The sequence below is a fragment of the Enterococcus sp. AMC1086 genome (genome assembly GCF_058216575.1).
The window spans coordinates 922,741-980,411 of sequence record NZ_CM177100.1 but is presented as its reverse complement, the minus strand read 5'-3'; the positions used below and the strand labels follow the sequence as shown (position 1 = coordinate 980,411).

Annotated in this window: 58 protein-coding genes, 1 CRISPR repeat array and 1 other annotated feature (2 of these 60 only partly in view); of the genes, 14 read left to right on the top strand and 44 right to left on the bottom strand. The window is 34.9% G+C overall.

Features of this window, described 5'->3' with window-relative positions; genetic code table 11:
* A CRISPR array of direct repeats spans nucleotides 1–278; the repeat unit is 33 nt; unit sequence ATTTCAATCCACTCACTCAATAAAGAGTGAGAC; it reaches 1,843 nt to the left of the window's first position.
* A gap of 167 nt (nucleotides 279–445) precedes the next feature.
* The 13 genes from cas6 to ykzS form a co-directional block, all read right to left on the bottom strand.
* Complete coding sequence (cas6, locus tag AC4BC4_RS04670; protein WP_490476929.1) at nucleotides 446–1,327, bottom strand: CRISPR system precrRNA processing endoribonuclease RAMP protein Cas6; 882 nt, start codon at nucleotides 1,325–1,327, stop codon at nucleotides 446–448.
* The gene (locus tag AC4BC4_RS04665) at nucleotides 1,320–2,120 is read right to left on the bottom strand and encodes a hypothetical protein (RefSeq protein ID WP_490476928.1); all 801 of its coding nucleotides are present in this window, start codon (nucleotides 2,118–2,120) and stop codon (nucleotides 1,320–1,322) included. Before AC4BC4_RS04665 ends, cas6 begins: the two co-directional genes overlap by 8 nt.
* A complete protein-coding gene (locus AC4BC4_RS04660) occupies nucleotides 2,104–3,078 on the bottom strand; it encodes a hypothetical protein (protein ID WP_490476927.1) in 975 nt (324 codons plus the stop codon). The genes AC4BC4_RS04665 and AC4BC4_RS04660 overlap by 17 nt, the downstream gene beginning before the upstream one ends.
* Nucleotides 3,071–3,778: an RAMP superfamily CRISPR-associated protein gene (locus AC4BC4_RS04655; RefSeq protein WP_438758590.1), complete on the bottom strand. Its 708-nt coding sequence runs from the start codon at nucleotides 3,776–3,778 to the stop codon at nucleotides 3,071–3,073. The genes AC4BC4_RS04660 and AC4BC4_RS04655 overlap by 8 nt, the downstream gene beginning before the upstream one ends.
* On the bottom strand, nucleotides 3,775–5,832 hold the full coding sequence (locus AC4BC4_RS04650) for a Cas10/Cmr2 second palm domain-containing protein (protein ID WP_490476926.1): 2,058 nt from the start codon (nucleotides 5,830–5,832) through the stop codon (nucleotides 3,775–3,777). Before AC4BC4_RS04650 ends, AC4BC4_RS04655 begins: the two co-directional genes overlap by 4 nt.
* Nucleotides 5,832–6,701, bottom strand: a complete 870-nt coding sequence (locus AC4BC4_RS04645) for a DUF6602 domain-containing protein (protein ID WP_438758588.1) — start codon at nucleotides 6,699–6,701, stop codon at nucleotides 5,832–5,834. The genes AC4BC4_RS04650 and AC4BC4_RS04645 overlap by 1 nt, the downstream gene beginning before the upstream one ends.
* 386 nt (nucleotides 6,702–7,087) lie before the next feature.
* Nucleotides 7,088–8,059 (bottom strand): DUF1002 domain-containing protein, encoded by a 972-nt coding sequence (locus tag AC4BC4_RS04640; protein ID WP_490476925.1) that lies wholly within the window; start codon nucleotides 8,057–8,059, stop codon nucleotides 7,088–7,090.
* A 285-nt stretch (nucleotides 8,060–8,344) separates the two neighbouring features.
* Entirely contained in the window at nucleotides 8,345–9,583 is a 1,239-nt protein-coding gene (locus AC4BC4_RS04635; RefSeq protein WP_490476924.1) for a dicarboxylate/amino acid:cation symporter, read from the bottom strand.
* Between the two features lie 17 nt (nucleotides 9,584–9,600).
* Nucleotides 9,601–10,323, bottom strand: coding sequence for an aspartate/glutamate racemase family protein (locus AC4BC4_RS04630; RefSeq protein WP_438758585.1), 723 nt, complete (start codon nucleotides 10,321–10,323; stop codon nucleotides 9,601–9,603).
* Between the two features lie 14 nt (nucleotides 10,324–10,337).
* On the bottom strand, nucleotides 10,338–11,258 hold the full coding sequence (locus tag AC4BC4_RS04625) for an ABC transporter substrate-binding protein (RefSeq protein ID WP_490476923.1): 921 nt from the start codon (nucleotides 11,256–11,258) through the stop codon (nucleotides 10,338–10,340).
* Between the two features lie 602 nt (nucleotides 11,259–11,860).
* Nucleotides 11,861–13,588, bottom strand: a complete 1,728-nt coding sequence (gene ptsP, locus AC4BC4_RS04620) for a phosphoenolpyruvate--protein phosphotransferase (RefSeq protein WP_438758583.1) — start codon at nucleotides 13,586–13,588, stop codon at nucleotides 11,861–11,863.
* Nucleotides 13,588–13,854 carry a phosphocarrier protein HPr gene (locus AC4BC4_RS04615; protein ID WP_010773230.1) on the bottom strand — a complete coding sequence of 89 codons (267 nt, stop codon included), beginning with the start codon at nucleotides 13,852–13,854 and terminating at the stop codon, nucleotides 13,588–13,590. The genes ptsP and AC4BC4_RS04615 overlap by 1 nt, the downstream gene beginning before the upstream one ends.
* Before the next feature lie 173 nt (nucleotides 13,855–14,027).
* Nucleotides 14,028–14,219, bottom strand: coding sequence for a protein YkzS (gene ykzS, locus AC4BC4_RS04610; RefSeq protein ID WP_490476922.1), 192 nt, complete (start codon nucleotides 14,217–14,219; stop codon nucleotides 14,028–14,030).
* 311 nt (nucleotides 14,220–14,530) lie between these two features.
* Between ykzS and AC4BC4_RS04605 the strand changes: the two genes are divergently transcribed.
* Nucleotides 14,531–16,786 (top strand): ATP-dependent Clp protease ATP-binding subunit, encoded by a 2,256-nt coding sequence (locus tag AC4BC4_RS04605; RefSeq protein ID WP_490476921.1) that lies wholly within the window; start codon nucleotides 14,531–14,533, stop codon nucleotides 16,784–16,786.
* Nucleotides 16,787–16,992: 206 nt separating this feature from the next.
* Nucleotides 16,993–17,307 (top strand): DUF1827 family protein, encoded by a 315-nt coding sequence (locus AC4BC4_RS04600; protein ID WP_438758580.1) that lies wholly within the window; start codon nucleotides 16,993–16,995, stop codon nucleotides 17,305–17,307.
* A gap of 115 nt (nucleotides 17,308–17,422) precedes the next feature.
* Here the strand turns inward: AC4BC4_RS04600 and AC4BC4_RS04595 are convergent, their stop codons facing one another.
* Nucleotides 17,423–17,728 carry a helix-turn-helix domain-containing protein gene (locus tag AC4BC4_RS04595; RefSeq protein WP_438758579.1) on the bottom strand — a complete coding sequence of 102 codons (306 nt, stop codon included), beginning with the start codon at nucleotides 17,726–17,728 and terminating at the stop codon, nucleotides 17,423–17,425.
* Between the two features lie 138 nt (nucleotides 17,729–17,866).
* Here AC4BC4_RS04595 and AC4BC4_RS04590 point away from each other — a divergent pair, with 138 nt between their 5' ends.
* Nucleotides 17,867–19,036, top strand: a complete 1,170-nt coding sequence (locus AC4BC4_RS04590) for a SulP family inorganic anion transporter (RefSeq protein ID WP_490476920.1) — start codon at nucleotides 17,867–17,869, stop codon at nucleotides 19,034–19,036.
* Between the two features lie 135 nt (nucleotides 19,037–19,171).
* Here AC4BC4_RS04590 and AC4BC4_RS04585 read toward each other — a convergent pair whose 3' ends face one another.
* Entirely contained in the window at nucleotides 19,172–20,749 is a 1,578-nt protein-coding gene (locus AC4BC4_RS04585) for a peptide chain release factor 3 (RefSeq protein WP_490476919.1), read from the bottom strand.
* A gap of 520 nt (nucleotides 20,750–21,269) precedes the next feature.
* On the opposite strand from AC4BC4_RS04585, the gene AC4BC4_RS04580 reads away from it, so the two are divergent.
* Nucleotides 21,270–22,760 carry a helix-turn-helix domain-containing protein gene (locus AC4BC4_RS04580; RefSeq protein WP_490476918.1) on the top strand — a complete coding sequence of 497 codons (1,491 nt, stop codon included), beginning with the start codon at nucleotides 21,270–21,272 and terminating at the stop codon, nucleotides 22,758–22,760.
* 119 nt (nucleotides 22,761–22,879) lie between these two features.
* Here the strand turns inward: AC4BC4_RS04580 and AC4BC4_RS04575 are convergent, their stop codons facing one another.
* Nucleotides 22,880–24,256: a hemolysin family protein gene (locus AC4BC4_RS04575; protein ID WP_438758864.1), complete on the bottom strand. Its 1,377-nt coding sequence runs from the start codon at nucleotides 24,254–24,256 to the stop codon at nucleotides 22,880–22,882.
* A 165-nt stretch (nucleotides 24,257–24,421) separates the two neighbouring features.
* Nucleotides 24,422–25,558, bottom strand: coding sequence for an AI-2E family transporter (locus tag AC4BC4_RS04570; protein WP_490476917.1), 1,137 nt, complete (start codon nucleotides 25,556–25,558; stop codon nucleotides 24,422–24,424).
* Between the two features lie 341 nt (nucleotides 25,559–25,899).
* On the opposite strand from AC4BC4_RS04570, the gene AC4BC4_RS04565 reads away from it, so the two are divergent.
* A complete protein-coding gene (locus AC4BC4_RS04565) occupies nucleotides 25,900–26,334 on the top strand; it encodes a GNAT family N-acetyltransferase (RefSeq protein WP_438758574.1) in 435 nt (144 codons plus the stop codon).
* A 70-nt stretch (nucleotides 26,335–26,404) separates the two neighbouring features.
* Here the strand turns inward: AC4BC4_RS04565 and bph are convergent, their stop codons facing one another.
* From bph to recX, 3 genes are all read right to left on the bottom strand, one after another.
* Nucleotides 26,405–26,938 (bottom strand): biofilm phosphatase Bph, encoded by a 534-nt coding sequence (gene bph, locus AC4BC4_RS04560; protein WP_438758573.1) that lies wholly within the window; start codon nucleotides 26,936–26,938, stop codon nucleotides 26,405–26,407.
* A gap of 221 nt (nucleotides 26,939–27,159) precedes the next feature.
* Entirely contained in the window at nucleotides 27,160–28,329 is a 1,170-nt protein-coding gene (gene mutY, locus AC4BC4_RS04555; protein ID WP_490476916.1) for an A/G-specific adenine glycosylase, read from the bottom strand.
* A complete protein-coding gene (gene recX, locus AC4BC4_RS04550) occupies nucleotides 28,319–29,119 on the bottom strand; it encodes a recombination regulator RecX (protein ID WP_490476915.1) in 801 nt (266 codons plus the stop codon). The genes mutY and recX overlap by 11 nt, the downstream gene beginning before the upstream one ends.
* Before the next feature lie 137 nt (nucleotides 29,120–29,256).
* On the opposite strand from recX, the gene rlmD reads away from it, so the two are divergent.
* On the top strand, nucleotides 29,257–30,627 hold the full coding sequence (gene rlmD, locus AC4BC4_RS04545) for a 23S rRNA (uracil(1939)-C(5))-methyltransferase RlmD (RefSeq protein WP_490476914.1): 1,371 nt from the start codon (nucleotides 29,257–29,259) through the stop codon (nucleotides 30,625–30,627).
* 64 nt (nucleotides 30,628–30,691) lie between these two features.
* Here rlmD and AC4BC4_RS04540 read toward each other — a convergent pair whose 3' ends face one another.
* The 4 genes from AC4BC4_RS04540 to AC4BC4_RS04525 are packed head-to-tail and all read right to left on the bottom strand — an operon-like array spanning nucleotide 30,692 to nucleotide 34,079.
* Nucleotides 30,692–32,116, bottom strand: coding sequence for a glycoside hydrolase family 1 protein (locus AC4BC4_RS04540; protein ID WP_490476913.1), 1,425 nt, complete (start codon nucleotides 32,114–32,116; stop codon nucleotides 30,692–30,694).
* Nucleotides 32,117–32,134: 18 nt separating this feature from the next.
* Entirely contained in the window at nucleotides 32,135–32,479 is a 345-nt protein-coding gene (locus AC4BC4_RS04535) for a PTS lactose/cellobiose transporter subunit IIA (RefSeq protein WP_490476912.1), read from the bottom strand.
* 4 nt (nucleotides 32,480–32,483) lie between these two features.
* A complete protein-coding gene (locus AC4BC4_RS04530) occupies nucleotides 32,484–33,737 on the bottom strand; it encodes a PTS sugar transporter subunit IIC (protein ID WP_490476911.1) in 1,254 nt (417 codons plus the stop codon).
* A 21-nt stretch (nucleotides 33,738–33,758) separates the two neighbouring features.
* A complete protein-coding gene (locus tag AC4BC4_RS04525; RefSeq protein ID WP_490476910.1) occupies nucleotides 33,759–34,079 on the bottom strand; it encodes a PTS sugar transporter subunit IIB in 321 nt (106 codons plus the stop codon).
* A 336-nt stretch (nucleotides 34,080–34,415) separates the two neighbouring features.
* On the opposite strand from AC4BC4_RS04525, the gene AC4BC4_RS04520 reads away from it, so the two are divergent.
* Nucleotides 34,416–36,314 (top strand): BglG family transcription antiterminator, encoded by a 1,899-nt coding sequence (locus AC4BC4_RS04520; protein WP_490476909.1) that lies wholly within the window; start codon nucleotides 34,416–34,418, stop codon nucleotides 36,312–36,314.
* A 70-nt stretch (nucleotides 36,315–36,384) separates the two neighbouring features.
* Here the strand turns inward: AC4BC4_RS04520 and AC4BC4_RS04515 are convergent, their stop codons facing one another.
* From AC4BC4_RS04515 to rplK, 5 genes are all read right to left on the bottom strand, one after another.
* Nucleotides 36,385–36,627 carry a GlsB/YeaQ/YmgE family stress response membrane protein gene (locus AC4BC4_RS04515; RefSeq protein ID WP_438758564.1) on the bottom strand — a complete coding sequence of 81 codons (243 nt, stop codon included), beginning with the start codon at nucleotides 36,625–36,627 and terminating at the stop codon, nucleotides 36,385–36,387.
* Nucleotides 36,628–37,000: 373 nt separating this feature from the next.
* Complete coding sequence (gene rplL / locus AC4BC4_RS04510; RefSeq protein ID WP_490476908.1) at nucleotides 37,001–37,363, bottom strand: 50S ribosomal protein L7/L12; 363 nt, start codon at nucleotides 37,361–37,363, stop codon at nucleotides 37,001–37,003.
* Between the two features lie 61 nt (nucleotides 37,364–37,424).
* On the bottom strand, nucleotides 37,425–37,925 hold the full coding sequence (gene rplJ, locus AC4BC4_RS04505) for a 50S ribosomal protein L10 (RefSeq protein WP_438758562.1): 501 nt from the start codon (nucleotides 37,923–37,925) through the stop codon (nucleotides 37,425–37,427).
* Between the two features lie 43 nt (nucleotides 37,926–37,968).
* Nucleotides 37,969–38,096 (bottom strand) — a sequence feature (ribosomal protein L10 leader region).
* Between the two features lie 87 nt (nucleotides 38,097–38,183).
* On the bottom strand, nucleotides 38,184–38,873 hold the full coding sequence (rplA, locus tag AC4BC4_RS04500) for a 50S ribosomal protein L1 (protein ID WP_438758561.1): 690 nt from the start codon (nucleotides 38,871–38,873) through the stop codon (nucleotides 38,184–38,186).
* 112 nt (nucleotides 38,874–38,985) lie between these two features.
* The gene (gene rplK, locus AC4BC4_RS04495; RefSeq protein ID WP_069645399.1) at nucleotides 38,986–39,408 is read right to left on the bottom strand and encodes a 50S ribosomal protein L11; all 423 of its coding nucleotides are present in this window, start codon (nucleotides 39,406–39,408) and stop codon (nucleotides 38,986–38,988) included.
* Nucleotides 39,409–39,708: 300 nt separating this feature from the next.
* On the opposite strand from rplK, the gene sdaAB reads away from it, so the two are divergent.
* On the top strand, nucleotides 39,709–40,377 hold the full coding sequence (gene sdaAB, locus AC4BC4_RS04490; RefSeq protein WP_438758560.1) for an L-serine ammonia-lyase, iron-sulfur-dependent subunit beta: 669 nt from the start codon (nucleotides 39,709–39,711) through the stop codon (nucleotides 40,375–40,377).
* A gap of 25 nt (nucleotides 40,378–40,402) precedes the next feature.
* Complete coding sequence (gene sdaAA, locus AC4BC4_RS04485) at nucleotides 40,403–41,290, top strand: L-serine ammonia-lyase, iron-sulfur-dependent, subunit alpha (protein ID WP_490476907.1); 888 nt, start codon at nucleotides 40,403–40,405, stop codon at nucleotides 41,288–41,290.
* Between the two features lie 95 nt (nucleotides 41,291–41,385).
* On the opposite strand, the gene rbsK is transcribed toward sdaAA, so the two are convergent.
* From rbsK to rpmG, 9 genes are all read right to left on the bottom strand, one after another.
* Complete coding sequence (gene rbsK, locus AC4BC4_RS04480) at nucleotides 41,386–42,285, bottom strand: ribokinase (RefSeq protein WP_490476906.1); 900 nt, start codon at nucleotides 42,283–42,285, stop codon at nucleotides 41,386–41,388.
* An 89-nt stretch (nucleotides 42,286–42,374) separates the two neighbouring features.
* Nucleotides 42,375–42,578: a hypothetical protein gene (locus AC4BC4_RS04475; protein WP_490476905.1), complete on the bottom strand. Its 204-nt coding sequence runs from the start codon at nucleotides 42,576–42,578 to the stop codon at nucleotides 42,375–42,377.
* 53 nt (nucleotides 42,579–42,631) lie between these two features.
* A complete protein-coding gene (gene dcuC / locus AC4BC4_RS04470) occupies nucleotides 42,632–44,005 on the bottom strand; it encodes a C4-dicarboxylate transporter DcuC (protein ID WP_490476904.1) in 1,374 nt (457 codons plus the stop codon).
* A gap of 15 nt (nucleotides 44,006–44,020) precedes the next feature.
* Nucleotides 44,021–44,941 carry a ribonucleoside hydrolase RihC gene (rihC, locus tag AC4BC4_RS04465; protein ID WP_438758556.1) on the bottom strand — a complete coding sequence of 307 codons (921 nt, stop codon included), beginning with the start codon at nucleotides 44,939–44,941 and terminating at the stop codon, nucleotides 44,021–44,023.
* A gap of 143 nt (nucleotides 44,942–45,084) precedes the next feature.
* Nucleotides 45,085–46,101: a LacI family DNA-binding transcriptional regulator gene (locus tag AC4BC4_RS04460; protein ID WP_438758555.1), complete on the bottom strand. Its 1,017-nt coding sequence runs from the start codon at nucleotides 46,099–46,101 to the stop codon at nucleotides 45,085–45,087.
* A gap of 36 nt (nucleotides 46,102–46,137) precedes the next feature.
* Nucleotides 46,138–47,004, bottom strand: a complete 867-nt coding sequence (locus AC4BC4_RS04455) for an alpha/beta fold hydrolase (RefSeq protein ID WP_490476903.1) — start codon at nucleotides 47,002–47,004, stop codon at nucleotides 46,138–46,140.
* Nucleotides 47,005–47,094: 90 nt separating this feature from the next.
* Nucleotides 47,095–47,640, bottom strand: a complete 546-nt coding sequence (gene nusG / locus AC4BC4_RS04450; RefSeq protein ID WP_010760566.1) for a transcription termination/antitermination protein NusG — start codon at nucleotides 47,638–47,640, stop codon at nucleotides 47,095–47,097.
* Between the two features lie 173 nt (nucleotides 47,641–47,813).
* Entirely contained in the window at nucleotides 47,814–47,984 is a 171-nt protein-coding gene (gene secE, locus AC4BC4_RS04445) for a preprotein translocase subunit SecE (protein WP_438758553.1), read from the bottom strand.
* Nucleotides 47,985–48,001: 17 nt separating this feature from the next.
* Nucleotides 48,002–48,154 (bottom strand): 50S ribosomal protein L33, encoded by a 153-nt coding sequence (gene rpmG / locus AC4BC4_RS04440; protein ID WP_010760564.1) that lies wholly within the window; start codon nucleotides 48,152–48,154, stop codon nucleotides 48,002–48,004.
* A gap of 148 nt (nucleotides 48,155–48,302) precedes the next feature.
* Here rpmG and cbpA point away from each other — a divergent pair, with 148 nt between their 5' ends.
* Together cbpA and AC4BC4_RS04430 are read left to right on the top strand one after the other, a co-directional pair.
* Nucleotides 48,303–48,947 carry a cyclic di-AMP binding protein CbpA gene (gene cbpA / locus AC4BC4_RS04435; protein ID WP_069654322.1) on the top strand — a complete coding sequence of 215 codons (645 nt, stop codon included), beginning with the start codon at nucleotides 48,303–48,305 and terminating at the stop codon, nucleotides 48,945–48,947.
* Between the two features lie 180 nt (nucleotides 48,948–49,127).
* Nucleotides 49,128–49,985, top strand: coding sequence for a PhzF family phenazine biosynthesis protein (locus AC4BC4_RS04430; protein WP_490476902.1), 858 nt, complete (start codon nucleotides 49,128–49,130; stop codon nucleotides 49,983–49,985).
* Nucleotides 49,986–50,118: 133 nt separating this feature from the next.
* On the opposite strand, the gene murB is transcribed toward AC4BC4_RS04430, so the two are convergent.
* Together murB and AC4BC4_RS04420 are read right to left on the bottom strand one after the other, a co-directional pair.
* The gene (gene murB / locus AC4BC4_RS04425) at nucleotides 50,119–51,021 is read right to left on the bottom strand and encodes a UDP-N-acetylmuramate dehydrogenase (protein WP_490476901.1); all 903 of its coding nucleotides are present in this window, start codon (nucleotides 51,019–51,021) and stop codon (nucleotides 50,119–50,121) included.
* A 71-nt stretch (nucleotides 51,022–51,092) separates the two neighbouring features.
* A complete protein-coding gene (locus AC4BC4_RS04420; RefSeq protein ID WP_490476900.1) occupies nucleotides 51,093–52,007 on the bottom strand; it encodes a Gfo/Idh/MocA family protein in 915 nt (304 codons plus the stop codon).
* 277 nt (nucleotides 52,008–52,284) lie between these two features.
* On the opposite strand from AC4BC4_RS04420, the gene AC4BC4_RS04415 reads away from it, so the two are divergent.
* The 3 genes from AC4BC4_RS04415 (at nucleotide 52,285) to AC4BC4_RS04405 (ending at nucleotide 53,985) form a co-directional block, all read left to right on the top strand.
* Complete coding sequence (locus AC4BC4_RS04415; protein WP_490476899.1) at nucleotides 52,285–52,476, top strand: hypothetical protein; 192 nt, start codon at nucleotides 52,285–52,287, stop codon at nucleotides 52,474–52,476.
* 90 nt (nucleotides 52,477–52,566) lie between these two features.
* On the top strand, nucleotides 52,567–53,325 hold the full coding sequence (locus AC4BC4_RS04410; protein WP_438758549.1) for an exodeoxyribonuclease III: 759 nt from the start codon (nucleotides 52,567–52,569) through the stop codon (nucleotides 53,323–53,325).
* 126 nt (nucleotides 53,326–53,451) lie between these two features.
* Nucleotides 53,452–53,985 (top strand): 3'-5' exonuclease, encoded by a 534-nt coding sequence (locus tag AC4BC4_RS04405; protein WP_490477349.1) that lies wholly within the window; start codon nucleotides 53,452–53,454, stop codon nucleotides 53,983–53,985.
* A gap of 46 nt (nucleotides 53,986–54,031) precedes the next feature.
* Here the strand turns inward: AC4BC4_RS04405 and AC4BC4_RS04400 are convergent, their stop codons facing one another.
* From AC4BC4_RS04400 to AC4BC4_RS04385, 4 genes are all read right to left on the bottom strand, one after another.
* Nucleotides 54,032–55,717 carry an FAD-dependent oxidoreductase gene (locus AC4BC4_RS04400; RefSeq protein WP_490476898.1) on the bottom strand — a complete coding sequence of 562 codons (1,686 nt, stop codon included), beginning with the start codon at nucleotides 55,715–55,717 and terminating at the stop codon, nucleotides 54,032–54,034.
* Nucleotides 55,718–55,813: 96 nt separating this feature from the next.
* Nucleotides 55,814–56,377: an alkyl hydroperoxide reductase subunit C gene (gene ahpC, locus AC4BC4_RS04395; protein ID WP_438758547.1), complete on the bottom strand. Its 564-nt coding sequence runs from the start codon at nucleotides 56,375–56,377 to the stop codon at nucleotides 55,814–55,816.
* 272 nt (nucleotides 56,378–56,649) lie between these two features.
* The gene (locus tag AC4BC4_RS04390; protein ID WP_490476897.1) at nucleotides 56,650–57,495 is read right to left on the bottom strand and encodes an alpha/beta hydrolase; all 846 of its coding nucleotides are present in this window, start codon (nucleotides 57,493–57,495) and stop codon (nucleotides 56,650–56,652) included.
* An 83-nt stretch (nucleotides 57,496–57,578) separates the two neighbouring features.
* Nucleotides 57,579–57,671: the end of an endonuclease III domain-containing protein gene (locus AC4BC4_RS04385; protein ID WP_490476896.1), read on the bottom strand. 534 nt of this gene lie beyond the right edge of the window; only the last 93 of its 627 coding nucleotides appear in the window; its start codon lies off the right edge, out of view; its stop codon occupies nucleotides 57,579–57,581.

The following is a 57,671-nucleotide window of genomic DNA, read 5'->3' as shown; positions in this document are numbered from 1 at the left end:
TGAGACGTTGTTTTATTTTTGCTTATTTGTCATATTTATCAAATTTCAATCCACTCACTCAATAAAGAGTGAGACCATTAATTCTTTGTTCTGATTGGTTAATCATATCAAATTTCAATCCACTCACTCAATAAAGAGTGAGACTGGTCCATTCTTTGTCAATCACAAATAATGCATCATTTCAATCCACTCACTCAATAAAGAGTGAGACGCTCATTTAAAATGGGTTGCATTACGCTCCCAAAATTTCAATCCACTCACTCAATAAAGAGTGAGACCGTGAAAATAGTTGATATTAGTAACATTTTGATATCTTTATTCATTAGAAATAACTTTAAGATTAAAATAAGATTAGAAAAACGAACGAATATCATCTATTTTCGACTAATTTTTGGTGCGGATCTCCTAGGGTTTTTATGTGCACTATAGGTTCGCACCTAAAAAATCAAACAATTGTTATATCAATTTTACCACAACCAAATGTAGTATTCCTACCAATATGTAGCAATTGTGCTAAATTTAACAACGGAATAAAGGGTGTTAAGTCACCTTCAAATGTTAACATACCTAAAATACCAGTAAAGTCCATTTTCTTATTTCGTCGTGTAGAATAACGTTTTAATTCATATGGATAAATCAATGATTCTGATAATAAAACAGCTTGAGCTAATAAACAAATATCTTCCACTTCCTTCAAGTCTACATGACCACCATATCGTTCTGTTAATTCTATAATTCTTTTGGAAATATTTCGAATAATAGTGGCAAAATCTAGTTGCGTAACTAGTTTTCCTTTTCTTCTAATTCTTAAAGGTGTTTGCAATTGGATAGCGCACCACTTCCCTTCTTGATACTCAGGAAAAATATCCACTGCATTATCTATCGCTGAAATTAATTTTGGCTGCTCACACTGCCAAATCAATGATAAATCTATCCCATGAAAAATACGATGTATACGAAATGGCAATCTTCTTGCGCCTAATTCTAATTTATTTCTTTCAGCTAGTATCGTGATGATTTTTTGATACCAAGAAGTCGCATGACCTAATAAAACAAATGAAAAAAACAACTTATCTCCTTTTTTGTACTTTTGCTTAGGTTTTGGTGGCTCAATAATATAAGGGTTCACTGTGTGTGCTGCAGAATGACTAGTATGATTATTTTCAAAAAGATCATAATAAACCTGTTTGTCTTTTTGTAAGGCCCAGCCTAATGCGCCCCTTAACGTAGAACCTAAAAATGAAGGTAATTCTCCATCTTCTTGACATTCCAAACAAATAAGTAATGGTAAATAAGTAAAGCTAAACAATGGCATTGACTTAGTCATTTTGTTGTCTAACCTCCGAAATTTCTATCATTCCATATGGCAATAATGTACTTTTATCAACAAATAAACCAGATTTAACTTCCTTCTCTGAATTAACCAAATGAGACAATAGCAAGCCTTTATAGCCACCAACGATCAATAGATATTTGTCAGTAGCCTGCTCAGATTTCTCTAATACTTGTTTTACCTGATTTTTTACACTAATAACTGTTGCATCATATTCTTTTTCAGTTGTCGCTTGTTCAAGTGTTTCATACCATTGCTTTAATAATTGAACTGACATTTTATGCTGTTGTTTTAAACAATTTATAATAGACTGCTGACTGAATAGTTGACCAGAAAGAGTGACATTTTCTTGACACATTTCAATGTCAATATTTTTAAAAAAAGTACCTACTTTTATTTTTTTTTCATCTGTAGCCAAGTATTGTACTTTGACCAATTTTTGTAAAATTATATGATGGTATGGAACCAAAATATCATCCACTAGTAATTTGTAAGTGCCTTCTATTCCTCTCCTTAATACACCTTTCATTGACGAACCTGGAATATAATACTGTATACGTTCCGAAGGTTGCTCATAGTTCTCATACATACCATAACGAGAAAATGGATAAATGATGCGAATGCTGTTTGTTGTTTCTACACTTTGATCTGACTCCCCCTGCTTTTCTCCACATTCCTGATTAACATTTCCCAGGTCATCAATGAAATATGCTTCCTTTTCTCTAGGTGAAAAAATGACTTTAGATAAGGTAGTTATCTTATAAGAATATTTAAGCAAATGATTCATATGTGACTCCTTTCAAATCAGGCATAGGATACAAAAAACTCTGCCCAAAGGTAATCGCGTTATTTTTTAAATGGGATGGGGTATTTATTGATTTGCTAATTTGTTCTTTCTGATTATTCTCTTGCGCAATTATGCTCCCCGCTCCAATAAAGCTAATAAACTGTTTCTTTGTTTTCTGATTTCTTTCACCATAATTTTCATACCCACGTCGTTCTGAAGTATAAATTTCAATAAAAGAGCGATCAAAATCAAACTGATTAGGTAAAAGCAAGCCTAGATTTAAAAATAGTTCTGCCTCTGGAAAAGCTAGATTTTCTTCTACTTTAATCGCTGAAATAGTATACGAATTTAAACCTTGAGAACTCCTTGGCCCTAATGTAAAAACTCGTTCTTCTACTTGTGCTTGTTCTATAAAAGAAAGCAACGGCTGAATTTTAGCATTCCCTGTGAAATAAAAACAAAATTCCGTTATCTTTTTAACACTATCCTTACTATTTTTTTCGATCACAGTAATTTCTGGTACTGAAAAAATATTTGGGGGTAATCCTGGCAAATCATATCGCAAACTTTCAATAGAAGTATGAATTTGTTGGCTATCTATGATCTGAACAAATGGGTAGATTTGAGCTATTTGTTTAGGATTTACGCAAGCCACCGTCAATTCTTTTTTTTGTAAAAAGTGACGTTTTTTTATATTTTTATATATGAGCTTTTCTCCTTCTATTCTGCTACTCAAATAAACTTTAGGAATAGGATAATAATTATTAGGTAATAAATTAGACAAGGAAAAATCCAATTGATATTCTTTTACCTGTTGAACAAATTGGCTAGCATGATCCTCCCCACTTTTTTCTGCATAAAGATAAGTCAATGCACCAAATAATTGATGAGAATCTGGTAAGTGCGTCATTCTCCCTAAACTTTCCATAGTAATTTTGTACGTCATTATTTTAGACATGACCCATGTCCTCCATTGCGGCAATAATCTCTACTCGACCGTAACCACGACTGCCAGAATTTCCTAAGCGATGAAAGCCTTCATTAAATAGTTGAAAACATTCTTCTAGAAGTGTAATAGTTAATTGGATAAACTTGTCCGGCTCTTCTAATTTATTTATATTTTGAAATAAAATACTGCCTTTGAAAGTAACATTGGGACAAACTGTTTTATAGGTTCGAGGCACAGCCGAAAGGTCATTGGATTGTTGATCGAAGCGCACAGAATTTTTTGAATCTATTGAAAAAATCGGCTGATTTGCTTCTTTCTTAATATTCATATCAGAGAATAGTAACTTAGGCGTTTGATTAAATCCTTCTATTCCAAATACATATTCTGCAGAAGCATTTTGTATAACAGATGCTACTTTTTCGTTCATTTTATCAAATTGTTCTTGTTCAATTTTAGGAAAATGCTTAGCTTCTTTTATTAACGTTTTTAAGTATTCTTGATAGATAATTGTCAGTTCTCTATACGCTTCGCTGTTTTCCAGTTGCTTGACTGAATGTCTTAAAGCACCTTTAAACGATGATCCTGGGATGTACGGATTCTCTTCATAGTCTGTTACTGTGTAAGAATCAATCCCACCTATCTCATAAGCTGTAGGCGATCCTCCGATAAATAGGTTAGATTTAGTCGTAATACTCACTGGTAGTTTCATTTTTTTCCTCCTTTTTTTATTTTTGTTTTAAATGTAATGCTTAGTTGATCTAATTTATAAAAAAGTAATAAGCTGTCTATCACATCATTTGTCCATTCCCCAGAAGCCATTTTCTCCTCTAAACGCACCTTATCAAAACACAAATTTGATGGTGCTCTATTCAATAATTCACGTTTTTCATCAATCTCTTGAATCTCTTCTTTTGTTTGTGTATTCATTGACTGAATCATTGCAATGCTTCTTTGATAACTCTCTGGTGTTCTTTCTTTTTCTAATTTCTTTAATCGATAAAACATAGATGAACCGATACGAAGTTTTCGATGAACCTGGGGCCGATGTTTTATTCTATTTGAAGAAGGTTTGTAGCTTTCTTTTTTTATAAATAAACTACCTAAAGACTGGGGATTTTCTACCTGTAAAGAATGCGTATATAAATAATCTATAGAACGATTTAATAAAAGAGTCGCACCTTTCTGCTGTAAGGTCTTGGGATATTTTTCTTTTACATTATTCTCTAGTGTAATTAATTGAAAACGAGGGGTAGAAAAAATCAAAAATAAACGCAGATAAGTTCTCAATTTTTCGAGATGTTTATTATCAAAAACTAATTTTTTCCCTCTTCCTTCTCTTTTTTCCTTTGGCTCTGACAATAATTCAATTAAAATCGTTAATAATGTAAATTCCGCTTTTTGTAGTTCCCAATCATTGCTGCTCCATGTTTGGGGCAATAAGTGATTAATAACAACATTAGAGCATCTCAATGGCTGCTCTGTGATTTCTGGTGTCGTAATTTTCTCTAAAAGGGTATAGAAAAAGCGATTGCTCGCTAAATCATCCTTTTGTTTGTCTTCAAGTACTTTTAACGCTGTATTCATCTTTCTGATTGTTTGTACAAATAAATAATAGCTTAACTTATCCGACTGTTTTTTCCAGAACACACTTTGATATTCTTTGTCTAAGATATCAAAAAACACCGCATGATTCAGGCATATTTTTATATGAGATGCCGTGAATGGGACATTTTCTACTAAGGGTGCATACTCTTTTTTTGCAGTATCTAATTGTAAATTTACTCGTTCATAATAGTAGCGAAGCGGCTCACGATTAAAACTAATATCTATGCCTATACTTGCTGATAAGTTTGGAATGTTAGTTTGAAATTGATTATTAAGACAATCAATTTTATTATTTAGTTCATAAAGAATTTCTTTACATAGTGTAATCCCATTCAATAAGTGCGGGATCGCCACTATAAAGAAAATATCGTCTCCTGCAACATAAAGTGGGAAAATCTTAAAATTATTTTCTTTGCTTGTATTATTTTTTACATGCTCGTTTACCTTCTTGGTTAATCGATGCAATGTTGGTAATGAAATCACTTCATTTAAAATATCGCTTAGCTGCACATATTGCTGACAGCTTTTCATCTTTTTAAACAGCAACCCCATCCCATCTAAATCCGCCTTTATGACCGCAGTTCGAAAATGATTGTTATTTACTTCTATCAGTTCTGTTTCTGGGGACAAGTCATTTATCGTTTCAGAAAAATAAGGATACTCAGTCAATGGTATTTCACTTCGTTTATCTGCTCTTTCTAGCTCCTTAGAATAGGTAAATAGAAGCTCTTGATTACGATTAATGATGCTGTTTAAACATTGGCTTTGTTTTAATTCACTTGTACACTGCTGAATTGCCTTTAATTGATCGCCTTGAAACGGTGCAGAAGGAATACAGATATATTTTAATAATAATTGTCCCTGTAACTCCACATAATATTTTTGAAACAGATCATCTAACAAAGAAAATACTTCTGCTTGAGATAAGCCTGTTGTAAAAATATACTTTCCAGAACAAGACAATAAATAATGATTCTCTTCTTTTGAAAATCTTTCTTGAATATCTTCTTGAAATTTACTTGAGACAAATTCTGAAGATGAAATAACCTGACTTAATGTTTTATTATTTGTCTGGCTTTCCTGTGCTTGGCTACTTAATTTGTAGTACAAAAACGTTTGAACTTTGTCAATCGAAACAGCAACAACATTCTTTTTCACTAATTTCCACCTACTTTTGGTGCATTCTTTTGAAACATTTTTACATATTTTCTATGAGGAAACATCATTGGATTGTTAATTAGCATTAATAATTGGTTTAACTGAAAATGAAAGGATAGTAATGGATTCCCCTCAATTTTATATTCTTTTAGTGTTACTGTTTCCAGGTCTGTTCCTTTTTCTTTTACTTTTTCTAGCTTTTCATCATTAGAGTCTATTGTATGAAAATTTAATGCCGTAAACCATTCCCACAATGTGCGATCAGGAGCATAATCAATTAAGATTTTTTGGGTATTTGCATTTGTCGAAAGAATAATATCAAAGTATTTTTCTAAATAGGCTTTTTTCTTAGTATCAGGAATACTTTTTACACATAAAATCCGAATAGGTCGTGTGGATTGTTGAGTAGAGGCAGCCTCTGTAGAAATATAACTTGCTAACCGAGCAATGCTTTCATTATGTGTTTTTAATTGCTGGATTGCTTCGTACCAAGGTTTAATTATTTTATCCTCTGGAACAACGCTCTTACATTCCACTACAATAGCAACAGCTTCGATAGGAATAAACTTTATTTTCCCATAGCAAAAAATATATGGGGTATACATTTCGTCTATAATGGCTAAATCAACTTCTCGAGAAATTTGTCCTTCTGAATCAATAATAAAAACCGAATGCTCAATCACAAATTTTTTAGGAATCGACTGTCTAAACAGATCCTGCCAAATTATTTCTCTCATAGTACCAATCGTTGTGCCATGTTTGTCATGAACCATATCTAATTGAGCAACAATTGATTTTTCCAATTGCTCATAATTTTTCCAAATATTTTTTATAACCGTCTCCCCTGTTAATACTTGTTCATCTGACATAATAAACGCCTCCTAAAATATAAACAATGTGTATTTAATTATATCATCAAAATAACATAATGTGAACATTTGAAAAAATTAAATGTCAATTTATCAGCTCATTGTTCTTGTTTTATATTACGGTCACAGTTTAATAGTGAAAAATCTTTATGTTTACTAAAACTTCAATTAAAGTTATTTTGCCGACACATGTGAAAAAAAGATGTTATCTTAAATTGAAGATAGGAATCATACTAATCGATTTCATTCTTTGGATTTTCTTCACCAACATTAGTTAGTTGATAAAGAACCAAAAAAAATAATCCAGATACCAATCAAGTTGACTGGTATCTGGATTTTTCGTTAGGACTTACGTCCCAAACGCATCAAATCTTGCTTATATGACCTTATTTCCCAGTAATCGAATCCCAAAGTCCACTAAAGAATCCTTTGATATTCGCCCAAAGACCTTTAGATTTCTCTTGAATTTGTTCTTTCGTTTTAGACAAATCTAATTGATTCACAAAGTCTTCAAAAATATTTTTATCTTTCATATCGCTCATTAAGGTAGTCAATTCTTTGACCTGATCTGTTGACATGACATCTTTGATTCCTTGACTTTGCAAAGCATTTTCAACAGTTTGTTGAATATCTGCTTGGGTTAGATTTTTACCATCAGCAGTTTTTGCAGCGAGTTCTTTTTTCGCTTGTTCTTGCGCTACATTTAAAGCTTTATCAGAATAACCGTCTTTGTTCTTATTTTCTTCTGTGATTTTAGATAGTACGTCCATTTCATCTTGGGCTACGCCTACGCGATCTCGATTGATGATTCCACCAGATTCTTCGACAATTTTATAGACGCCCGCTAAAGCTCCCGATCCATCGATCGGTACTGCTGAAGCAACGGTTAGCTTAGCATCTGATATACCAGCTGTTAGTGCTGCATTTTGATATTGGGCTTCTGTAATTTTTGTGATATTTTTAGGCGTTGCAATATCTACAGAGATTCCAGAACCTTTTTTCTGTGTTTCCATACGAACAGAGCTGTAAACAGCCCATTCTGGTGTAAATCCACCATCAGGAATAAAACTCATCAAATCTTGTCCTGTCGTTGTATATTGTGGTGTTTCGCCTTTAATTCCTAATTCTTTTAAAGTAAAATCTTTTTGTTCTTGTGTCAATGCATTTCCCAATGCAACCGCATTGATTTGTAATTCTTGCTCAGAACTTTGAGTTGTTTCCGTATTACTAGTACTGACTGATGAATTTTCTACTGAACTGCTTTGTGCAGTTGCAAAAGCTGTTTTTCCATTGTATAAACCTGTAGAAATCAAAAGTACTGTCATTGCTACAGCAATTTTTTTTTGTGTATATTTCATAGTAACCTCCTAAAGATTTACTTGTTGATTACTATACAACAATAAGTTTAGTTATTCCTTAAGTATGCTCAGTTTTAAGAAAATTTTATTATCTTTGCTGATTCAAAAATACATCCTTCTTTGTGAGTAAACCTATGACAAAAAAGTTTTTCTTAAAAAGAATTCATTTTTAAATCGTTCAAAACTAAAAAAGGACAAACGCAACATCTTCAAAATAGGATTAGATTTCCAAGATCAATTAGGTATCTAACTTATTTTCGAAGTGTAAACTTTTGTCCTAAATTTCTAGAAATTATTCGATTCAAAAACATTTCTATCAAATTCATCTGTTTTAATACCAACAATAATTGATGAATAGACATTTCCCATAACATTTAGTGGTGCTCTTGTTAAAGAATAGAAATAATCTAAACCTGCAAAAATAGCTACCCCTTCAATCGGAATACCGATCATTTGAAAAACAATTGCCATAGAAACAATTCCACCACCTGGAACGCCTGGATTTCCGAAAGATGCAACGACTGAAAATACTCCTAACAAAATAAGATTTTGTGTTGTAAATTGGATATCAAATACAGATGCACAAGCTACAGCAGAAACAATATTCGAGATCGGCGAACCGTTTGTATTTAATGCATTCCCTAAAGGCAAAACAAAATCAGATATTCGTTCTTTAACACCCATTTTTTTAGGTACATCACCCAAGGATACTGGTAATGTTATAGCCGAAGAAGTAGTCGTCACAGCTATTAACATGATATTTAGACTATTTTTAAGAAGTTTAACAATACTTAATCGATACCTTATAGCAATATAGAGGGTATACAAAACGAAGAATATAATATCTAATAAACTTACAATTATAATTACCTGAACAAGTGATTTCAATGCATCTATCCCACTTGTTCCAATGACACCAGCAAGCATCGCCGAAATCCCAATTGGTGCATAAACCATCACAATGGAGACGATCTTCATGATGACTTTTCTTAAGCCTAATATCAACTCATAAAGTGCATTCACACTTTCAAAACTTTCTTTCATTATATTTACAGAAATCCCAAATAAAGCTGCAAAAACAATAATTTGAACGATTACGCCATCTGCAAGTGCACCAACTGCATTATCTGGAATAAAATTTACAATGGTTTCTTGAATATTACCACCAGCAACCGCTCCTTTATATGCATCTGAATCTGGTGCAGTCAAGGTTAAATTAATCGGGATTATTTTTACTGTTATAATCGATAAAATAGCCGCCAAAGAAGTGCTGACAAAAAATACACTCAATGTTTTGAGCCCAACTGTCTTTAATTCCTTTAAAGGTAAGGAAGCTGTTGCTTCAACAATCGAACAAAAAATTAACAAAGGCACACACATCTTGACTAATCTCAAAAAGATATCACCTAAAAACTTTAGACTTTCCGCATTTTCTCCTATTACAAAGCCTATGATCAAGCCTATTATAGAACCGATAACAATCCTTGTAGATAAACTAGAGTTTTTTATTTTATTTAAAATCATTTTACTCATACTCCTTTTCAGTCAACAAAATAGTCACTAATTTTTTGTGGTGGATAATTAAATTTACCAATCTTACTTTGCGATAGATTACACTCTACAAATAATTTAGCTAATTTTACTGATACTGAAACAGGATCTATAACTGGAATTCCTATTTCTTCGCTTAATGAATCAGCATACATAGCAAATCTAGCACCACCTAATACAACGGCCTCCGCACCATCTTCTTCGATCATTTTGATGATTGTGTTTTTTAGCGATTCTTTTACAGTATTGTTTGTGTTCACATTTTCCGTATCCATTTCAATACCTCGCACTGATGCAAGTTTGCCTTCTAAACGAAGTAAATGTGTAAGATCTTCTTGATAAGGTACATTTTGTTTAAAAACAGTTAAAATTGAGTATCTATGCCCTAGCATGGTAGCAATGACTTGTGATCCTTCTGCTATTGATATAACTGGAATAGCTAATGCTTCTTTTAAAGCAAAGAAGCCAAAATTTCCGAACCCAGCTAATACGATTGCGTCTGGTTTCACTTCCTCTGTATAATCTAGGAGTCCTCGCACAAACGACCATACAGATTGATAATCACCAAATGTACAATCGATATGTTTAGAACCTTTTGGATTAGTATATGGGATCAATTCCACTGATGAATCATTAAACCCTTTTTCTGCTGATTTCATTAAAACATTTGTTAATTCTGTATTGCTATTTGGATTAGCCACAATAATTTTCATTTAAATCTCCTTTTTCATAAACTTAATTTGTTTTTAGAATATAGATATGGCCGGTTATCAACTAACTGTTCATAGGCTATTTTTCGATCTAATACGTCTCCTAGTATCAAATAATCTTGCCACCGATCAACTTCTTGATACTCAATATTTATTGTCGAACGCCACATCCCCTCTTTTATAAACATATCAATTGTCTTGATACCGTCATCAACGGAAATCGCAGGCCAATTCTTTTTAATGATATTTCTACACGCTTCTCCTCCATTTTCTAACAAATAAGATGTTCCTTTTTGAAGCCCAACAGCGAATTTTTCAAATTCATCTAATTTACTTTCAACTGTTTCAGGTAAACCGTAATAAACACTCCACGGTATATTGCTTCCTTTTCTAGTTAAATCACAAAAATTAAATCCTACCTGTCGATCAATCATAGAATGAGCAACATCTGGTTGGACAACAATAAAATCACCAAATCCTTTTTCAAAAAGATCACAGATCATAGAGGTTGAGAAATCATGAATAAATCGAATTTTGCTTGGGTCAGCACCACCTTCTCGAGCGCTACCGACAGTCATTAAATAATGACCAGCTCCGTCACCTCCAGAAACAAGTACTCTTTTTCCTTCTAAATTCTTCCAATCAAATCCCCCTGTCAATCTTTCTCTTGAAAGAATAACTAATGGACACTTAGACGCTATTTTTGCAACTGACGTGTATTTTTGAATATTCTGAGAATAAATCATCGGCAGCCACATTCCACCTAACACAACATCTGCCTGTCCATTTTCTAAATCATCAAGCCCTTTTGTCCAAGGATCAGGTAAATATGAACAAATGTTTAGGTTTTGTTCTTCAAAGAATCCTTGTTGTTCAGCAATATACTGTGGCATATAGTTCATTGATAATCCTGTTGCAGCAATTGTAAATGTAGTCAATTTATAAACGCTCCTTTTATACTATATTTAGGTTTTTATAGCAATAAATGCTAATTGTCCCTTGTGACCCGCTATTATAATTTTGTGGCTATTTGATTCAGTTGATATTTTGTACGTTTAAAATCAATCATTTCATTTTTTAAATCAAATTCAAATAAGACGTTTTTTATTTCTATACTTCTAGATATATTTTTCTAACTAACTCTCCCTAAATTGTAAGCGTTCTCCATTTTTATTTCATTGAACTATTTTACATTTTATTTATATTATTTGTTTAAAATAACCATTTATTACTAATTTTATACAAAAAACGATATATTATATATAATATATCGGTATAATAAGGCTATTTAAAAACTGTTTTGATGTACGATAATACACTTTTTTGGCAGCTTTCAAAAAGTATGTTGAAATTGTCAATTACTATTATCGATCGTAATTGCTGCTCTGACACAACAAACATGCTTAAAAGTGCTGAAGCTTGAAGAATCACATTTTTAACAAATGTAAATTTATCTCTTTTGTCTCAGCATAATTGGTAAAATAAAAAGGATTTCGCCATTCAGAACGGATTCTGAATGGCGAAATCCTTTAATACTTATTTATTTTGTATAATCTTTAACCAAGTCAATAACTTCTTCCATTGTATCGCAGTCATTTAATGCACGATCCGCAAGTTCAGCCATTTTCTTAGTATCTAGACGTTTCATCAAGCTACGCGTTTGAAGAATAGATGTCGCACTCATTGAGAACTCATCTAAGCCCATTCCTACCAATAATGGTACAGCCATTTGATCGCCACCCATTTCTCCACACATACCAGTCCATTTACCTTCTGCATGAGATGCGTCAATCACGTTTTTGATCAAACGTAAGATCGATGGGTTATATGGTTGGTACAAGTAAGAAACGCGTTCATTCATACGGTCTGCTGCCATTGTGTATTGAATCAAATCATTTGTTCCAATACTGAAGAAATCAACTTCTTTGGCGAATTTATCAGCAATTACAGCGGCTGCAGGAATTTCGATCATGATACCAACTTGAATCGTATCAGAAACTTTAGTTCCTTCAGAAACTAATTTTGCTTTTTCTTCGTCAAAGATTTTCTTCGCTGCTCTAAATTCTTTTAACGTTGCAACCATTGGGAACATGATACGTAAGTTACCATGAACAGAAGCACGAAGTAACGCACGCATTTGTGTGCGGAACATTTCGTCGCCACGTTCAGATAAACTGATACGTAATGCACGGTAACCTAAGAACGGGTTCATTTCATGTGGTAATTGCAGATAAGGTAATTCTTTATCTCCACCAATATCCATTGTACGAACTACGACAGGTTTGCCGTTCATTCCTTCAAGAACTGCAGTGTAAGCTGTATATTGTTCATCTTCCGTTGGGAAATCAGGAGAATCCATGTAAAGGAATTCTGTACGATATAACCCAACAGCTTCAGCACCATTGTTGTGTACGCCATCTAAATCTTTAGGTGTACCAATGTTTGCAGCTAACTCGATATGTTTACCGTCAGCAGTAACTGTTTCAGCATTTTTTAATTTTTCCCATTCAACTTTAAGATCAGCATACGCTTTTCCTTTTGCTTCAAAATCAGATTTTTCAGCATCAGTTGGATGAATGATAACATCGCCATCAATTCCATTAACAGCTAAAATGTCGCCTTCTTTCACTTTAGCAGTGATTTCTTTTGTTCCTACAATTGCAGGAATTTCAAGAGAGCGAGCCATGATCGCTGAATGTGATGTACGTCCGCCAATGTCCGTTACAAATGCTTTCACATAGGTGCGGTCCAATTGAGCAGTATCACTTGGTGTTAAGTCATGGGCAACCACAACAACTTCTTCGTTGATCATTGAAGGATTTGGAAGAGTAACACCTAATAAATGAGCTAAAATACGTTTGGCAACGTCACGAATATCAGCAGCACGTTCTTGCATGTAGGCATTATCATCCATTGCTTCAAACATACCGATATACATATCCGTTACTTCTTTTAACGCAGATTCAGCATTCACTTTGTTATCTTGTATATTTTGTTTGATTTGACCGATCATTTCAGGATCAGATAAAACCATCAAATGAGCATCAAATACTTGAGCTTCTTCTTCACCAAGGCTTTGCGCTGCTTTTTCTCTGATTGCTTTTAACTCAGTCGTAGATTTTGCTAGAGCATCATCTAAACGGCTTTCTTCAGCAGATGAATCATCTACAGATTTTTTGTCAAAAGATAAATCAGGTTGAACTAACAGGTAAGCTTTAGCAATAGCAACACCATCACTTGCGGCAATTCCCTTTAGCATTTCAGACATTATTCTGACAGTCCTTCTTTTTTCATAGTGTCTACGATTGCTGCTAATGCATCAGCTTCATCAACACCGTCAACTGAGATTGTTACGTCTGAACCTTGACCAACACCTAAAGACATAACGCCCATGATTGATTTAAGGTTAACAGATTTACCTTTGTATTCTAAGTTAATATCTGAGTTGAATTTACTTGCAGTTTGTACTAATAATGTAGCTGGACGAGCGTGAATCCCTGTTTCTGCTACGATGTGAAATTCTTTCTTTTCCATATAAATCGGTCTCCTTCATAAGTAAAATAATTTTTTATGTTAGGGTTTTCCTTTCTTGACACGTTTCAAAAGAAACTAGAATCTGGATAATACCCTTTCAATTTTTAAGATTACCATTTTTTGTGAGTAGTTACAACACTTTTCCCCTTTTTTTTATCAATTGAAATGATCAATTATTTTTCTTCCTTCATATAACGATATATAATTCGTCCATTTAATCCAGCTTCCCCAACAAAAGACATTCTATCTGGTAAATTTTTCCAAACCTCTCTAAAGGTTGTAAAATCTTTTGACTCTATAGTAAGTTCAGAAATAGTCCCTTCTTTTAAGGCATTGATTTGTTCTTCAAACGGATTTTCATGCATTGATTGATCACAGCTTTCACTTTTATTTTTGGACTGAAGATATTGTATGACAAAAATAGATATTTGTCTAAATTATACTGACGATCTAAAATAAGCAAATCTTACTATTTTTATAAGAATAAACCAAGTATCCTGTTACAGTGATTCTTCCTATTATTCATCCTACTAATTAAAAGTTCAATTGCTTGATTCTTCTTCAAAAGATGCTATAATATTCTCAAAGGTCAAAAATGGTCAACAAACTATTTGACTTTGTAAAAAGGACTTTAATCTAAAATTTAGTCTCATTTTGAAAGGACGTGTTTTATCCTATGATCTGTCAAAATTGTCAACACAATCCAGCAACGATTCACTTATATGCAAATGTTAATGGTCAAAGAAAACAATTAGACTATTGCCAAAGTTGCTATCAAAAATTAAAAGCACAAGCAAATGATAATCAACCAACCATGTCTCAACAAGATCCATTTGGTTTTGGAAGTTTAGATGATTTATACCGTTCCCTCTCTCGTCAAATGCAAGAACAACAAGGAAATCCTAATGGTCAAGTCCCACCTACTCAATTTGGTGATGGCAACGGCTTTAATGGCGGTCAGCCTCCAAGAGGTGGTGCAAACCAAACTGATGGTTTATTAGGAGAATACGGTATCAATATCACTCAAGCTGCTAGAAACGGCGATGTCGATCCTGTTGTCGGCCGTGATGAAGAAATAAAACGTGTGATTGAAATCTTAAATCGCCGAACTAAAAATAATCCTGTCTTAATCGGTGAACCTGGTGTTGGTAAGACAGCCGTTGTCGAAGGTTTAGCACAAAAAATCGTCGATGGTGATGTCCCACAGAAATTATTGGACAAAGAAGTCATTCGTTTAGATGTCGTTTCATTAGTTCAAGGTACAGGTATCAGAGGTCAATTTGAAGAACGGATGCAAAAGCTGATCGATGAAATCAAGCAAGCAGAAAATATCATCTTGTTCATCGATGAAGTTCACGAAATCGTTGGAGCAGGTGCTGCCGGTGACGGTAATATGGATGCTGGCAATATTTTAAAACCAGCGCTTGCTCGGGGTGAGTTACAAATGGTTGGAGCAACTACCTTAAATGAGTATCGCATCATTGAAAAAGACGCTGCTTTAGAGCGACGTATGCAACCTGTACGTGTCGATGAACCGACTGTAGATGAAACAATTGCCATCCTTAAAGGGCTGCAAAAACGCTATGAAGATTATCATCATGTAAAATATACTGACGAAGCAATTAAAGCTGCTGCAACTTTATCGAATCGTTACATTCAAGACCGATTCTTACCTGACAAAGCAATCGATTTATTAGACGAATCTGGTTCTAAAATGAACTTAACGATCCAAATCGTTGATCCTAAGACGATCGAGAAAAAACTTGCAGATGCTGAACAACAAAAACAGCAAGCTTCAGCAGAAGAAGATTTTGAAAAAGCAGCCTACTACAGAGATCAAATCAACAAATTGCAAACAATGAAAGATAAGCAAATCAGCGATGAAGAAACACCTGTGATCGATGAAAAAAGTATCGAAGCGATCGTGGAACAAAAAACAGGTATTCCTGTTGGCGATCTAAAAGAAAAAGAACAAACACAACTGAAAAACCTAGCTGTCGACTTGAAAGCTCATGTCGTTGGACAAGATGATGCAGTCGATAAAGTTTCAAAAGCAATTCGTCGTAACCGCGTCGGTTTAGGCAAACAAAATCGTCCTATCGGTTCTTTCTTATTCGTCGGACCGACAGGTGTTGGTAAAACAGAATTAGCAAAACAATTGGCTTATGAATTATTCGGCTCAGAAGATTCAATGATCCGTTTTGACATGAGTGAATATATGGAAAAACATAGTGTATCTAAATTGATTGGGTCACCTCCTGGTTATGTTGGATATGATGAAGCCGGACAATTAACGGAAAAAGTTCGCCGCAATCCTTATAGCTTGATTTTATTAGATGAAATCGAGAAAGCACATCCAGATGTGCTGCATATGTTCTTACAAATCCTCGATGATGGTCGTTTAACAGATGCCCAAGGTAGAACAGTTAGTTTTAAAGACACGATCATTATCATGACAAGTAATGCTGGGACGGGCAATGTAGAAGCAAATGTCGGATTTGGTGCTGCTCGCGATGGGCTCACAAAATCTGTCTTAGGACAATTGAATAACTTCTTTACCCCAGAATTCTTAAACCGTTTCGATGGAATCGTCGAATTCAAAGCCTTGAGCAAAGAAAACTTGATGAATATCGTTACATTGATGTTAGACGAAGTCAATAATTTACTTGCCCATCAAAAAATTCATATTGAAGTAACAACTGATGTCAAAGAAAAATTAGTTGATTTAGGATACGATCCTGCAATGGGCGCTCGACCACTTCGTCGGACGATCCAAGAACAAATCGAAGACGGGATTGCCGAATATTTCCTAGATCATCCAGAAGATCATCAATTGATAGCTAAATTAGATGATGACGGAAAAATCATTGTTACTGGAAAAATCACTGAAAAATCTAGTGATACCAGTGAAGTCACGACAGAAGAAGAATAAAAAGTGAAGTCAATCAGGCAAACTGATTGACTTTTTTTGTGTTTTCCAAGACTAATTTCTTTTTATTTGAGCAAAAAGAAATTATAATTGAAATGTGTAGCATTTCGTTCAAATTTTAGAAAAGATTATTCTAGGTTTACCCAACAGTTGAATACTCTGCTTTTATTATTAATGTAAAAATCAACTACTATATTGAGGTGAGAAAAATGAAATTAGTAAATGTAACCAACAGCTACAAACAGCTAGTTAATAAACAATTAGAAAATACTGATGCATACTTTGTTAAAGTTTATTCAGCAGGAAACACAACCGTCGTGTATACAGAAGCTATTCAGCATGCTGAGATATTAATTATCAATAAAAAAAGAGCTGTTCGAAAAACTGAAATTAATGAAGTCTTGAATTACTTTTTAAAACGTATACCGAAAGAAAAATACAGTCGTGAGCAAATTTCAATAATTGAACTGAAAGATGTTGTAGAAATTTCAATCCCAATAACATCTAGTCTAATTGCTGGTTAAAAATTTACCCACTCTGATAGAGCCTGGAACAATTCTTGATGAGAATTGTTCCAGGTTTTTATTTTCAATTTTTTTCTACCATCCTCTACTATTTAGATATTGCTTTTCTAACAAGTCATTTCTTTTTTGTGAAAGACAATCCTGTTAGAAAATCTAGTAGCTCATATTTTTTATTTTCAGGTAATTCCATGATGACTGATAATAACTTTTGATCTATTGAAGATAAGCTACTATTGAAAAATTCAGATAAGCTCACTCCTAAAGCCTCACAAATATGAGTTAATGTTAGTAAAGATAATTTTGACGTATTATTTTCGATTGCAGAAATAAACGAAGGTGAAATGTCGATCGTTTCTGCCAATTGTTTTGCAGTCATATTATTTATTTTTCTTAATTCTTGAATTCTTTTTCCTATATTCATTTGTTCACCTCTATCAAATTAAGTCATAACTGACTTTTATTCCAAAAAAATTCATTTATAGATTCATTTCCTTATCTAATTATGATACTATTATATAGTTCGTTATGCAAAAAAAGGAAAAAGGAGTGTCAATAACGTATGTTATTTAGTATCAACAAAAATGAATGGTTAGGGAATGAAAAAAATGATTTATTTGCGGGGCTTGTGTCCTCCATTGCTATACTTCCAGAAGTTATTGGTTTTGCCATTATTGCGGGTGTAAATCCTATTTCCGCACTTTTTGCATCTGCCATCACACTATTCGTCATAACCTTTACCGGCGGTCGCCCAGCTATGGTATCGGCAGCTGCCGGCTCAATGGCTCTTGTCATTGCTTCTCTTATTGAATCTCATGGACTTAGTTACATGATTGCTGCGACTATTCTAACAGGATTCATTCAATTATTTCTTGGGTATATGGGTATTCATAAACTAATGAGATTTATTCCTCAAACGGTCATGTTTGGTTTCGTAAATGCATTAGCAATTTTGATTTTCCTAGCACAAATCCGACAACTTCCTAATCAAACAGTCTGGTCTTATATTATGATTTTTACAACAATTGTACTGATGTACATTATCCCTAAAATCATCAAAGTCGTTCCACCTGCACTAATCATTATTTTATTTATGACGATTATTTCCTTTATATTTAAAGACAATTTACAGACTGTAGGTAATTTAGGAGATATGAGTACCATCTCTCCTAGTATAGCTTTACCTGCGGTTCCTTTTACATTCCAAACGCTTTTAATCATCTTGCCTACATCGCTTGCTTTGGCAATGATCGGGTTAATTGAATCGTTATTAACGGTTCCCATTGTTGATAAAATGACAGATAGTCAAAGCGATAGTCAGCGGGAGGTCAAAGCACAGGGTCTTGGCAACATCATTACAGGTTTTTTTGGTGGACAAGCCGGTTGTGCAATGATTGGACAAGCTGTGATCAATGTAAAATCTGGAGGAAGAAAAAGACTGTCCACCTTCATTGCTTCTATATCGTTATTATTATTTATATTTGTTTTCAAAGATATTATGATTCAAATTCCAACTGCAGCTTTGATTGGAATTATGATAACTGTTTCAATCGAAACATTTGAATGGGAAAGTCTCCAATTAATACGGACCTTTGAAATAACTGAAAGTTTTATTATGATTGCAACGGTTGCTGTTATTGTGTATACACATAATTTAGCTGTTGGAATCATGCTAGGCGTTTTGCTGAGTGGGATAGTCTATTTCTTTTCCAAAAGGAAGAAGGCTATCTAGTATCATACAAATTAAAAATAGTCAGTTTCCAACTCAAGATAAACTCATTTTTTAAGGGTCCAAGGGATATAACTCGATTGGTTATATCTCTTGGACCCTTTTAATTATTTGCTGACTCGACTAACAATTAATGGCTTACATCAAACTTTTCAACTCAACATCAGGATATTTATCTGCAAACCAACGCATAGCAAATTGATTTTCAAATAAAAACAACGGCTGATCGAAACGGTCTCTTGCTAAAATATTTCGACTAGAACTCATTCGTTCATCCAAATCATTTGGATCGATCCAACGTGCGATTTTAGATCCCATCGGTGTCATGATCACTTCTGCATTATATTCATTCAACATACGGTGTTGGAATACTTCAAATTGCAATTGTCCAACAGCTCCAATGATGTATTCTTCAGTTAAATACGTTTTATACAATTGGATGGCACCTTCTTGAACGAGTTGATAAATCCCTTTATGGAATGATTTTTGTTTCATCACATTTTTAGCGCTGACTTTCATGAACAGCTCTGGTGTAAATGAAGGTAATTCTTCGTACTGAACTTTTAGTTTCCCTTCAAACAATGTATCACCTATTTGGTAATTACCAGTATCATAAATCCCGATAATGTCCCCTGCCACAGCTTCTTCCACATTTTCTCTAGCATCTGCCATGAATTGTGTCACATTGCTTAACTTTATTTTTTTGCCCGTTCTACCAAGAGTGACATCCATTCCACGCGCAAATGTTCCTGAACAAATACGGACAAATGCAATACGATCTCGATGAGCAGGATTCATATTCGCTTGGATTTTAAAGACAAACCCAGAAAACTCTTCTTCATAAGGACTGATTTCTTGTCCATCTTCTGTCTTATGAGCATATGGAGATGGCGCAAATTGTAAAAATGTTTCTAACATCGTCTGTACACCAAAATTTGTTAATGCTGAACCGAAGAAGACGGGTGTTTGATTACCATGAGCAATTTTCTCTGTATCAAATTCGTCCCCTGCTTCTACTAACAATTCAACCTCTTCCAACACTTGTTGGTATAAGCTATCCTTGTGCAGTGGTAAATCGCTTGAAATATCGCCATCCACTAATGGAATAAAACGTTTCCCATTATTGTTTTCAGGTCGATAAACTTCTACACGTTTATTGTAAATATCGTATAATCCTTCCAACCCTTTTCCCATACCGATCGGCCAGTTCATTGGATAAGATTCGATATCCAGCAACTCTTCTAATTCTTCAAGTAATTCTAATGGTTCCCGACCATCTCTATCTAATTTATTGATAAACGTAAAAATCGGAATTCCACGCTTTTTAACAACTTGGAATAATTTCTTCGTTTGGGCTTCAATACCTTTGGCGCTATCAATTACCATAACAGCACTATCTACAGCCATCAACGTTCGGTACGTATCTTCTGAAAAGTCCTCATGCCCTGGCGTATCTAAAATATTTACACGCTTTCCATCATAGTCAAACTGCATCACAGAACTGGTTACAGAGATCCCTCTTTGCTTTTCTATTTCCATCCAGTCAGATTTTGCAAAGTTTCCTGTTTTCTTTCCTTTAACCGTTCCAGCTTGGCGGATTGCTCCTCCAAATAATAAAAGCTGTTCTGTAATCGTTGTTTTACCAGCATCTGGATGAGAAATAATAGCGAACGTGCGGCGGCTATCTACTTGTTCTTTTAAATGTGGATTATTCATTCGTTGCTCCAATCTATCATATTTTTCTTAAAAAGGTCTGCATTTATCTCTTATGATTTATTTAAAGGACATTTACATTGGAAAAGTCTCCCTACTCTTTATTCTTCAACTAGTATAGTATATCATGGAATTACTCTAGTTTTCAAAGTCTTTAATCAAGTTTCAAACAAAATCGAAGAGACCAAAACAAAACTCAATGAATTTTGTCTTGATCTCTATTAATTGGGGAAGAAATGAACTTCTTAATTTATTTGCCAAAAACTAGTTTTAGTACTAAGATTTACTTTACACTTTATTAAATTAAGTATAAAGTTAGCCGACTTGATGTGCAACTATTGAAATTTCTTCACTAAATCATTTTCTAAAGGAATTTATTTGTTATTTATTCTCATTTATCCTTTTTTATCCAAACAATTGTATTATATTCAAAGTTATTAAACTATTTTATAAACGAATATTTTCCAAATTCGTTATATTTTTTTCACTTTATTGACAAATTCATTTTAAAGGAGCGCGCAAAATGTTTGAAGCAATGATGTTGGAGGATACTTCTAAACGAAAATTAACATTATTTAAACTATTAACTAAATTTTCTAATAAACAACACAGCATCAATTTTTTTGAAAATAGACTTGATTATTCATATAGTCGTGTCGTTTACCTCCTTGAATTGATCCAACAAGATCTTACTAAAATGACCGGAGAAAGTATCAAACTATTCCAATTAAATGGTGTTCATTATAAACAAACTATTTCATATGATATGTATTATCAATTTCTAATTACTCAAAGCGTTCCTTATCAATTATTGATTTCGATCCTCTATTATCCAAATGATGATCTGACTACATTTTGCGAGAAAAATTACCATAGCAGAACAACGGTTATTCGCAAATCTAAGTTATTAAGTAGTTACTTTAATCGATTCGGCATCAAAATGAATACCTCTAAATTACATCTTTATGGTGATGAAAGAATCATCCGAGTGACTTTTTATTCCTTGATCTGGCTAGCCTCTCAAGGTGTTCATCTGCCTAAAATCAAAAATAATCCAATCAACTATGATGAAATTACTAAAGCGATCAGTCCATATTTTCCAGATAGTTATAGCTATTCTGCCCATAAACAAATATCCTTAATGGTGAATATTATTTTTTTAAGAGTAAAAGCTGGTAATATTTTGTCTGAAAAAACTGCGATTGAGCCTTATATTCCAACAGATATAACTTATATAAAGACTAGCTTAGGTGAATTGATTGAAGATAAAAAAATGCTGGAAGCTGAAGCTCAGTTTAGTGCATATTTGTTGATCTCAAAACCCAATTTTTTCAGAAATAATGATTATCGGCTATCTTTATTAAATAAGTATTTAAGTACTCAGACAAATACAGCAACTAAAATTTTAGAAGAAGTTTGTACTTCGTTTCGTGAGAAATTTTTACCTAAGGATTTTTCTTTGGAGACCGAGCCTATTTTATTTGGAAATATAGCTAACATTATTTTTACTACAATCATTAGCGAAAAGCCATTTCCAACGTTGTTTCATTTGATCAATCACTCTCAGTACTCAAAAAATGAATACTACTATCACTTGTTGACTTATTTTAAAGCCATGTTTCAAAAAATTTCCAAGAGAAAAAACTTTAGCTGGCTTAAAGAAAGTATTAATCCATTGTCCGATACGCTGGCAGCACTACTAGTCCCCCTATATGAATCATTTCAATCTGATAATATTCTCCGCATTGCATTGGTCGCAGAATCTAATTACTTGCTTGTTCAACCTCTGGCACAATTTATAGAAGAAATGCCTTTTGTTGAATTAATTGCTTATAAATATGGTGAGTTCTCTTCTTTTGACTTTATCGTCACTACTTCATCTTATCTAATTCCAGAGGACTGTCATTTACCATCTTTTGTTTTTCGCTTTTCTGCGGATAATGATGAACAATACATTGGTCTGTATCAAGCGATAAAAGAACTTCGTAATAAAAAAATAAATATAGTAGAATAACAAAAAAGACCCCGACAAAAACGCTTATTTCCAAAGGATCTATCTTTTTCTCAACTTTTATTCAGATTTAAAGCCCGAAACAAAACTGATTTTTAGTTTTGTTCCGGGCTCTTTTTATTCTATCTTCTTGGCTCGTCATCTTCCATTTCTTTGCGGAAAAAACGGCGGTATTCTTCTGGTTCCTCATCAACTACATCTTCATCGTGAAAAACAACCCTCAATGCTAATACTCTTGTTCCTTCCATTTCTTCAGATGTTAGCGTGATATTGCCAACATCAAATGACAGCTTCTCACCTTCATCAGGAATCGTGCCTAATGCCGTAATTAGATACCCTGCCATTGTATCAACATCACTCATATGCAAGTCGGTTTCAAATGCTTCGTTAAATTCATCGATTAACATTCTTCCTTGAACTAAATATTCGTGATCATTGATCTTAGCATATAAATTTTCTACTTCATCTGTCTCGTCATCAATTTCTCCAACAATTTCTTCTAACAAATCTTCTAAGGTAGCCAAACCAACGACACCACCATACTCGTCTAACAAAATAGCCATTTGGTTTTGGGTTCTTTTTAATTCATATAGTAAATCGTCAATAAAAATCGTCTCTGGAACAAATAAAGGTTCTTGGATAATATTTAATAATTCAATCTTATCAAACCCTAATTTATGAGCAGCTTTTAGTAAATTCTTCGTATGTAAAATCCCGATGATTTTATCTTTATCATCATTATATACTGGAATTCTTGAATAGTTTTCAGATAAAATCAAATCAATATTTTCTTCCATCTCATCTTCGATATTGATCATAAAAGCATCAGTCCGTGGAACCATTACTTCACGAGCAACTTTTGTATCTAAAGAAAAGACACCTTGAAGCATTTCCAGTTCATCATTATCTAAAACACCTTCTGATTCTAACATATAACGCATTTCGTCACGTGTCATTTTTGAATCAGCATCATCAAATTTCATTGGTGTGATTTTCGAAAGCAAGTCTGTTGAAGCAGACAATAACCATACAAATGGTCGGGCAATTATCCCTAAAACACGCACGAATCCAGACGTTGCTTGTGCTACTTCTTCTGATTTATTCATTGCGATTCGTTTTGGATATAATTCACCAAAAACAATAGAAACATAAGTCAACATAGCTAAAATAATAATATTCGCTATACTTTTTGCAGCAGCTCCACCACCAAGAACTGGTGTTAATCTTGCTGATAAAGCATCCGCTAGGGAAGCTCCAGACAAGATATTAACTAAAGTGATACCAACTTGAATCGTTGATAAAAAGCTTGTAGGATCTTGCAAAATTTTCAATAGCTTCTTTGCCTTCGCGTCTCCTTCTTCGGCTTTTTGTTCAACGCGATTCTTATTTACTGAAACAACTGCTATCTCAGCTGCAGCAAGAAACGCATTGATCAATGTTAGTACAATCAATAATACAATTTGCGCGATAAGCGACTGACTCTCGGGGTCAGCATTCATAATGTGCACTCTCTCCTCTTAAAATTATTTAGAAAAGCTATATTTCGCCTTCCAATTCCATTTAGTAAAAAACTGTTTACTAATTAATTTGATAAAAAACGTGACTACTAAAAGTAATCACGTTAAAATCCTATCACAAACAGCTATTAATTTCAATAATCGATGTCATTTTTCTTTCACCGATAGCTCATTTTCTTCACCTGTCAGTACAATTTTTTCGCTTCTGCTTTCTCGAATCATTCCCATTACATGAATGACAATCGTTTTAGCAATTGCATATACCGGAACACCTAAGAAAATTCCTAATAACCCTGCTAAGTTTCCAGCAACCAATAAAACAATGATGATCGTCAAAGGATGAATCTTTAATGATTTTCCAATTACATTTGGGTAAATGACATTGCCATCGATTTGCTGAACTATTAAAACCACGACACAACAAAGTACAGCTTTTATAGGCTCATCAAAAACCGTCACAAAAACAGCTGGAGCCAATCCTAAATAAGGTCCTAAATAAGGGATTAGATTAGTAAATCCAGCAATTACACCAAATAAAAAGGCATAACGAACACCGATCAACGAGTAGCCGATCGCTGTAAAGGTTCCAACAAATAAACACTCGATTGCTTGACCACTTATATAATTAGCCAATGTTTTATTGATTTTACTCAACAACTCAGAAATACTTTCTCGACGCTTATCAGGGAAAAAGCGCTCGATCCCTGGAACAAATCGATCTCCATCTTTTAGCATATAAAATAGGATAAATGGTGCTGTAACAATAACGATCGTTGTTGAAGCAACAGTCGAAACGACAGAACCTAGACTATTGGATAGCCCGCTTAAAAATTGCTGAATAATCGTTCCATAAGAAATATCCAATTTTTCTATATAACTCGTTAAATCAATATCTTTAAATAATGGCAAATCAGCCATTCTATACACCCATGCTTCTACATCACTGAAAACGGTCGGCATATTAGATGCTAAACTCGCTAACTGAGAAGCTAATTTGGGAATAACACTTACTAGAATCAAAATGATCGCCACAACTAGAATCAATAAAACTAATATAACAGCGTATATCCTCTTCATTTTAGTCTTCATCAATAGATTAACGATAGGATTTAAAATATAATAGAGAAATCCCGCAACTAAAACTGGTGCAAATAAGGTTGAAAAAAATGTCCCAATTGGCGTAAACAGGAAATTGATTTTTGTCGACACAAAAATCAATGTTGCGATTACTAATAATTCAGCTGACCAAAAAAATAATTTTGACTGTCTTAATTTTTCAAACAAAGATGATCCTCCTTCATCATTAAAACTTTTGTTTTTTATTTTTTTCAAAAACAATTGCTTGTTAATAGATTTTAGCATAACCTGTATAAAATAAGATAGCAATAATTCATTATTCCTATTTTTTAATTTCTAAATACCTCATACGATTATCTAAAAATAGGAATAATATTTATTTTTCTCCTTAATTGGCTCCCACAATATATTTAAACTGGTAATTTCCACTTCGATTATACTATATAATACTGATACTCGTTTTACAAAAAACCTGAGAATCATACCTAGGTTCTAAAGTCGTATTTTATAGTGTATAATAACTAAAATAACTATAACAGAGGTGCCAAATGAAAATTGTTCATACTAAAGATACTATGAGTACGATTTACTTAGATGCTGTTAAAATACGTCATCAAGTGTTTATGTTGGAACAAGGCGTTCCAAGTGAAATTGAAATCGATAAATATGAAGCTGCCTGTATTCATTTTGTTTTGTATGGCGATAATAATGAAGCAATCGCAACTTGCCGTTTATTGCCGCTTGAAAAAGGAGTCATGAAATTACAACGGATGGCCGTTCAAAAAAATTATCGAGGACATGATTATGGTCGACTACTCGTGGAAGCAGCTGAGGACTTTTCAAAAGATTTAGGTTGTAACTCTATCACTTTAGGGGCCCAAATCACAGCTATTGGCTTTTACGAAAGAATGGGCTATGTCAAAGAAGGCGAAATGTTCTTAGATGCAAAGATTGAGCATTTTCAAATGAATAAATCACTCTAATGTCAAAACAAAAAAGAACTGAAGCTCAACATAGCTTCAGTTCCTTTTTTCATTTAACATCTCACATTGGCTACTTTTTTGATAGCTCTTGGTAACGTTGATACCAGATATCTACATAAGCTTCAGAGAAAGGGCCTTTTTCATTATTAATCCAATCCACTAACGTCTTAACATTTTCTTTTAAAATAAAATCAATCGCTTCTGGATAATCCATGATTTTACTATGAAATTCATATTCATCGACATCTAACAAACGCTTTTCCCCATCTGGAAAAACTTTGATATCCAAATCATAATCGATATATTTCAATGCTTCATCATCTAAAAGATAAGGTGACGCAAGATTGCAGTAATAAGAAACCCCCTTTTCTCTAATCATCGCTATTATGTTGAACCAGTATTTCTTATGGAAATAAACTATAGCTGGTTCCCGAGTAACCCAACGGCGTCCGTCAGATTCGGTCACCAAAGTATGATCGTTGACACCGATCAAAGAATACTCACTTGTTTTTAATACCATAGTATCTCGCCATGTTCGATGCAAATGCCCATCGTGTTTGTAACTTTGGATCGTTACAAATTCACCTTCTTTTGGAATTGCCATAGTCCCCCAACTTTCCCTAGTACGAAAAATCGCTTCTAAAAGCTGATTGCTCTTCGTTTGGGTGTTCATTACACCGATATCAATGTAATTATATCATAATTTTCAACTTTGCATACTAAGGAGTTTGGTTTTGTTTTGAAATGCCGTGAATAAAATGAACCAAAATTAAAAAATACCACGAAACGTTGCTACCTATAGGTTAAATAACAAATGTCATTTTATTATTTTTTTCGATCTTTCTCAAGAAGCTCTACCATTTTTTGTTGCGGTTTTGGAAAAACTAAATTTGGGTAATCGACTTCCTTTACCCAGCGCTGATTGTCAGCCAATTCTGATAAACCTGTCTGACGCCCGTAAAACACAAGGATATGCCATTTTAAATGGCTAAAAATGTGCGTCACTTCGCCTAAAGTCCGTTTTTGCCAAACAACTTGAGGATATTCTTCAAAAATTTCTGTATTTTCTTCAGCGATCATGCTTTGCTCGTCAAGTTCTAAAGACATCTGTTGTTCTTCTGTAGTCCAATTTTTTTGTAAAAAATCAAATCGTTCTTTTGTTATCTCAGTAATTGGAAACAGCCACATATTTGCTAATAGTCCCGTTGCATTGCGTTGACTTAATAAAAATTCCTGATTTTTATTTTCGATAATTCCCCCAATATAATAGACATCTTTTGGTTTCAACTTTTTTGATTTGACTGGAAAATTGGTCATTGTATTATTTTTGAAACTCAAACAATAAGACTGGATCGGGCATTCTTCACACTTTGGTGACGTTGGTGTACAGATCGCAGATCCTAGATCCATCATCGCCTGATTAAAGTCACCAGGACGTTCTTTATCGATGATTTTGTACATCGCCTCTTCAAAAATCTTACGGCTGCTAGGTTTTGCAATGTCATCACCAATTTCAAATAAACGACTGACCACACGCATGACATTTCCATCGATCGCAGGTTCTGGAATTTGAAAAGCAATACTGCCGATTGCGCCCGCTGTATATGGCCCAATTCCTTTTAATTGACGGATTTCATCGATTGTTTCAGGCATCTGACCATTAAATTCTGTCATGATCTGTTGCGCTGCAACTTTTAAATTTCTTGCTCTGGAATAATAGCCTAACCCTTCCCAAGCTTTCAGCAATCGATCATCTGGTGCTTCAGCAAGATCCTGAATGGTCGGAAACCATTCCATAAAACGATAATAATAATCAATCACCGTATCAACACGAGTTTGCTGTAGCATGATTTCTGAGATCCAAATACGGTATGGATCTAGATTGACTCGCCAAGGTAAATTTCGTTTTTCTTTTTCATACCAAGCAACAAATTCTTCTTGAAATGAGTCAAGTTTTTCGTCACTCCAATTTTCCCAATTTTTTTCATTCTTCATTCTCTAATTCCTTTTCATCAAAATATTGCTGAATTAAATCTGAGTCAAAACGTTTCTGGAAAAGCCCTTGTTTGACTTTCATTAGGCGTTTATAGGGATCTAATTTACGGTGCTTTTCCCATAATTTATCGCCTTCTTTTCGGATCACATCTAATTCTTGCTCTTCATCTTTTTCAAACGATAGCTCTTCTAAAGCCAAATCGATCACTTCACGACTAAAACCTTTTTGCATCAAGTGCATTTGAACTTTTTGCAAAGCATCTTTAAAACTTTTTGTCCGGTAACGTCTCATTGCTTTTTCAGCGGTCGCTTTTGCTACTTCTACTTGTTCATCCATAGTGTAAAAAGTTAACCCATGTTGAATGTCTTCGTCATTCAAGCCTTTTCTTTTTAGTTGTTGTTCAATCATTTTGGGTCCTTTATCACTTGTTCGCATTAATGTACGGACATAGCTTTCACTAAATATTTTATCATCTAAAAGGTTCATTTCTTCTAAGCGGACCACAATACTTTTGCGATCTTCCGGTAAAATTTCCTTTTCTTTCAAATAATCTAAAATTTCTTTTTTTGAACGTAATTGATAGCTTAAATAATTTAAAGACATCTGCAAGCCTACATCATAAGAACCAGCTTTTTTTATTTTTTCGACCATTTCGTCTGATAATTCTTGTCCTTTTAACAAACGTTGTCGGACTAAAGTATCCTCAGATACACGTAATTTTTCTCCTGAAGATAGCCAGATAAGATAAAACTGACCTTTGTCTTTTGTAATTTTCGTGATTGTTTCCATCTTTCTCCGCCTTTCTAGTGAGAACATATATTCTACTATAACATATATTTGACAGAAGCTAAACTAGCTAAATTGTGCTAAAATAAGAACTATCGATATATTTGATTAATGGATCTACGGATCAAAAGGATGGAATTATGACCACACAATTATTAAAAGAAGGACAAACGATTCCTTTAAAAATAAAACGTTTAGGTATCAACGGTGAAGGCATCGGCTATTATAAAAAGACGATCGTATTCGTTCCTGGTGCTTTACCAAAAGAAGATATCTCTGTAGAAATCACAAAAATAGCTCCTCGTTTTGTTGAAGGGCAACTGAAAAAAATCGTAAAAGCAGCACCTGAGCGTGTTGTACCGCCTTGTCCCGTTTACGAAGCCTGCGGTGGCTGCCAGCTGCAACATTTAGCTTATCCGGCACAGCTACTCTTTAAAAAAGATCTATTAAAGCAGTCGCTAAATAAGTTTAGACCAAGAAACTATGAAAATTACCAATTACCGAAAACAATCGGAATGAAAAATCCTTGGAATTATCGCAATAAAGCCCAATTTCAATTACGGAAAATCGAGGGGGAAGTTGAAGCTGGACTTTATCAAGCGGATTCTCATCGTCTAGTTCCTATTGATGATTGCCTCGTTCAACAACCTGCTACAACTAAAGTAATGAACGCTTTGGTGGAGTTATTGAACAAATACCAATTACCGATTTATAATGAACGAAAAAACAGCGGTATCTTCCGAACGTTAATGGTTCGTGTCGGTGTTAAAACAGATGAAGTTCAAGTGGTATTTATTACGCAATCCGTAAAATTCCCACAGAAGAAAGTCTTGATTGAGGAGATCACCCAACAGCTTCCAGAGGTTGTTTCGATCATGCAAAACGTTCAAAACAAAAGAACTTCGATTGTTATGGGTGATGAAACGATTCATGTTTGGGGGAAAGAAAGTATTGAAGAGCAAATCAACGAAGTAACTTTTGATTTATCTCCTAGAGCCTTTTTCCAACTAAACCCGGAACAAACAGAAGTTTTATATAACGAAGCATTGAAAGCTTTAGACTTACAGCTAAATGAAACAGTCGTTGATGCCTATTGTGGTGTTGGAACAATTGGTTTGAGTATTGCTAAACAGGCCAAAGAGGTCCGGGGAATGGATATTATTCCAGCAGCCATCGAAGATGCTAAGATGAATGCTGAGCGCTTAGGTGTGACGAATACCCATTATGAAGTGGGCACAGCAGAAGAATTGCTGCCTAAATGGCTTCAGAGCGGTTTTAAGCCCGATGCAATCATCGTTGACCCTCCTAGAACTGGATTGGATCAAAAGCTGCTGAGAGCGATCTTAAAGCAGCCTCCTAAAAAGATGGTTTATATTTCTTGTAATGTGTCGACGCTTGCAAAAGATTTAGTTGATTTAGCTAAAGTCTTTGATGTGAAATATATGCAGTCTGTTGATATGTTTCCACAGACAGCGCGATGTGAAGTTGTCGTGAAATTGACTAAGAGATGATTTGATAATAAAAAGAGCCGACAACTAGAATAAAATCTGGTGTCGGCTCTTTTTTAGTTCAAAACTAAAGTACTTCTCCATTACTAGCAATAACTTTTTTCATCCACTCATAACTATCTTTTAAATACCGTTTTTGACTCCCTTTTCCATAATCATCTTGATCTACATAAATAAATCCATATCTTTTACTCATTTCAGAAGAGGAACAGCTGATAATATCGATTGGTCCCCAAGCACAATACCCTCTTAGATCAACACCATCTTTGATTGCTTCTTTCATTTGTTCGATATGTGCTTTATAATAATCGATTCGGTAATCATCGTGAACACTTCCATCTTCTTCTAACTTGTCATAACAGCCGATACCGTTTTCGGTGATATAGATCGGACATTGATAGCGGTCATAAAAAGAATTCAGTAATGTTCTTAGCCCAAGTGGATCAATCGTCCAGCCCCAAGGATTTGCCGGCAGAGCTTTATTTCGATAAGGTTCATCCTGTTTTGCATCACAAATTTGTGTATAGTAATAGGAAAATGATAAGTAATCTGCCGTATTTTTCAGAGTAGCTTCATCCCCTTCAGCAAATTCCAGCTGAATATCATGTTCTTCAAAATAGCGAAATGCATAACCTGGATAATAGCCTCTTAATAACACATCAGCGAAAAAATACTGCATTTGATTGATTTTCAGCGTGGCCAAAACGTCTTCTGGATCACAGGTTGCTGCATATTCTGGACCGCCACAAAGCATCATTCCTACTTCATAATTTTCGTCAACTTGATGTGCATATTCAGTCGCTAAAGCCGATGCTACCATCATATGATGTACACCTTGATATTTAGCTTCCGCGAGATTAGCTACCTTATCCTCAGCAATACCTAAATGATTAAAAGATTCATGACCGATCAAATTGATCTGATTGATCACAATCCAATATTTTACTTTGCCTTGGTAACGGTCAAAAAGAACTTTACAGTAACGAACAAAGAAATCAACGACTTCCCTTGAATACCAGCCCTTATAATTCAACGTAAGATTAAGGGGTATTTCATAGTGGGAAAGTGTGATCATGGGTTCCATGCCATTTGCGATAATTTCATCAATCAATTTATCATAAAAATACAATCCTGCTTCGTTCGGTTCAAGTTCATCACCATTTGGGAAAATTCGGGACCAATCGATTGAGGTCCTAAATAATTTTAAGCCCATATCTCCTAATAGTTTTAAATCTTGTGGATAAGTTTCTTTGAAATTAATTCCCCACCTTTTTGGAAAAATACCTATTTTACTATTCAAGGCTTCTTCAATGTAGTCAGTGGAAATTTCTGCGTTCGATCTTTTTTCTAATGGAAGATCTGCTCTAAACTCATTGATATCAGCAACACTTGTGCCTTTGCCTTCGTACTGATACGCTCCTTCACATTGATTAGCAGCAACAGCTCCGCCCCATAAAAAGCCTTTTGGAAACCCAGTTGGTACTTGATACATATTTTTGACCCCTTTTCTTTAATTTTTTTCAAGTAATGCTAAACGATCATTAAGTTGCTTGGCTATTTTGATTAAGTGATTCGCCATATTGATTTCACTGTAGATCGTCATCAACGTATCTTGCGCATGTGTGAATAGCAACGAATGCTCATGTTGTGTTGCCTTTTCTCCCATCTCGCTTTGAATGACTTGCGTTTGAGTTTTATGTGCTTCAGTGATATTCGTTTTGGCAACTTTCATTTCTTCTGTTGCTGTTTCAAAATCATTCTTTTCAGTTGCAATAAGGGCATTTTTACAATTGACTCTAGCATCCCCAGCGAATAAAATAATTTTCATCGCTTGTTGTGACAATACATCATCCATCTAATTAAACCTCCTTCAACACTTGATTTTCAGCTTTTGATTCTTGATCATCATATGCTTTAAAAAAGGGATACCAAATAGCGGTCGATATCGCAAAAATGACTAGCATCAAGATAATTCCTGTGATCGTCCCTGTCGTAAACCAAGTAGCAAATGGAAACGGACAATACCACAATTCAAATTGAACTTTAGGGATCGGTGCAAATGGAATAACTTTTGTAAAAATATAAATTACGCTCGGCAAAATAATCCCTTGAAGCCACATTGGAATCATCAACAACGGATTCCACGCAACAGCACCAAAAATCACTGGTTCATTGATATTAAAAATCGATGGCACGATACACGCTTTGCCCAATGCACTGATTTTTTTAGATCTAGCCCGCATCATCATGAGAACAAGCGGCATCGTACAACCAATTCCACCGATCCATAGATATGCTGAATATAAAGTACTGCTAGTTACTAAATTTAACGTTTCAACTGATGCCGTGCCATTTTGAACGAGTGCGATATTTTCAGCAATTGCTTTCAACAAAACTGGCTGAACCACAGGTGTCAAAACCCAAGTAGAAATTCCCATCGAATAAAGGAAACAAATTAAAAACATCATCCCTACAAAGCCTCCAGGAGATTCCATAAAACTTGATAATGGCATAAAAATACTTAAAACAATGTTATATAAATCTACTTTCATGATCAAAACAACGACCCAACCGAAAATGATAATAATCCCAATCGGCAACATCGAATCAAACCAAGCCCTGACAAAATCTGGAATCACTGATTCTTCTTTAAAGAATGTAAATTTACCTAAAGTGACCAAGACAAATCCAGCGATCAATCCAGCAACGATCGCAACAAACATCCCGCCAGCTCCTAATGCATCATGACCAAAACCAACCACACCGTCTTTCTCGATTTGGGGTGAAATGATCATTAAGAACAACACTAACCCACTCATCCCAGCGACGATTCTTTGCTTTCGTAATCTTTTTTTCTCCATTAAGTTAAACGGGATCAAGAAAGCAACAAACAGTGAAATTTTCCCCATCGTCCAGCCGAATGGTACCCAAAAACTTGGTAAAGCTGGAAAATACTCATTCAAAATGGCCAACATCGAAAAAATCGAGCCTAAGAAAATGAAAGGCAATGTCTGCATGATTGAATCTTTGATACTGACGATCCAAGGATTATTATTCACTTTATTCATTTTAGGTGAGAAACTATTTTCCAACCAAAAGATCAACTTATTCATATTTACGTCTCCTTTTATACATTATTCGTCTTCTTTTAACGAACTTAACAAATGTTCAATAGCCGCATCTCCATCTAGCGTCGCATAATACTCTTTTTTCATCAGAATAACTTTTACTGGAAATCCGTGAATGATCTCATCGATTTCATCAAGGATATACTCTAGATGTGGCCCCACCATCAACGCGTCGATTTCCTCAATATAGTTTTCAATTTCCGATTCACTTCTTGCAACAATACTCATGTCTAATTTTTTTACTTTGGCTGCCTTACGCATATTAGCAGCCATAAACCCACTGCTAGCACCTGATCCACAGACTAATAATACATTCAATTCACTCATATTCTTTCTCCTTTCTAATTTAAAAGCTGAACAAGCTCGTTTTGTTCTGACTGAAAAATAGGAAAAATTGACTGTGACGCTCTTTGTCACATTCTATTTTTATCTTTTTTCCGAAGAACTAGCTTGTGAAGCTAGACAACAATAAAAGCTGAACAAGTTCATTCTTTTCTGAAGAACTCGTTCAGTTATTACATCCCTATCATCTATGTTTTAGATACCGCTTTCAAATATGATTCTTTCCTCCTATTACTTCCTTAGCGGAAACAACTGTACTTGATTTGCTATTTAAAAGAAAGAATAATCAGAGTTATATTAAAGTGGAAAGGAGCGGATATTGTGTCCTTAAATAAGAAAGAAGCGGCATTCGTAAAGTTGTTGATCCAGCATCACAATTGGTTATCTTCAGCTTTTCTAGGAGAAACATTATCCACATCAACCAGAACGATACGTAACTATGTAGCTCGAATCAATCAAAATGCTAATTTTGAAATGATCCAGTCTTCCAGACAAGGATATAAAATCGATAGTAGTGTTCAGATTGACGAATTTATTTCTCATAATAAACCGGAATTGAACACGCCTGTCGAACGCATGAATTATTTGATGAATTTATTGATAAAACACAAAAATGTCGATTACTTTGAAGTTGCAGAAACGTTATTTGTCAGTATTCCAACTATAGAAAAAGATACCATTCGGCTACGTAAAAAAATGACTAACTATCATTTAAAAATCGTTAAACATAGGCATTTTCTCAGTATGGAAGGTGACGAATCAAACTTTAGAAAGCTCACTAGTGATATGCTGTTGGATGAAACTCTACAAAATTTTCAATCCATTGATTACATTCAAACAGTATTCCCGGATATTCCGATTGAAACGATTCAAAAAATTGTGATCGATCGTTTGAGTAGTCAACATCTCTATATAAATGGCTATGCTATTAACAGTCTGTTGCTCCATATAACGATTGCCATCAATCGTCTTCAACATCATCAACGATCTGAAGTAGATTTTATTCCTAAACTATTTACTAACGATCAAATTGAATACCAAATTGCCACGCAGATTGGAAAAGATATCGATCAAGCTTTTACTATAGAAATGGATCCTTATGAAATTAACAATTTGACTCTTTTATTAATGACTAAAATCTCACCCTCAAATGATGCTTTTTTAAAAAATTATATGGGCACTTCTGTCTATACTTTTATTTCAACTATGATGAAAACAGTCGCTGAAAAGTATTTTATTACTCATATCTCAGACGAGTTAGTATTGAATTTAGCGTTGCACGTGTCTAATTTGATCTCACGAGCAAAAAGTGGCAAGCAAGTTCATAATCCCTTATCTGAAGAAATCAAGCAGTCCTATGCTTTTATTTATGAAGTCGCTGTCTTTATTGCCAAACAAATTCAAAAACAGATCAATATACCAATCTCAGATGATGAAATTACCTTTATCGCACTTCACATCGGCTCATACTTTGAGGAAAAATTTGAGACAGAAAATAAATTAAGCTGTGTGATCTATACGCCAGAATATTATGACATGCACAAACGATTGATCTATAAAATCGGAGATACATTCAAATCTAGTTTAAATATCATTGAAACTTTTTATCGCTTAGACAGTAAGAAGCTGACCGAAATGCAACAAGCTGATTTGGTTTTATCGACTATAGAAATGAAAGATATGGAACATGTCGTTCTAATTTCTCCTTTTTTATCAGAAAAAGATATTAAAAAAATCCAACAATCCATCCAGCTAGTAAAGCAGGATAAATTATTGGAAACATTAAAAGAAAGTGTCCAAACATACTTAACACCAGAGCGATTTGAACGAAACATTTATTTAAATACTCCAAATCTATACATTGAACATTTAGGCGCTCAATTGATCGAAAAAAATTATATTGATACCCATTTTGTTGACTTGATCAAAGAACGGGAAAAAATGTCTGCTACCTCATTCAATAACTCTGTTGCTTTACCACATGCGGTTGAAATGAGTGCTGAAAAAACGGGAATCTCTATTATTTTAAATGATCGACCTGTAAAATGGGGAAATCACTATGTTCAAGTGATTATTATGATCGTTATGAATCAAGATGATATGAAAAAATTTCGGCAATTATTTGATTTTATGATCGATACCTTTTCAAATCCAGAGAAGTTAAATAATCTTTTAAAGGTTAATGAATATGAAGAATTTATTGATGAATTATTTAAATAGATACACAAATCCAAACAATAAAAAACCGCTAAGAGAATTTAATCTCTAAGCGGTTTTTCTATAGATCAGTTTAATTTTTACCTACAAAAAATGATACAACTGCAACTAAAATCACAGCACCAATAATTGACGGAAACAATGCCATACCAGCGATTTGTGGTCCCCAACTTCCTAGAAGTGATTGACCAATCGATGAACCTACAAGACCTGCAATAATATTAAAGATCCAGCCCATTGATTTCCCTTTACTAGTGATCGCTCCGGCAATTGCTCCGATAACGCCACCTACGATTAAAACCCATAACCAATGCATAATATCCACTCCTTAAGTTGATAGCATAGTAGACTTATTTAATCCCTATTGAAAAATAAAACATTATAAGTGAGATTGTTTTTCCTTCATTTATAATTCATTTTTCTGGGCTAATAACCTAACAAGCTAATAGAATAATGTAATAATAATTACTTAATAATGCTAACAGATTATTCATTTTCTTGCGAAAGAGATGCATTTTATATCATATAATTATCATTTTTATTTCATCTAATCTGTGTCTAGAATTGTTAGGTTGTTTTAAGTAGTGTCATTTTTACAAGTTAAAACATTATCGATTTTTTGTTTGATTAAATCAAAAAAAAGCTAGAATCCAGATGGATTCTAGCTTGAAATTTAATCTTAAAAAAGATTATTTTACTGTTACTGAAGCGCCAACTTCTTCTAAAGCAGCTTTTAAAGCTTCTGCTTCATCTTTAGAAACGCCTTCTTTAACTGGTGCAGGAGCGCCATCAACTACTGCTTTAGCTTCTTTCAAGCCAAGACCAGTTGCTTCACGAACTGCTTTGATAACTTTAACTTTTTGGTCTCCAGCTGCAGTTAATTCTACAGTGAATTCAGTTTGTTCTTCGCCAGCTGCTGCTGGTCCTGCTGCTGCTACAGGAGCTGCTGCAGATACGTCAAATTTTTCTTCAATAGCTTTTACTAAGTCGTTTAATTCTAAAATAGTTGCGCCTTCTAATTCTGCAACAATGTTTTCAATGTTCAATGCCATTATGGTTTCCTCCGTTTTAATAATTCATTATTTTTTAGTTTAGTTTGTTACTAAGCTGCAATTATGCAACTTCGTCTTCTTTTTCTGCCACTGCTTTGACAGCGTAAGCCACTTGTCTGACTGGCGCTTGTAATACAGATAATAGCATAGAAAGTAGTCCATCGCGACTTGGAAGTTTTGCTAAAGATGTCATTTCTTCTACTGAAGATACTTTACCTTCAATAACGCCACCTTTGATTTCCAATGCTTTGGCAGTACTTGCAAACTCGTCGATGATTTTAGCAGGTGCTACTACATCCTCGTTACTGAAAGCGACTGCTGTAGGGCCTGTAAATACTTCGTCCATACCTTCTAGTCCAGCTTTTTTAGCTGCACGTGAAAGGATAGAGTTTTTGATAACTTTCATTTCAACATTTGCATCACGCAATTGTTTACGTAAGTTAGTCACTTCTTCTACAGTTAAACCACGGTAGTCAACGATGACTACAGAAGCTGCTGCTTGAAATTTAGCTGTTGCTTCTTCGACTAAGGTTTCTTTTTTAGCGATTGCTGCTTCACTCATTTATTTTCACCTCCTGATTATTGATGGAGAAGTTTAGATTGTCATTAAAACAAAATAAACCCCATGCCACCGTTGACATAGAGGGACGTAATTGTATGTATCAACAATTGTCCTCGGTAGGAAATTAAGACTTACGTCACCTACTGTCTTCGGTACAGTTAATTATTAACCTCAACTACCTTACCATGGGGAAGGTAGTTGAGTCAATAATTTTTTTAGATTTTCTATCGATCTAAACGATCTATTATACTTTTCTAATTAAAAAGAAGCTTGATCAACATGGATTCCAGGTCCAAATGTAGTTGTTACTGAAATATTTTTAATATATTGACCTTTTGCTGCTGATGGTTTAGCTTTCATCAATACATCGTTGATTGTATTGAAGTTTTCTAGTAATTTTTCATTATCGAATGAAACTTTGCCGATTGGTACATGAATATTCCCAGCTTTATCGACACGGTAAGTTACTTTACCTGCTTTTACTTCGTTAACAGCTTTTGTTACGTCCATTGTTACAGTACCAGTTTTAGGGTTAGGCATTAGGCCTTTTGGACCTAAAACACGACCTAATTTACCAACTTCAGCCATCATGTCTGGAGTTGCTACTACTACGTCAAAACCAAACCAGCCTTGTTGAATTTTATTAACCATATCTGCATCGCCTACAAAGTCAGCGCCAGCAGCTTCAGCCTCTTTTGCTTTTTCGCCTTTAGCGAAAACTAAAACGCTTTGTGTTTTACCAGTTCCGTTAGGTAACACTACTGCACCACGGATTTGTTGGTCTGCTTTTTTAGGATCTACATTTAAACGGTAAGCAACTTCAACAGTTGCGTCAAATTTTGCAATATTTGTCTCTTTAGCCAAAGCGATCGCTTCTGCTACAGGGTAAACTTTTGTTGCTTCAACTTTTTTTAATGCATCTTGCATTTTTTTGCTTTTTTTAGCCATTTTGTTTCCTCCTTGATTGTGGTTATAACGGTCGAACCTCCCACGTAATTCATATCTTTGAATATGAAATAAACTGAGAAGCTACTTCTTTGGGTTACCTAGAATAAAAAAATTATCCTACAGTGATTCCCATGCTTCTTGCAGTTCCTTCAACCATGCGCATAGCCGCTTCAACGTCTGCTGCGTTTAGGTCTGCCATTTTAAGTTCAGCGATTTCTTTCACTTGATCTTTAGAGACATTCGCTACTTTATTTTTGTTTGGCTCACCAGAACCTTTTTCGATTTTTGCAGCTTTTTTAAGTAATACTGCAGCTGGTGGTGTTTTCGTAATAAATGTAAATGAACGGTCTTCATATACAGAGATTACTACTGGAATGATCAAACCAGCTTGATCAGCTGTACGAGCGTTGAATTCTTTTGTGAATCCCATAATGTTGATACCCGCTTGACCTAGTGCTGGACCTACTGGCGGAGCTGGTGTTGCTTTACCTGCAGGAATTTGCAATTTAACTAATTTTTCTACTTTTTTTGCCACGAGACATACCTCCTTGAGTCCGTGATGTGGTTAATTGGAGATGAAGATTTCTCCTCCCACGTCATTCTTTGACGAATCAAAGAAAACCTGTATGCAAAAATGCACACTTAAATAGTATACTCTGCTTCTGATTAAATTTCAATACCTTTCTATTCTTTTTCCCTAGGGAGTTTTGTTTGGAAATGAGAAAAAGATAAATTTTTCTGGCATTTTTATTACTGTTCTAGTTTATTCTCTTTAATTATGATAGACTTTCGTTAGAAAAATCCTGATTCAAATGAAAGGATAGGTGAACAAATAATGGAAAACTTGCGTTATAAAAGTGTTTTTGACATCATTGGTCCCGTCATGATTGGTCCAAGTAGTTCCCATACAGCTGGAGCTGCCCGCATCGGTAAAATTGTCCGAAGTATTTTTGGTGAACAGCCCGATACTGTCGATATATACTTATATGAATCTTTTGCAAAAACATATCGCGGTCACGGAACAGATATTGCCTTAGTTGGTGGTTTACTGGATATGGAACCAGATGATGAACGGCTTGCTGATTCTTTAAAAATCGCACACGAACAGGACATGGAAGTCTTATTTGTTCCACTTAAGGAAAAAGCTGAGCATCCGAATTCAGTCAAATTACTAGTCTCTAAAGGAGATCGAAAACTTTCTGTCACAGGAATATCGATTGGCGGTGGTAACATTCAAATCTCAGAACTGAATGGGTTTAAAATTTCTTTGACGATGGGTACGCCTACATTCATTATCGTTCATCAAGATGTACCAGGTATGATTGCTAAAGTTACAAATCTACTATCTGACACAAATATCAATATTGGAACAATGACGGTAACACGAGAATCAAAAGGTGAAAAAGCGATTATGATCATTGAAATCGACCATGCTGATATTGGTGATATTACAATGAAATTAGTCCAAATCCCTCATATTTACAGTGTGAATTATTTTGATTAATCTAAATTAAAGGAGCAAACGAGTTATGTTTCTATCTATAGAAGAATTAGTGAAACAAGCCGCAGATTTTCCATCGGTTGCTGAATTGATGATCGCAACTGAGATAGAAAATCACGGTCACAGCCGCGAACGGATCATCGAAACAATGGAACGTAATCTTACTGTTATGAAACAATCGATCGAAGAAGGTGTTGCTGGTGTGACCTCTGTGACAGGTATTACTGGTGGAGATGCCACTCGGCTCGAGGAATATATCAAAAACGGGAATTTTTTAAGCGGAGAAACAATTTTAACAGCTGTTAGAAATGCTGTTGCGGTCAATGAAGTCAATGCAAATATGGGCTTGATCTGCGCCACTCCGACTGCCGGAAGTGCTGGCGTTGTCCCAGGTGTTTTGATGGCAGCGATTGAAAAATTAAAGCTCACACATGAACAGCAATTAGATTTTCTTTTTACTGCTGGTGCTTTTGGACTAGTAATTGCCAATAACTCATCAATCAGTGGTGCTGAAGGTGGTTGTCAGGCAGAAGTCGGTTCAGCTAGTGCGATGGCTAGTGCCGCTTTAGTGTGTGCTGCTGGAGGCTCAGCTGATCAAGCCGCACAAGCGCTTGCGATTACCTTAAAAAATATGATGGGACTGATTTGTGATCCTGTAGCAGGTCTAGTAGAGGTTCCTTGTGTAAAACGTAATGCCTTAGGCTCTTCCCAAGCGTTTATTTCAGCTGATATGGCCTTAGCCGGCATCCGCAGTGTGATTCCACCGGATGAAGTCGTAGCTGCGATGTATCAAGTGGGTCGTCAAATGCCGCAAATCTTTAAAGAAACAGCTGAAGGTGGTTTGGCTGTGACACCGACTGCGCAACGATTGGCAAAAGAAATTTTAGATAATCAATCTGCATCATCAAATAAATAAGCAAAAGATGAGGTTGGGACAAAATCGTTTATTCGGATTTTTTAAGGCTAGGGTATAACTCGTAGAGTTATGTCCTAGCCTCTCATTTTTATTATTTAAAATGCATTGATTTCAGCTAACGTCGGCATTCCAGTCTGCGCACCTAGTTTAGTCACAGACAGTGTCGCTCCTTTTCCAGAAATCTTAATTGACTCTGAAACAGTCATACCTTTTGCTAAACACGCCGCCAGAATCCCATTAAATGTGTCTCCCGCACCTGTAGTATCAACTACAGTTACTTTTTCAGCTGGAATCGTAATGACGTTATTCTCATTGGTGTAGGAGATTCCCTCTCCACCACGAGTTACAATCAGCTGTGTATCATTTGTTTTTGACCAGTTCAACATTTCCTTTTCAAATTGTGCCGAATCAGTGATTGGATGACCTAACAAACCTTCAAATTCTGTCTCATTCGGCGTAATGATATCCACAAATGGCAGCATATCGATGACGCTCTCATTGTATGGAGCTGGATTTAAAATCGTTATTGCGCCTTTATCTTTTGCTAGTGCTAAACCTTTTTTTACGGTCTCTATTGGAATCTCTAATTGAGTCAATAGTACATCTTCAGCCTTAATTTTTTTGTTTAATTCATCGTTGATATCACTCAACAACATATTTGCTCCTGGCAATACAACAATCGCATTATCTTCTTTTAATTTAAAAATAGAGGCAACACCTGTAAAAATATTCTTTTCAGATGTAACTGCACTGACATCAATTTTTTCTTTTTCAAGGTGCTTGTATACCTTTGAACCAAATGTATCCTCACCGATTTTGCCAACCAATGACACATTAGACCCTATACGAGCAGCTGCAACTGCTTGATTAGCTCCTTTTCCGCCAACATAATAGTCGATGCTTTCTCCTAAAAAGGTTTCTCCTATTTTGGGCAATCGGTCTGTTTCCATGACCATATCCATATTGATACTTCCTAATACTATTACTTTGTTCATCGCGGACTCTCCTTACTTATATTTTCTTCAAATACTTATAGAAAGAACCCAGATGCTCTCTTTCAATTTCAGTATACTCTGAAATCTTTTCAAAACCGTGCTTTTAAAAAAATGCTGCATTTTGAGATTGAAGTGATTTGTACTTGAATAAATATTTTTCCATTTTTTTCTTTTATAATACTTATTATAACATTCAGTAATTTTGATGCATAACCTTTAGACAAATGATTTTGATTTGTTGCGATGCGTCTTAAAATGTGGTTCTTCTGTCTTATGACTTCCAAAGTAGCCATGGCAACTATAATACGTTTATCAAGTAATTTATATAAATGCTGATCATATGATGTTAATAAGGCAACAGAAGAATAGATAATAAGACCACACAAATAATCCCTATGATCGTTGGCACACTCGTCCGTTTCAAAATCCGAACTGGGCTCACATCAACAGTTGATGCTACGATCATGACAACTGCTGCAACTGGTGAAATCGTTCTTGCCAAGTTTGCGATCATCTGCATAGGTAATGCAATTAGAATCCCATCGATACCAGCTTTTGCTGCAATATCAGGAATCAATTCAATCACCGCATAAAACATGGCTAAACCACCACCACTTAAAATACCAAAGACTGTTGTAGCTCCACTGAAGATCAGCGTTGTCACAAGACCTGCTGACGCAGAAGATTCGACAGATGACATAATATTATCAATGATCCCTAGCGATTGAATAGCCGTTGTAAACAATGAACCACCAACCACTAACATCACAACTTGGCTAAATCCTTGTCCCATGCCTTTGAACATTTCAGCTGCCGAATCTTGAATTTTTTTGTATGATTTATGTCTGATCGTTTCAAAAGCTACAGCAACGAAAAATGAAATAAACGTCAAAACAAAAATATCCATTTGGATTCCTTTAACAAACATTCCAGTAATTCCAACGATTAAAATCAGCATTAATGGTAACAATGGCAACAAGGCATAAATTTTGGGCGTATCTGATTCTTCTTGTTTGGTCAACCCATCCTCTTCAATCGCGACAAAAGCTGCAGCACCTTCTGTTTTATCACAATGCTTTTGCCAGAAGTAGTGCGCCACTGCCATGATCAATAAGGTTGGAATTGAAATTTTCGCATTCCAAGCAACATAGGTCAACAGATCATACCCTAACGTTTCAGCAGCAATCACATTATCCGCTCCAAGTGGTGTCGGCATGATCGTTGCCGTCATCGCAATCACTCCAGCAGCAGTCAATGAAGAAATTCCCATACTAGACAACATCGGATACAAAATCGCCATCAAAATAATCGCTAAACTAGACGCACTGGGGACTACCAAAGACATTAAATTTCCCACCAAGAAAACTAAAGGTACAAACAAGGCTTTGGATTTTATTTTTTTCAGTGGTTTTACTAGAATATTAACAGCTACTTGATTGGCACCGATTACATTCATATAACCAGAATAACCAAATAAAATCATGATCACGATCCCAGCTGAACTAACTTGGGTGATAATCGTATCTTTAAATTTCAAAAAGATATCGAAAAATGCTAAACCAGTTCCTTCACCTGCTGGATATAGAGGATGATCTAACAAGACCGCAAACAGTAACAAAATCAACGCACCACTGATCAAACTTAAAGCTGGATGGTAATTTTTAATAATCAAATAAGCAACCAAAGCTAAAACAATTAACACTAATAATGACTCAATCATAGTATGACTCCTTCTTTAATTTATTTTTTCTAAATTTGAAACAACCCATTTTTGAAATGCTGGTATATCGATATCTAAACAAACAACTGCATTCGTTGTGTCGTGGTATTTCATTTTTAAATCAGCAACTGTGGCACCTGCTGCTGGACCCTCTAAAGCGATTTCAACAAATGTTTCTTGAACTGTAAATAAAGTTGGGTCCGTTAAATAAGCAATGGCACACACATCATGCATTTTTAAGCCAGTCTGTAAACTTCCCCCACGATAATGCTGGAATAATGAGTAAAACATATTCCCGACTTTACCAAATTCTTTGATTTTTTCTGTTTCCTTTTTAGTCAATACGGCTGTACTTGTCACATCCAAGCCGACCATGACAATCGGAACGCCTGATTGGAACACGATTTGCGCGGCATGTGGATCTACATATGTGTTAAATTCTGCACTCGTATTCGTATTTCCTCTTGATAAGGATCCGCCCATCATAACGATTTCTTTAATGTTTCGCTTTGTTTCTGGATACATGCTGAAAAGTAAGGCAATATTCGTTAATGCTGCTATTGGAACTAATGTGATCGGTTCTGTACTTTCAAGAATGCAGTCTTTCATCGCTTCAACAGCATGAACAGTAAGTGCTTTGGTTGTAGTTTCTGGAAAATCGTACCCATCCATCCCGCTTTCTCCGTGAATCTCTGCTGAATCTTCAAGTTGGATCAATAAAGGATTGTCGCAGCCTTTAGCGACAGGGACTTGTTTACCGAAAAATGATACTAATTTCAATGTATTCGCTGTTGTTTTGTGTGCGTTTACATTTCCTGCAACAGTTGTTAATAACTTAACCTCTAATTCTGGATGATTAAGGGCGATCGATAAAGCTACTGCATCATCAATTCCTGGGTCTGTGTCGATGATGATTGGTCTTTTTTCTTTTGTCATAAAAGCTTCCTCCTTATTAGGTTAAGCGCATTACCTAAATTGTATAAAAAAATACCTTTTCAATAACTAAAAAAGTATTTTCAGATTAACCGCTTAATCTATCTGTCTATTATGATAGCGTTTTATTTTTGGTTAGTCAATAACTATTTTCTTTTTTTGACACTTTCCCCTTCAAACAGACTCGGTTTCAAAATAATCGATTCCTTTTTTTGCTTTTGTTTGGTAAGGTTATTCTTCAATAGCGCAACAGCTTGCTTTGTTAAAGATAGACTATTTTGCTCGACTGTAGCTAATGAAATCCCTAGAATATCAGCCATCTCTAAACGGTCATACCCAATGATCGAAAGATCTTCTGGAATCATTTTTCCAAGACTCAAGGCTTGTTTCAATACACCAAAAGCAACCATATCATTGGATGTAAGCACAGCTGTTGCATCTTTTAGCTCAAAAAGTTCTTTGGCCTTCTTTATGCCATCGTTAAAACGATAGCCCGTTTCAATGATATAATCTTGTCTTACTTTTACACCATAAGTTTCCAATGCTTGTTTATAGCCATTGATCCGGTCAAGCGTACTTGGAACTTTAAAATCTCCAGTCATAAAAGCAATATTTCGATGGCCATTTTCCAAAAGGTATTCTGTAGCAAGTTTCCCCCCAGCTTGACTATCAAAATAGGCTTGATTAACCCCAGTAAATGACACTTGTCTATCGACTAAAACAAAAGGTGCATCAATTTCTTTCAAGAAATGCTCTTGTTCTTCTTTGAATGAAAAAGACTCGTTTGATAGCGCAATAATCAGCCCGTCAACACCACGATTCAACAGCATTTGAATCAGGTTTTTTTCCACAGTAAAATCGTCATTAGAATTGACAATGATAGTTAAGTAACCCAAGGCTCTAAATTGTTCTTCTAATTGTTTACATAGCTTTGAAAAGAATGGATTCTCAATATCTGGAATAACAACTCCAATGGTTTGAGAGGTTTTTTTAGCCAGACTTTGAGCCGCGATATTCGGAATATAATTTAATTCTTTTGCGATTGTTTTTATTTCTTGCTTCTTTTTTTCAGAGATTCTTGAAGGTTTATCATTTAATACTAAAGAAACCGCAGCTTCAGATACGTTGGCCATTTTTGCAATGTCTTTCATTCTGATTTTCATGGCTTTCTCCTTTATCGATCCATTTGTTTTAGTCGTTTATTTCCATAAAAAATCCGCAACAAGTTGGTCTACTTCTGTATTTTCATGTAGCTTGCTATGCTGTGCCGATTTTCCATAAAAGATTTGTTCTTGTACTTCATTACCATGTGTTTTAAACAGTGAAACAACACTTAGTGCATCTGCAACTGGAACAGCCTCATCACTTATACTACCGTCTTCTACATCTCCTGCGATGATCATGACTTTCATGTCTTTAGATATTTTTTCGATCCCATTGACATAGTCAGCATACCGTTCACTTTGAACCGTAGGACCATTATTGATGAGATCATCGATCGTCTCTCCGTTTGATAACTCTACAAAATTATTAAAAGGTGCTGCTATACCAACAAATTTATTGATTTTTGGAAGACTTGTATCATCACCAAATGTAGTTAGATAGCGTAAAGAACTCGCTCCGCCCATAGAATGCCCTACCAAATTAACCTGTGTTATACCATAATTATCTCGAATATAGGTCAAACAATTCTTGATCCACTCTGCTTGATTCCATTCATTATTTTTGTTATCTTCAAAAATAACTTGGATACTAGGATTATTTTCTTTGCCTGTCAGTTTGCCTTTTTCTTTGACTTCTCCATCAACACTAACGGTCAAAACCAGTTCTTTTTTAGTCAGATTATTTTTTTCCATTCGTTTGATCATGCCGCCAAAAGAATTATCACCACCACTGTATCCATGAATAAATAGTGTGGGGATTGATGATTTTTGAATTGTTTCACTTGTCGCTGAGTTCTTAGCAACTTGTTGGTTTTCATTTTTAGACGCTTTTTTACTAGTACAACCAGCCAAAAATAGCAAGATACAGACTGTTACTAGCAAATAATACTTTTTATTTTTCATTTTATCCCCTTTTCACTTATCACTATAGCAAGAAGAGAGCAGGGCAAAACTATGTTTAGTTTTGCTCCACTCTCTCTGATTGCCTAGCTTTTATTGGATTGAATCTACTTGTTCAAAGTCTAACTCTGTACTTGTTTCACGACCGAACATGTCGATATTTACTTTTAGTTTTTGACGTTCTTCATCAACTTCTGTTACTTCACCTTCAAGACCAGAAAACGCACCTTCAATAATACGGACTGTATCGCCTAATGCAACATCTAAATCAGATTGACGTGTACTCATACCGATTGAACGCAAGATGTGGTTGATTTCTTCTTGTAATAGTGGTGCTGGCTTGCTTCCGGCACCATGTGAGCCGACAAAACCAGTAACGCCTGGTGTATTACGTACTACATACCAAGAATCATCTGTCATCGTCATTTCTACTAACACATAACCAGGGAATGTTTTATGAACGATTTCTTTTGATTTGCCATTTTTTACTTCTGTCTCTGTCTCTTCTGGAACGACTACACGGAAAATAAAATCTCCCATGCCCATGCTTTGTGCACGTGATTCAATGTTTGCTTTTACTTTGTTTTCGTAACCTGAGTATGTATGTAATACATACCAATTCTTTTCAAATGATTCCATGTTTGATTGACCCCTTTAATTTATTAGTTAGTTAAAATAATACCTCAAGAGTAGCAAGCAGATCCTTGGTACTCGTTTTCTTTTTTTCATATGAAAATAAAAAAACCTCAGTTCCCCGAAGTTTTTCCTCACTTGTTATTATAGCACTGTTTACAATGAAATACTAGTTTGAATTACTTAAGAATCCAACCAAAAACAGTTTGGATCACTGTATCCATTACAAAGAATAATGCTGCAAAAATAATTGATGTTTCGATAACAACCAACGTGTCTTTGCGTAATTGTTTTTTAGATGGCCAAGAAACTTGTTTCATCTCATCTTTAACACTACGTAAAAATTTCATTTGAACTCCTCCAATATCTATTTCGTCTCTTTATGTAACGTGTATTTTTGACAGTATTTACAGAATTTTTTGATTTCTAACCGCTCTCCACGTTTTCCTTCACTGACGGCTTTAGAATAGTTTCTGGAGCCACAATCTGAACAAGCAAGTGCTGATTTTTTTGTTGCCATTGTTCAACCTCCTCTATTCACAAATTTACTCAATAACATTATCATTGTTTTAGCTAAATGTCAATGGATACTCAATAAACTATGGTTTTTTTTCAAATTATGTTATCATTAACTTGTCAGACGAATTTAACCTACGGGAGGTCAAAATATGTTATTAAAATCCGTCGTTATCAAAAAGAAAAACCTTACGACCGTCAATGAATCTTGCACATTGGAAGAAGCATTGACCATTCTTGAAGATTCAGGGTATCGTTGTGTACCAATCTTAGATGAATCAGAAAAGATTTTTAGAGGAAATATCTATAAAATGCACATCTACCGCCATAAAGCAAACGGTGGAGACATGAGTTTACCCGTTACTTATTTATTAAAAAATGCTACAAAATTTATTTTTGTAAACACATCATTCTTTAAAGTTTTCTTTACGATCAAAGAATTACCGTACATCGCTGTGTTGGATGAGAATAACTATTTTTATGGAATTTTAACGCATAGCACGTTATTGAATATCCTTGCTCAATCTTGGAATATCCAGCGTGGTAGTTATGTTTTGACAATTGCTACGACCGGTAAACAAGGAGATCTGGCTGCTATGACGAAAATCATTGCGAAACACAGCAGTATCGCCAGTTGTATTACGTTAGATATCGGAGAGGATGAATTTATCCGCCGTACCTTGATCACTTTGCCTGCTGAAACAACTGAAGAGACATGCGCAGTTATTGTTGAGAATTTAGAGCGTAAGAATCTTAAAGTTGTTGAAATCGAAGATTTACAAGCAAATGCTGAATAAAATAATTAAGAAAAGAAGCTTTTCAGTTGAAAGGCTTTTTTTCTTTATTGACATAAACTAATTTTGAGTGATTAGATACTAAAAATAATCTATCTCCTTTTTCAAAAAATTCATCCCACAGCTTTAGACATAATAATTTCTATGCTACAATTCGCTATATGTGAGGAAAGTAGGTAGCTTATGGAATTAACCGTTTATGTTGCAAGTGCATTCAGTAAAGATTACAAGGGTGGAAATAAAGCCGGAGTGGTATTGTTTGAAAATACATTGTCCACTACTCAAAAAATGGCAATAGCCAAACAGCTAGGTTATGCAGAAACCGCGTTTATATCAGAATCTGAAATTGCTGATTATAAATTTGAGTATTTTACACCAAAAGAAGAAGTTGATTTATGTGGTCATGCTACAATTGGCTCTTTTTCGATACTGATGCATTTGAATAAACTTTTCAAAAATCATTATACAATTGAAACAAACAATAGTGTTCTTTCAATTATCATATCAAACGACACGATATTCATGGAACAAAACAAACCGATATTCTATGATGTTATAGCAACAAATGAGCTCATTGATTGTTTTGACAGTAATACTATAGACAGCAACTACCCAATTCAAATTGTTTCAACAGGCCTAAAAGATATTTTAGTTCCTATAAAAAACGAAACGCAATTAAATACTCTGGAGCCCAATTTTGAAAAAATCAAGGAAATCAGCAAGCAGTATAATGTTGTCGGGATGCATCTCTATACATTTAATAATGACCGAATAATATGTAGAAATTTTGCGCCACTATACGATATTAATGAAGAAGCAGCCACTGGTACTTCAAACGGTGCGCTAGCTTGCTACCTTTATGAACAGCACTCATTATCAAAAAATATTTATGTATTTGAACAAGGTTACTCTTTACACTCGCCTTCTGAAATATTCGTTAAATTAGCAACCAATAATAAGAATGAAATAGAAAAAGTATTTGTTGGTGGTAAAGGATATTACTGTGAAACGCAGTGGTTAAATATAGAAGATAGCGAGTAAAATAAAGAAACTCAGATTAAAAAAGAGGTTGGGACAGAAGTGTTTAGCTCCGAAGGAGTTGCTTCTGCTCCCACCGTTTATTCGAATTTATTAAGGCTAGGGTATAACTCGTAGAGTTATGTCCTAGCCTCTTTTAACGTTCCTCGCCAATAATACGTACTTCTGTCTCCAGTACAACATCAAATTTTTCTTTGATTACTTGTTGGATATGCGCAATCAATTCTACATAATCTGTCGCTGTAGCCTGATCGATATTTACAATAAAACCAGCATGTTTTTCTGAAATTTGAGCGCCGCCCCATTTTAATCCTTGTAATCCAGCATCTTGAATCAATTTACCTGTAAAATGTCCTTCCGGTCGTTTAAAGACGCTGCCGCAAGATGGGTATTCTAATGGTTGTTTCGACTCTCTAAGCTCAGTCAATTCAGCCATTTGACTCTTGATCACACTATTTTCTCCGTCTTCCAAAGAAAAAGTCGCTTCCAGCACAATACAATGCATGTTTTGAATCGCGCTGTGACGATAAGAAAATGCCATCTCTTCATTTGTAAACGTTCTGACTGTTCCGTCTTCTAATAAAACATCAACACTTGTGAAAATATCTTTGATTTCTCCACCATAAGCTCCAGCATTCATATAGACTGCGCCACCCACACTGCCAGGAATGCCGCAAGCAAATTCAAAACCTGTCAAATCATGATCTAAAGCAACATATGTTGTATCGATCAATTTTGCTCCTGCTTCAACAACAATTTGGTTCTTAAAAACAGAGATTTGTTTCATATTTTCCAGCATGATCACCATTCCGCGAATCCCACCGTCTCGAACAATCAAGTTGCTGGCATTTCCTAAAACAAGCCAAGGAATGTCATGACTTTTGCAGTATTCGACCAGAGTCGCCACTTCCTCTTTTGATTTTGGAAATGCTAAGACATCTACAGGTCCACCCGTTTTAGTAAAGGTAAAATTCATTAAAGGTTCATCAAATAGTAAGGTTATATCCGTTAATTTATTCATCATTTCAATTTTATTCATCGAAAGTCGTTCCTTTCTTTCAAACATCCTACTTATTCTAGCATGTCAAAGAGAAACTTTCTAGTCTGACTCTATAAAATATGTTCTTGATGTTTTCGTAACATTTGAGCACATAGCTCATGACTTGTAAAGACTTTTGCTTGTTTTAAATGAGATCCATCATTTGTTTGAACTGCTTCGATAAATTTCTCTACCATTTGCTTAAAGCCACGTTTTTCTAAAGTTGTGGCCCAGTCACCAAAGTTTTTTTGTTGCATTCCTAACTGATTTTTGATCGTTAAGTCCGTTAAGTTTTCTAATATTAGCGTTCCTTCTGGACTTGTCAGCTGATAGGTTTCAGTATTTGCCCCTGCATAGAGATTCATTGAAGCGATTGCTGTTGTGGTTTCTGTTTCTACATGGAGTACGGCTCTTTTTAATAGATTATTTTCCTCGATGATTTTGGTTTGGACATGTCGAATTTCATCATCAAGCAGGTAAACAAGTGTGTCAGCTACATGTAAAAATAAATCGTAGATCACAAAATTAACTGTAGCTTCTGATGCGATACGATTTTTTTGGATCAGTAACATATTTTTATTCTCAATTGTTTTTAATTCTTCTACAAAGGGTGCAAACCGGCGATTAAAACCTACCATCAAAAGTAGCTTTTTTTCTGCTGCTAACGTTTGGATTTCTTTGACTTCTGCTAGGTTTTCGCTTAAAGGTTTGTCAACAAAAACATGGATGCCGGCTTCTAATAATTGTTTGACTAGTTGACCATGAACTTTGGTTGCTGCATGGACGAAACAGGCTGATATTCCAGTTGCGATCAACTCTTCTGTGGATGTAACCATTTCGTTGAAGCCGTATTTTTCACTGATTTCTTTTCGAGTCTGTTTATTTCTGGTGGCTAAAACAAACGTTGCTTTGTCTCTTAGTTGAGAATAAACAGGTAGATACGCTTTTTGCGCGATATTTCCTAAGCCGATGATTCCGATTTGCATGAGAGTCCTCCTTGATTGGGTCGTTCTTTACTCATAGTACTATATTTTTGGACTGTCCTTAAGACAAAAGCATTTTAAAATCGATTTAATTAGTAATTGTAATATATGTATCTACTTGCAATCTAAATATAACTCTATAACTATGGCTAAAAAAATCTTGTGCTGTAATTAAATTAAATATGAGCGATATGCGCTAACATACCTCTCCCATGTTGAACCTTTAAAGTCAGTAGCATAATTTTATTGGAAAAAATAATCAGTTAACCTGCTTAAATTAATGATTGATTATTTCTTCCAATTCCGCACGGGTCCGATCAACAAGAAAAAGGTAGTAAAAAAATACTACGCATGCGGTCATTTGTTCCATGTCTTTTTTACAGAATTTATCCGTTTGCTGGAAGCCGAACAAATCAAAATTGGGAAGTTAGATCGTGAAAGAAAAGTAGCGACTCATTTTATTCAGATGTAAATAAACAACTTTCCATACATTCAATACGCCTTATGTTAAACTAAGATAGAGTAAAACAATAAGTAGCTTATTTCGAAAGGAGTTATGAAAATGAAATGTATATCATGGAATGTCAACGGCTTGCGTGCTGTTGTTAAGAAAAACTTTATGGAAGTCTTTAACGAATTAGACGCCGATTTTTTCTGCCTACAAGAAACAAAATTGCAAGAAGGTCAAATCGATTTAGACCTACCAGGTTACCATCAATACTGGAATTATGCTGAAAAGAAAGGCTACTCTGGCACAGCTATTTTTGCCAAGGAAGAAGCAATCAGCGTTCGCTACGGCATGGATCTTGAAGAGCATGATCAAGAAGGACGTCTGATCACATTGGAATATCCTAACTTCTTTATGATCACTTGTTATACACCAAATTCACAAAATGAATTGAAACGTTTAGATTATCGTATGACATGGGAAGATGCGTTTCGTGGGTATTTGAACGAATTGAGCAAAGAAAAACCAGTGATTTTATGTGGTGACTTGAATGTGGCTCATCAAAATATCGATTTAAAAAACTGGAAAACAAATCAAAAGAATGCTGGGTTTACACCAGAAGAACGTGAGAAGTTCTCAGAATTATTGGATAGTGGTTTTATTGATACTTACCGTTATTTCTACCCTGACCAAGAAGGTGTTTATTCTTGGTGGAGTTACCGTTTTAATGCTCGGAAAAATAATGCTGGATGGAGAATCGATTATTTTGTTGTTTCTGACGGATTGAAAGAGGCTTTAACGAGTGCGAAGATCCATACTGACATTACGGGTAGCGATCATTGTCCAGTCGAAGTTGATTTGACAATTGCTTAGCGAGAGGTTTCTTCTCTCGTTTTTTATTTAGTTTCTGTTAATATTTTTAATATGCACTTACTATATCTCACTTATTTTGTTATACTACATGTATGAATTAATTTTGAACCGAAAGGGATAATGAATATGAATTTTTATTCCATAGACTTTGAAACAGCTAGTTATGCTAAGCATAGTGCCTGTTCTGTCGCGTTAGTAAAAGTAGAAAACAATAAAATTGTTGATGAATATTATTCCCTGATCAAACCAGAAACAGATTTTTTCTGGAAAAATATTCAAGTTCACGGGATCAAACCAGAAGATGTGGCGGATGCACCCAAGTTTCCTGATGTTTGGAATCAGATCCAGTCTTGTTTTAAACCGAATAGTTTAGTTGTTGCGCATAATGCGCCGTTTGACTGTGGTGTTTTAGCTGGTTGTTTAGATTATTATGGTATTGATCAGCCGAATTACCTTTCACTCTGTACAGTGAAAACCAGTCGTAAGCTATTCCCAGAGATGCCCAATCACAAGCTGAACACGGTTTGTGAGAATCTAGATATTCAATTGAACAATCACCACGATGCGTTGGAAGATAGCCGGGCATGTGCTGAAATTTTATTGTATCAAGAAAAGCATTTTGGTGTGGAACCGTTAAAAAAACTTGTTACGATAAAATAAAAAAAGCCGAATCATGAACTAAATGTTCACTTGATTCGGCTTTTTTTTATTTTTCTAAAATCTCAACGATTTCATCCATGTTTTTAGACCCAAAAACAATATCTTTGTCATCGATGATCATCGCAGGGACGCTCATGATTTTCTTTTCTGTTTTTAACTCTGGGAAAACACCGATGTCGATCATTTCAGCTTCAACATTATGATTGATTGAAGCAATTCGCTGACACGCTGCTACGACATCTGGACAGTAATGACAAGTCAATGAAACAAAAATCTGTACTTTCTTTTTAGGTAGTTCTTTGATTTTATTAACAACTGGCTCTTCTATTGGCTGTCCAGCACTTCCTACATTATAAACGGCTAACACGATTGAGTTGACTTCATGTCCGCTTGGAATACCGCTGAATTTGATTCCTGTGTACTCGCCTTGATCATTTAAAACAACCACACTTGGCAATTTATCGATACCATATTTTGTTTCTACGTCAGAATCCGCACCTTTTTGAACGGTTTCCAGCAAGATTTTATCACTTAATGACGCAAATTCAGTTAGGAAAGAATTCAATTCTAGTGATTTCTCTTCGCTGCTATCCATAACTTGTAATAACGTTACATTCTTCGTCAATTTCCCGAAAATGCCCCCTAATTGTTCTCTCATTGCATCAGGGAACCACGTGTTATTGCTAGTTGCTTTAGCCGGTTTTTTGTCTGCTTTTGGTTGTGTTTCTTTACTTTCAGCATGTTGTTTCGCTAAACGTTTTTCCATACGCTCATTGACGATTGGCAAACCAGCTTTTGTTTTTTCTTCTGTGATGTATTTTTGTGCATTCGTTGCAGCGATCGCACCGTCTGCAACAGCGGTGACGATTTGACGCAATTCTTTGATACGTAAATCTCCAGCTGCATATACGCCTGGAACATTGGTTTCCATATTTTCATTTGTTGGTACATAACCGCGGTCTAATTCAACTTTTCCTTCAAAAATTTCTGTACTTGGTTTATTTCCAGCGAAGACAAACATGCCAAACGTACTGTCAGTTGGTGCTTCGTAAGTTGTTTCTTCGCCTGTTTCATTGTTGACAAAAACGGCTTTACGAACAAAGTCATCCCCAGTGATTTCTTTGACTTCTGTATTGTAGACGATTTTGATATTAGGATGTTGTTTGGCAGCTTCCGCTGTTAGTTTGGCACAAGTAAAATCAGGTTCACGGATGATCATTGTGACTGATTTACCATAACGAGTTAAATAAACCGCTTCTTCGGCTGCCGCATAACCGCCGCCAAGTACGAAAATATCTAATCCTTGGAAGAACTCACCATCACATGTCGAACAATAGGCAATGCCACGTCCTGTAAATTCAACTTCACCAGGAAAACCGATTTTACGTGCTGAAGCACCTGTTGCAATAATCACAGCATATGCTTGGTAGGTTTTCGTCGCGGATTTGACTGTTTTGATCGTTTGGCTTAAATCAACATCAATGATTTCATCCGTTGTAAATTCAACTCCAAAATCCAGCGCTTGTAAACGCATATCTTCCATCAATTCAGGACCAGTTGTTGCTCGGATCGCTGGATAGTTTACGATTTCAGAAGTTGTCGTTACTTGTCCGCCGATTTTGTCTTTTTCGATGATCAATGTATCTAACATCGCACGACCTGCATAAATTCCAGCTGATAAAGCAGCTGATCCGCCGCCGATTACGATCAAATCATAAATTTCTTGACTCATGTATGTTCTCCTTTTGTACATTTCATTATTTTGATCTATAAATTTTAAGAAAGACTTCCCTAAAAAAGGAAGTCTTACAGTTGTCTATTTAATGGTTTAGATTTTACCAACTAAGTCTAAACTTGGTGCAATCGTTTCTTCGCCTGGTTTCCAATTTGCTGGACAAACTTTGTCGCCATGTTCTGCTACAAATTGAGAAGCTTCTAATTTACGAACTAGTTCATCTGCATTACGGCCGATGCCCATATCATTGATTTCGTAAGATTTGATTTCGCCTTCTGGGCTAACGATAAATGTTCCACGGTATGCTTGACCTAGCTCTTCATTTAAAACACCGAAGAAACGTGCAATTTTACCATTTGGATCAGCTAACATAGGGTATTTGATTTTACCGATCGTATCTGTCGCGTCTGCCCACGCTTTATGAACAAAGTGGCTATCTTCTGATACTGAGTACACTTCACAATTCAACTCTTTTAAATGATCATAGTGATCTTGCATATCGCCAAGTTCTGTTGGACAAACAAATGAAAAGTCAGCTGGATAGAAAAAGAAAATACTCCATTTGCCTAACACATCTGCTGTTGATACTTTAATAAAGTCTCCGTCTTGGTATGCGTCACATTCAAAGTTTAATAGTTTTGTGTTGATTAAGTTCATCTAATTATTCCTCCTAAAATTTAAAAGTTAGTAGCAAAGCTACTCCATTTTTCTACACTCTTAGCGTATCAATTTAAAATTATTATGTCAATAGAATTATTATAGTTTAGTTATTTTATTTTTGCTATTTTTGTCTTTTATTTGAGAAAATAGCTCTCTAATTCTCAATAACATGAAAAACTACTGTTTATCGGTTGTCTGATCATACTTACACAATAAAATAAAAACAGAACAAAAACAAACCTCTCCATTTACTTCATCTTCATTCTATTCTACCAAAAAAAATCTTTAAATAATTGAACGACTTTCTGATTTTCAACCAACTCACTGTGACTGGTATTTTCTCCTTGAATCAATACTTCCTGATACTCAGCTACTTGATCCTGATAAATATATCTTCCAGAAAAAGCACTTTGAACAGATACCGTGCTATCAGAAGCGGTGTCGTCCACTTCTCCAGCTATATTCAGCATCTTGATTGTATTAGGAATGTTATCTAAATTTTTTAAATAGCTTTTGAGTAGATCGCTAGTTTCTTTTAGTTGTACAAAGGAAGTCACAGCGTCATTATATTTTTTTGAAGTATCATTATATGGTGTTCCTAGTGTTATCAGTTTGGCTAATTTTGGATCATCAGATTGCTGAAATTTTTCCAGATAAGAAGTAATCACTAATCCACCATTGGAATGGCCTAGATAATTGTATGTTTTAAATGAATATTTTTCTTGAATATAACGCAAGGCTAATTGATACCATTTACCTTGAACAGGTAATGTTTTGTCACTACTATCTTCAAAAGCAATTACTATCATAGGACGTTCCGTTGAACTTGTTAGTTTTCCTTTAGATGAAACAGTTCCATCCGTTGCCACAGTAACTTTTAACACATCGGCTTTTGGATCTAAGTTTTTGATCAATCCATTAAATCGATTGACTGTTCCGTTTGTTCCTGGAACAAAAATCGTCGGGGTTTGAATTTCCACAGGTTCACTCACTAGTGTAAATTTTTCGGCAAATGCCGTTAAGCTTTTTTGAAATAAAAAAAAGAGCATTAGAACAACACCTACAATCAAAAGTATTTTAGAAATTCCTTTTTTTATGGTTTTCGTATTATTCAAAGCGTTGCCTCCTCTTCTAGGGAAAGTATACGCCTTGAAACTTAAACGAAAATTAAACACAAAGTAAAGAGGAGGATCTTAGTTTAAGAGATTAAAAACGATTCATCCATATTCTTATCTTTATTAAAATGCTTTCCATGAACGTCAATTACGGCATGCCACTCTTTGCATAAATC

Coding starts and splice junctions, on each gene's coding strand:
- cas6 (WP_490476929.1), bottom strand. CDS start 1,327: ATGACTAAGTCAATGCCATTGTTTAGCTTTACTTATTTACCATTACTT.
- AC4BC4_RS04665 (WP_490476928.1), bottom strand. CDS start 2,120: ATGAATCATTTGCTTAAATATTCTTATAAGATAACTACCTTATCTAAA.
- AC4BC4_RS04660 (WP_490476927.1), bottom strand. CDS start 3,078: ATGTCTAAAATAATGACGTACAAAATTACTATGGAAAGTTTAGGGAGA.
- AC4BC4_RS04655 (WP_438758590.1), bottom strand. CDS start 3,778: ATGAAACTACCAGTGAGTATTACGACTAAATCTAACCTATTTATCGGA.
- AC4BC4_RS04645 (WP_438758588.1), bottom strand. CDS start 6,701: ATGTCAGATGAACAAGTATTAACAGGGGAGACGGTTATAAAAAATATT.
- AC4BC4_RS04640 (WP_490476925.1), bottom strand. CDS start 8,059: ATGAAATATACACAAAAAAAAATTGCTGTAGCAATGACAGTACTTTTG.
- AC4BC4_RS04635 (WP_490476924.1), bottom strand. CDS start 9,583: ATGATTTTAAATAAAATAAAAAACTCTAGTTTATCTACAAGGATTGTT.
- AC4BC4_RS04630 (WP_438758585.1), bottom strand. CDS start 10,323: ATGAAAATTATTGTGGCTAATCCAAATAGCAATACAGAATTAACAAAT.
- ptsP (WP_438758583.1), bottom strand. CDS start 13,588: ATGTCTGAAATGCTAAAGGGAATTGCCGCAAGTGATGGTGTTGCTATT.
- AC4BC4_RS04615 (WP_010773230.1), bottom strand. CDS start 13,854: ATGGAAAAGAAAGAATTTCACATCGTAGCAGAAACAGGGATTCACGCT.
- ykzS (WP_490476922.1), bottom strand. CDS start 14,219: ATGCATGAAAATCCGTTTGAAGAACAAATCAATGCCTTAAAAGAAGGG.
- AC4BC4_RS04605 (WP_490476921.1), top strand. CDS start 14,531: ATGATCTGTCAAAATTGTCAACACAATCCAGCAACGATTCACTTATAT.
- AC4BC4_RS04600 (WP_438758580.1), top strand. CDS start 16,993: ATGAAATTAGTAAATGTAACCAACAGCTACAAACAGCTAGTTAATAAA.
- AC4BC4_RS04595 (WP_438758579.1), bottom strand. CDS start 17,728: ATGAATATAGGAAAAAGAATTCAAGAATTAAGAAAAATAAATAATATG.
- AC4BC4_RS04590 (WP_490476920.1), top strand. CDS start 17,867: ATGTTATTTAGTATCAACAAAAATGAATGGTTAGGGAATGAAAAAAAT.
- AC4BC4_RS04585 (WP_490476919.1), bottom strand. CDS start 20,749: ATGAATAATCCACATTTAAAAGAACAAGTAGATAGCCGCCGCACGTTC.
- AC4BC4_RS04580 (WP_490476918.1), top strand. CDS start 21,270: ATGTTTGAAGCAATGATGTTGGAGGATACTTCTAAACGAAAATTAACA.
- AC4BC4_RS04575 (WP_438758864.1), bottom strand. CDS start 24,256: ATGAATGCTGACCCCGAGAGTCAGTCGCTTATCGCGCAAATTGTATTA.
- AC4BC4_RS04565 (WP_438758574.1), top strand. CDS start 25,900: ATGAAAATTGTTCATACTAAAGATACTATGAGTACGATTTACTTAGAT.
- bph (WP_438758573.1), bottom strand. CDS start 26,938: ATGGCAATTCCAAAAGAAGGTGAATTTGTAACGATCCAAAGTTACAAA.
- mutY (WP_490476916.1), bottom strand. CDS start 28,329: ATGAAGAATGAAAAAAATTGGGAAAATTGGAGTGACGAAAAACTTGAC.
- recX (WP_490476915.1), bottom strand. CDS start 29,119: ATGGAAACAATCACGAAAATTACAAAAGACAAAGGTCAGTTTTATCTT.
- rlmD (WP_490476914.1), top strand. CDS start 29,257: ATGACCACACAATTATTAAAAGAAGGACAAACGATTCCTTTAAAAATA.
- AC4BC4_RS04540 (WP_490476913.1), bottom strand. CDS start 32,116: ATGTATCAAGTACCAACTGGGTTTCCAAAAGGCTTTTTATGGGGCGGA.
- AC4BC4_RS04535 (WP_490476912.1), bottom strand. CDS start 32,479: ATGGATGATGTATTGTCACAACAAGCGATGAAAATTATTTTATTCGCT.
- AC4BC4_RS04530 (WP_490476911.1), bottom strand. CDS start 33,737: ATGAATAAGTTGATCTTTTGGTTGGAAAATAGTTTCTCACCTAAAATG.
- AC4BC4_RS04525 (WP_490476910.1), bottom strand. CDS start 34,079: ATGAGTGAATTGAATGTATTATTAGTCTGTGGATCAGGTGCTAGCAGT.
- AC4BC4_RS04515 (WP_438758564.1), bottom strand. CDS start 36,627: ATGCATTGGTTATGGGTTTTAATCGTAGGTGGCGTTATCGGAGCAATT.
- rplL (WP_490476908.1), bottom strand. CDS start 37,363: ATGGCATTGAACATTGAAAACATTGTTGCAGAATTAGAAGGCGCAACT.
- rplJ (WP_438758562.1), bottom strand. CDS start 37,925: ATGAGTGAAGCAGCAATCGCTAAAAAAGAAACCTTAGTCGAAGAAGCA.
- rplA (WP_438758561.1), bottom strand. CDS start 38,873: ATGGCTAAAAAAAGCAAAAAAATGCAAGATGCATTAAAAAAAGTTGAA.
- sdaAB (WP_438758560.1), top strand. CDS start 39,709: ATGGAAAACTTGCGTTATAAAAGTGTTTTTGACATCATTGGTCCCGTC.
- sdaAA (WP_490476907.1), top strand. CDS start 40,403: ATGTTTCTATCTATAGAAGAATTAGTGAAACAAGCCGCAGATTTTCCA.
- rbsK (WP_490476906.1), bottom strand. CDS start 42,285: ATGAACAAAGTAATAGTATTAGGAAGTATCAATATGGATATGGTCATG.
- AC4BC4_RS04475 (WP_490476905.1), bottom strand. CDS start 42,578: ATGGCTACTTTGGAAGTCATAAGACAGAAGAACCACATTTTAAGACGC.
- dcuC (WP_490476904.1), bottom strand. CDS start 44,005: ATGATTGAGTCATTATTAGTGTTAATTGTTTTAGCTTTGGTTGCTTAT.
- rihC (WP_438758556.1), bottom strand. CDS start 44,941: ATGACAAAAGAAAAAAGACCAATCATCATCGACACAGACCCAGGAATT.
- AC4BC4_RS04460 (WP_438758555.1), bottom strand. CDS start 46,101: ATGAAAATCAGAATGAAAGACATTGCAAAAATGGCCAACGTATCTGAA.
- AC4BC4_RS04455 (WP_490476903.1), bottom strand. CDS start 47,004: ATGAAAAATAAAAAGTATTATTTGCTAGTAACAGTCTGTATCTTGCTA.
- nusG (WP_010760566.1), bottom strand. CDS start 47,640: ATGGAATCATTTGAAAAGAATTGGTATGTATTACATACATACTCAGGT.
- secE (WP_438758553.1), bottom strand. CDS start 47,984: ATGAAATTTTTACGTAGTGTTAAAGATGAGATGAAACAAGTTTCTTGG.
- rpmG (WP_010760564.1), bottom strand. CDS start 48,154: ATGGCAACAAAAAAATCAGCACTTGCTTGTTCAGATTGTGGCTCCAGA.
- cbpA (WP_069654322.1), top strand. CDS start 48,303: ATGTTATTAAAATCCGTCGTTATCAAAAAGAAAAACCTTACGACCGTC.
- AC4BC4_RS04430 (WP_490476902.1), top strand. CDS start 49,128: ATGGAATTAACCGTTTATGTTGCAAGTGCATTCAGTAAAGATTACAAG.
- murB (WP_490476901.1), bottom strand. CDS start 51,021: ATGAATAAAATTGAAATGATGAATAAATTAACGGATATAACCTTACTA.
- AC4BC4_RS04420 (WP_490476900.1), bottom strand. CDS start 52,007: ATGCAAATCGGAATCATCGGCTTAGGAAATATCGCGCAAAAAGCGTAT.
- AC4BC4_RS04415 (WP_490476899.1), top strand. CDS start 52,285: ATGATTGATTATTTCTTCCAATTCCGCACGGGTCCGATCAACAAGAAA.
- AC4BC4_RS04410 (WP_438758549.1), top strand. CDS start 52,567: ATGAAATGTATATCATGGAATGTCAACGGCTTGCGTGCTGTTGTTAAG.
- AC4BC4_RS04405 (WP_490477349.1), top strand. CDS start 53,452: ATGAATTTTTATTCCATAGACTTTGAAACAGCTAGTTATGCTAAGCAT.
- AC4BC4_RS04400 (WP_490476898.1), bottom strand. CDS start 55,717: ATGAGTCAAGAAATTTATGATTTGATCGTAATCGGCGGCGGATCAGCT.
- ahpC (WP_438758547.1), bottom strand. CDS start 56,377: ATGAACTTAATCAACACAAAACTATTAAACTTTGAATGTGACGCATAC.